This window comes from Pseudomonas sp. NPDC012596, from assembly GCF_042902325.1.
GTDB lineage: Bacteria > Pseudomonadota > Gammaproteobacteria > Pseudomonadales > Pseudomonadaceae > Aquipseudomonas.
In genome coordinates, this window is sequence record NZ_JBIBEB010000028.1 from 1 (window position 1) to 56647 (window position 56647).

Consider the following 56647-nt stretch of genomic DNA (forward strand, 5'->3'; position numbering starts at 1 on the left):
CTGGAACGGCGCGTTGCAACAAATGTGGGAGCGGGCTTGCCCCGCGAAGCGCCGCGCGGGCGGCGCTCGATCTCAAGGGCGCTAAAGATCCCAAGACGAGCACTCCGCGAGAGCAGCACTTACCCCCATAAAACCCCCAAGCCAGCCCCCAACCCGCCCCCATATAACAGATTGATCTAAAACTCTCATAAATCGCTCAGGTCAGTTCCTTACAGGTGCCCTAATCCGGGGCACTGATTCCCCAACGGAAAAACCGGTAAGGACCTATGTGCGGATTAGCTGGAGAGTTGCGTTTCACCCCCATCGACCAAGCCCCTCGCCCGGCGGACCTCGCCGCGGTAGAGCGCATGACCCATCACCTGGCGCCCCGCGGCCCCGACGCCTGGGGCTTCCATAGCCTGGGCCCGATCGCCCTCGGCCACCGCCGGCTGAAAATCATGGACCTGTCCGACGGTTCGGCACAGCCCATGGTCGATAACACCCTGGGCCTGTCGCTGGCCTTCAACGGTGCCATCTACAACTTCCCCGAACTGCGCCAAGAGCTGCAGGACCTGGGTTACACCTTCTGGTCCGACGGCGACACCGAGGTGTTGCTCAAGGGCTACCACGCCTGGGGCGCAGCCTTGCTGCCCAAGCTCAACGGCATGTTCGCCCTGGCCATCTGGGAGCGCGACAACCAGCGCCTGTTCCTGGCCCGCGACCGCCTCGGCGTCAAGCCGCTGTACCTGTCGCGCAACGGCGAGCGCCTGCGCTTTGCTTCGACGCTGCCAGCGCTGCTCAAAGGCGGCGACATCGACCCGATGATCGACCCGGTTGCGCTCAACCATTACCTCAACTTCCACGCCGTGGTGCCCGCGCCACGCACTTTGCTGGCCAACGTGCAGAAGCTCGAGCCGGGCACCTGGATGCGGGTAGACCGCCACGGTGAAGTGGAGCGCCAGACCTGGTGGCAGCTGCATTACGGCCCTAACCCGGACGAGCGCGAACTCGACCTGGAAGGCTGGACCACCCGTGTGCTCGACGCCACCCGCGATGCGGTGGCCATCCGCCAACGGGCTGCCGTCGATGTTGGCGTGCTGCTGTCGGGCGGTGTCGACTCCAGCCTGTTGGTCGGCCTGTTGCGCGACGTGGGCGTGGACGACCTGTCGACCTTCTCCATCGGCTTCGAGGATGCCGGTGGCGAACGTGGCGACGAATTCCAGTATTCCGACCTGATCGCCAAGCATTACGGCACCCGCCACCACCAGTTGCGCATCGACGAACGTGAAATCATCGAGCAGCTGCCGGCCGCCTTCCGCGCCATGAGCGAACCGATGGTCAGCCACGACTGCATTGCCTTCTACCTGCTGTCGCGAGAGGTGGCCAAGCATTGCAAGGGTGTGCAGAGCGGCCAGGGCGCCGACGAGCTGTTTGCCGGCTACCACTGGTACCCGCAGGTGGACGGCGCCGAGGATGCCTTCGGCGCCTACCGCGATGCCTTCTTCGACCGCAGCCATGCCGAGTACCGCGATACCGTGCAGGCGCCGTGGCTGCTGGAGACCGACGCAGCCGGCGATTTCGTGCGCGAACACTTCGCCCGCCCCGGTGCCGCCGATGCGGTGGACAAGGCGCTGCGCCTGGACAGCACGGTGATGCTGGTGGACGACCCGGTCAAACGCGTCGACAACATGACCATGGCCTGGGGCCTGGAGGCGCGTACGCCGTTCCTCGATTACCGCCTGGTGGAACTGTCGGCGCGTATTCCGGCGCGTTTCAAGTTGCCGGACGGCGGCAAGCAGGTGCTCAAGCAGGCCGCGCGCCGCGTGATCCCCCACGAAGTGATCGACCGCAAAAAAGGTTACTTCCCGGTGCCCGGCCTCAAACACCTGCAAGGCGCCACCCTGGACTGGGTACGCGAGTTGCTGACCGACCCCAGCCAGGACCGCGGCCTGTTCAACCCTGCCATGGTCGACCGCCTGCTGAGCAACCCGCATGGCCAGCTGACCCCGCTGCGCGGCTCCAAGCTGTGGCAGCTGGCCGCGCTGAACCTGTGGCTCAGCGAACAAGGAATCTGACCCATGAAGCCCCATGAAACCGCTTACGGCCAGCGCCTGCTGCGCGGCCAGGCGCCGTCCTACGAGCGCCTGCAGGCGCGCCTGGCCGGCGATGGCAGCGAGCCCCACGACCAGCCGCGCGCCCTGCACTGCGGCTGGGGCCGGCTGTTGATCGGCCACACCTATCCGGACCCCGCAACCCTAGCCGAGGCGCTGCAGGAAGAGCGCCCCGGTGAGCGCGACATCGCCCTGTATGTGGCGGCGCCGCAACAGCTGCTGGCGCAGGCACCGCAGCAGTTGTTCCTCGACCCCTCCGACACCTTGCGCCTGTGGTTCTCCGACTACCGCCAGGCGCAGCGGGTGTTCCGCGGCTTTCGCATCCGCCGGGCGCAGAGCGACGCCGACTGGCAGGCGATCAACAGCCTTTACCAGGCGCGCGGCATGCTACCGGTGCAACCCGAACTGCTGACCCCACGCCACCTGGGCGGGCCGGTGTACTGGCTGGCCGAGGACGAAGACACCCATGCGGTGATCGGCAGTGTCATGGGCCTGAACCACAGCAAGGCCTTTGACGACCCCGAACACGGCAGCAGCCTGTGGTGCCTGGCCGTCGACCCGCACTGCACCCGCCCCGGCGTGGGCGAGGTGCTGGTGCGCCACCTGATCGAGCACTTCATGAGCCGCGGGCTTGCCTACCTGGACCTGTCGGTGCTGCATGACAACCGCCAGGCCAAGCGGCTTTATGAAAAGCTGGGTTTCCGCAACCTGCCGACCTTCGCGGTCAAGCGCAAGAACGGCATCAACCAGCAACTGTTCCTCGGCCCCGGCCCTGAAGCCGGGCTCAACCCGTATGCGCGGATCATCGTCGATGAGGCGTACCGGCGTGGCATCGAAGTGCAGGTGGACGATGCCACCGCCGGGCTGTTCACCCTCAGCCTTGGCGGGCGTCGGGTACGCTGCCGCGAATCACTCAGCGACCTGACCAGTGCGGTCAGCATGACCCTCTGCCAGGACAAGCGCCTTACCCAGCAGGCCCTGCACAACGCCGGCCTGCAGGTACCGATGCAGCAACTGGCCGGCAACGCTGACGACAACCTGGCGTTTCTCGACGAGCACGGCGCCGTGGTGGTCAAGCCGGTGGATGGCGAGCAAGGCCAAGGGGTGGCGGTCAACCTGACCACTTACGATGAAGTCAGCCAGGCCATCGAACACGCCCGGCGTTTCGACAGCCGCGTGCTGCTGGAAAGCTTCCACCCCGGGCAAGACCTGCGCATCCTGGTAATCGGCCATGAAGTGGTGGCCGCGGCCATCCGCCACCCGGCGCAGGTGATCGGTGACGGCAAGCACAGCGTCAAGGCGCTGATCGAAGCCCAGAGCCGTCGTCGTCAGGCCGCGACCGGTGGCGAAAGCCGCATTCCGATGGATGACGAGACCGAACGCACCCTGCGTGATGCCGGCCTCGACTACACCAGCGTGCTGCCCGCCGGCCAGCGCCTGGCCGTGCGCCGGACTGCCAACCTGCACACCGGTGGCACGCTGGAAGACGTGACCGAGCGCCTGCACCCGGTGCTGGCCGATGCGGCGGTGCGCGCTGCGCGCGCGCTGGACATTCCGGTAGTGGGCCTGGACCTGATGGTGCGCGACGCCGAGCACCCCGATTACGTGATCATCGAGGCCAACGAGCGGGCTGGGTTGGCCAACCATGAACCGCAGCCAACGGCGGAGCGCTTTGTCGACCTGCTGTTCCCGCATAGCCGGGCGTTGGCGTGAATCAATGAAGGCCTCTTCGCGGGGCAAGCCCGCTCCCACAGGTTCACTGTTGCCCTTTAGCCCAGCGGCAAACTGTGGGAGCGGGCTTGCCCCGCGAAGAGGCCGGCAAAGGAGTACACATGTCTGAACGACACCCCGAACCCGATCTCGACTACCTCAAACGCGTGCTCCTGGAGATGCTCGCCATCCCCAGCCCCACCGGCTTTACCGACACCATCGTGCGCTACGTCGCCGAGCGCCTGGATGAACTGGGCATCCCCTTCGAGCTGACCCGCCGCGGCACCATCCGCGCCACCCTCAAGGGCCGGCAAAGCTCCCCCGACCGCGCCGTCTCGGCCCACCTCGACACCATCGGTGCCAGCGTGCGCCAGCTGCAGGACAATGGCCGCCTGGCGTTGGCGCCGGTGGGCTGCTGGTCAAGCCGCTTCGCCGAGGGCAGCCGGGTCAGCGTGTTCACCGACACCGGCGTGTTTCGCGGCAGCGTGCTGCCGCTGATGGCCAGCGGGCATGCCTTCAACACCGCCATTGACCAGATGCCGGTCAGTTGGGAGCACGTGGAGGTTCGCCTGGACGCCTACTGCGCCACGCGCGCCGACTGCGAAGCGCTGGGGCTGTCGATCGGCGACTTCGTCGCCTTCGACCCGTTGCCGGAGTTCACCGAAAGCGGCCACATCAGTGCCCGCCACCTGGATGACAAAGCCGGCGTCGCGGCGCTGCTGGCTGCGCTCAAGGCGGTGGTGGAGAGCGGCCGCCAGCCACTGATCGACTGCCATCCGCTGTTCACCATCACCGAAGAGACCGGCTCCGGCGCCGCCGCTGCCCTGCCCTGGGACGTCAGCGAGTTCGTCGGCATCGACATCGCCCCGGTCGCGCCTGGCCAGGCGTCCAGCGAACATGCCGTCAGCGTGGCCATGCAGGACTCCTCGGGGCCCTACGACTACCACCTGTCGCGCCACCTGCTGAAACTGGCCGGCGACCAGGACCTGCCGGTACGCCGCGATGTATTCCGCTACTACTTCAGCGATGCCCACTCGGCGGTGACCGCAGGGCACGACATCCGCACCGCGCTGATCGCGTTCGGCTGTGATGCGACCCATGGCTACGAGCGCACCCATATCGACAGCCTCGCCGCGCTCAGCCGCCTGCTGTCGGGCTACCTGCTGAGCCCGCCGGTGTTCGCCAGCGATTCCAACCCGGCCAATGCCTCGCTCGAGCGCTTCAGCCATCAGCTGGAGCACGACGCGCAGATGGAGAGTGACACGCGGGTGCCGGCCGTCGACAGCCTGGTGGGCAACAAGGGGTGAGCCACAGCCAACGGGTTTCGCGTAGCATGGGCGTATTGTTCAATGAAGCCGAATACCGCCCATGCTGATCCCCTACGAGCAACTGCAAGCCGAAACCCTGACCCGTTTGATCGAGGATTTCGTCACCCGTGACGGTACCGACAACGGCGACGACACGCCGCTGGAAACCCGCGTGCTGCGGGTGCGCCAGGCGTTGGCCAAGGGCCAGGCGTTCATCCTGTTCGACCTTGAGAGCCAGCAATGCCAGTTGCTGGCCAAACATGATGTGCCGCGCGAGCTGCTCGACTGACAATACTGGCCTCATCGCGGGGCAGCCCACGATGAGGCCGGCACACTCGGCTCAAGCCGAATCGCCCTTGCGCACCTCGCCCGCCTTGATCCGCTTGTACACCTCGGCCCGGTGCACCGGCACCTCGCGCGGCGCACTGACGCCAAAACGCACCATGCCATCGCGGGTTTCCACCACTTTGATCTGAATATCGTCACCGATGGTGATGACTTCGCCGACTTCGCGTCCAATGACCAACATGCTGCGGTCCTCCGGCAACAGGGAAAGCCGTAGACTGCATGGGGTTATTCGGCTATTCAACGCCCTCGCAACAATTCAGAACATGCCTACTCAGGCAGGTAACTTCCCCTACAGACGCACCCTACGATCAGCGTATTTGAGCCTTGCCACGCATCTTCACCGCCATCTGCGCCATCTCGTCGTACAGCCGCTCCGGCGACTGCCGCTTGAGCGCCCACGCCTGGCGCCCAGCCTCATGGGGCAGAATCAGGAATTCGCCGGCTGCGACCTGTTGATGGATATGCTCGGCGATGTCTGCTGCGCTGATCGGCGAGCCTTCCAGCAGCTTGCCGACCTGGGCTTTCATTGCCGGGTTGGGGCCGCGGAAAGAGTCCAGCAAGTTGGTCTGGAAGAACGACGGGCACACCACGTGCACGGCCACCTCCAACTGCCGCAGCTCCACCAGCAAGCTCTCCGACAGTGCCAGCACACCGGCCTTGGCAACGTTGTAGTTGCTCATGCCCGGGCCCTGCATCAACGCCGCCATCGAAGCCACGTTGATGATCCGCCCCTTGCTGCGCTCGAGCAGCGGCAAGAAGGCCTTGCAGCCCTTGACCACCCCCATCAGGTTGACCGCGATCTGCCAGTCCCAGTCCTCCAGCGACAGCTCGGCGAAGAACCCGCCCGAGGCCACGCCCGCATTGTTGACGATCACGTCGATACCACCAAACCTCTCGTCGCAGGCCTGGGCCAGGGCGGTCAGCTGGCTGTAGTCGCGCACGTCACAACGCTGGGTGAAGCCCGTGCCACCTGCGCTACTCACAAGCTCCAGGGTTTCGCGCAGGCCGGGCTCGTTGACATCGGCCAGCGCCAAACGCCAGCCCTCGCGCGCCCAGCGCAGGGCGATCTCGCGGCCGAGGCCGGACCCGGCGCCCGTGATCATGATGCGGTTTTGCATGGTGGCAGGCCTTGTGCTTATGGGTTGTCAGGCCAGTCTAATCAAGGCTTTGCCGGGTGGGAGGGTCCATCAGGGTAGTGAATGGGCGGGCATGACCAAGCGGTCAGTGCCGAGCAAATGGAATCTTTCGCAAGCGGCACCGGTCCGAATTAACAAGAGGCCAGCAATCCGAGGCTCTTGACCCCTAACCACGCAAGGACTCCGTCATGACCACGATCCTCATCATCATCCTGATCCTGCTGTTGATTGGTGGCTTACCGGTCTTCCCACACTCACGCAGCTGGGGCTATGGCCCGTCCGGCATCATCGGCGTGGTGCTGGTGATACTGCTGGTGCTGTTGTTACTTGGCATGATCTAGATCTAGCGTCCGGAATGAAAAAACCGCGCTACGGGCAACAGCCGTAGCGCGGTTTTTCATTGCCGGTGGGTCAGTGCTGAACGGCGCACGCACCCGGCTGCCATCCTATAGGTTGGCATCGAATACAATTGTCACGACCGCCTGATACTCGATGCCAGGCAACATGTCCTGTTGCCTGGTGGGGCCGCGGGGGTTCACATGGAAGTGCAGCTGCCCTTGGCTGCCAGTCACTCCCTCCTGGGGAACTTCGAGGGTGATGGCGTCCGCAACCCCGCCAAAGGTCAGTGCCTGCCGATGGAGCGAACGGCCCTGGTATGAAGCACCTGGCAAGGTCATCGCCAGAAACAGCGGTATGCCGTGGCCCTTGGCCGACCGTAGGCTGCACGTGCTACCCAGCCCGGTGCTGCACAGTGCCCAGACTTTGAAGGGCCCACTGGCAGTCAGGCTGAAGGCAACGTCCTTTTCCAGTTTTTCTGCCAGGCTGCGTCCATGCCCCTTCGGTGGCACCAGTGCCACCTGTTCGGCGCCCGGTTCAAAGCGCACTTGAAGGTCATGCACCACCTCCAGCTCGATGTTGATTGCCACTGAGTCAGCAGTGAGCCCGGAGACCGTTCGGCTCGCCCCCAGGCCTATATCCCTGTCCGGGCCAATCGAATAGGCCACGCGCCCTCGATAGACACCCGACTTCAAGCTCGCCGGCAATGGCGTCTTCAGTGCGTAACCCAGCGTCAGATGACTGACATGGTAAGTGCTCGCATCAGCCGTGTTGAGGTTGGCCCAACACCCGCTGCTGGCCAGCGACCACAGAAACAAGCGGTGCGCAGCGCTGGCCAAGGCAACCTGACAACCACTCGAGTCAAGGCCCGTGCGCGCCGTAGGCGCAGGCAACCCATCGTCCGAGGTTACTGCGCCGCCCAGGTGGGTGATGGCAAAGTCCATGCTGACCTGCTCACCGGATTGATCACGGACCATTACTAGCGCAGTCGGCTGAACAGGGGCTGATAGGTAGAAGCCGTCAGCACCCTCGCCATCCACTGTTTTCGAGTACTCGACGTTCACATCCAGCAGATTCGCCAGCGGCTGGCTACACAGCTGCGGCAGCTGAGTGCAGACAGGCGACGACCTGGGTGTCAGGTTTTCAAATTGCCGGGTCTCGCCGCGGTAACGCAGCTTCAGCGTAACGTCGGCCGCCTGCGCCCAGGACCCGCCGAACACGCCACAAGCCAGCGCTAGCATTGCACACTTACGAAACATCGCCCGCCCTCTCACCCTGCCTTGAAGTTCATGGCTTTGCGCGCATCGCCTTCCACCAGTTCGAAGCGATACTCGACACCCGGTTTTTCGACGAAATCACGTGTGCGCCCAGGGCGAAGATGCTGCTTGGCCGGAGGATCACACTGGTCATCGAGCAGTACACAGGCCTGGACGTTGTCGAGCAGTACCGTGGCATTGCCCTCGTTGCGCACGGTCCATTTTCCGCCGGCTTGCTCGATCGAGGTCTGGTACTGCGTGGCAGCAGGTTGGGTAATCAAAATGGTGCCGAAACCTGCCAGAAACTGCACACCGGCACTGAGTTCCTCGCGGTAAGCCTCAAGCTCCGTTTCATCCAGCGCGAAGCTGTCATCCTGTTGTGGTACCACCGGGATGAAGCGCAGCCGGTAATAACGCTCCCGGTCCCGCTCACCGCGATACAGCAACCGTACGGCCTGCATGCCGCGTGCCGGGATGATCATCCGTGCGGGGCTGGCGACAACGCTGCGCTGATCGAAGGGCAACTGATCGATTTCCACTTCACGGGGCTCGGCTTGCCCGTCGTAGACCAGTTCCAGCACGCTGACCTTGACGAAGGCGGTACTGTCCCCTCTGTTGTAGATGCGTTTGGCGGAGGTGCCCTTGCCCGGTTCGAGGTAATCGTACAGAGCCCCGACATCCAGCTGTGGCCCGGCCTGAGCAAACCACGGCAGCATCAACGCTACGAACAACATGGGGGATAACTGAAATGTGAATCTGTGCATCTTCAACCTCTGCTTGCTCAACATTCATCCATCGGCCCCGGAATCGGGCCCGCTACAGCGTCATGCTGAAAACCGGTTCAGCCCATACTCGGCACACAGCGCTGATCACCCACAATCAGTAAGTCATCCTCGCGCTCGAAGTCGGCCGGGGTTAACGCCAGAAGACAATTACCTGCCCCGCCATGGCGAATTTCCAAGGTGGGCCGTGACTCACTCATTTCAACGCTGAAGTAGCCATCCACCTCGACCACCGTGCGCCCGGCGTCATTGACCACGTGCGCGCCCTGCAGTGGCTGGCCTTGCCCATCGAGCAGCCGGCCAAATACGGTGACCGTTCGCATCACCTTCAATGTGTGGTACCCCACCCCACCGCGGTTGAGGTGGTAGTCGATAGCGAGGGGTTGGATCTGTGCGGGCGGCACGTCCTTGGCGTCGAAGTCGAAGCGCACATGGCCCGATTTGAACGCCGTCACCGGCACGATATTGCGCCCCGGGCGCAGCACTGCACTCAAGCCCTGGCCATCGTTGGCCCGCAGCTTCATACCTGGCAGGTCGCTTTCGACATCGATGATCAAGCCGGCTTCGAACGGTAGGTTATGGCCACCGATGGCCAGCTTCCCGTCGCCCAGCGCAAGGGTGCTGTCCAGGTTGAGGCCAGCACTGAGGTTATTGTTGAAAGAAGAACTCTGGGCATAAGCATCGCCCTGCAGCGCCTGGCTGTGAAACCGCCCGTTGGCGGCCAGGCTGGTGCCATAACTGTCGAGCGTCGCGCTGCCCCCCAGGCTGTGCACCGGGCCAAGGTCGACGTTGCGCCGATACCACAGTGAAGCGTAAGGGTCATTGCCCCCCTCACGCGAGGCGCGGCTACCGACATCGACCCCAAGTTGCCTGCCCTCGCGTTCAAGGTTCATGCTCATAGCAAGGTTAACGCCGCGGCTTCGGGCACCGGCGCTGCTGCGTGTTCCAGGCCTGTCGAAAAGAGACAGGCGAACACTGCTTCGATGCCCCCGCAGTGTTCCGTTGAACGCCCAGCTCAGGTCGGCGCCCAGGCCACTTGCCGAGCCTGCGCTGTGTTCCAGGCGCAGCGTCGCTGAGCTTCGCGAGGTTACCCGGTGGTTTAGCGAAAAGGCGGTGCGACTGCGCACCTGCCGCAGTGACGTAGCGTCGCGGTCGTTTTCGCGGGGCTCGAGCCAGCTTTGGCTGTGGGTCAGCAACAACGAGCCCGCAGGGAAGGTATGAGTCAACTGCAGATCGCTGCTGTTGCCCATGCCCCGGGTCTGATTAAGGCCGGCGTAGAGCTTGAACCGCTCATGCACATCCCAGTCCAGCGAGGTACCTAACTGCAGGTCGGCATCGACCTGTTGCACCGACAGCCCCAGTATCGCGGCAGGATGCACAAGGTAGTTGGAGAGGGCACCGAACGCCGGGCTCGGTTCACGCGGGTCATTCCAGTTACTCAGTAGCTCGACCTGCTGGCCCAGGTAGAGGTTGTAGCGCCAGCGGTTGTCCATGTTCTGCCATCGGCTCGGCTTGTAGATGGACACTTCACTGCGCGAAGTCTCCAGGCCGTCCTCAAGCAAGCGCAGCTCCACGTCGTAGATGCCGCCGGGCAACACCCGCGTATCGAGCGCCTGCAAACCAGGCTGTACCGGCTGGCTGTTGATCAGTGAGCCATTGCGGTAGATCTCCACGATGCCGGGGCGGTTTGGGGTGACATAAACCGGCACAGCGCTGGCCTGGCCACTGTCGACCAGCAGGCTGTCACTGCTGCCTAGCATCAAGGCAAGCGTGCTATCGGGACGACGCCCCAGTAGCGTGGGCTGGCGCACCAGGCCTTGCGCGCCAATGGAGATGTACCCCAGCCGAAAGAAATGCTCGTCGTGCATGCTCTCAGCGTAAAGCTGGTGCATGCGATAGCGCACATCGCCTTGCTCAGTTGCGCTGCGATCGACGCGTGCATCGGCAAGCGTCGTCCAGTTATGCAGGTTGCCCTGGCCGAGCAGGCCGAGCCTGCCGGTGGTCTGGTTGCCATCATTGACCAGGTTCAGCTGGTTACGCAGGAGCAGCCCGGCGCTGCTCTGCTCCGGGAGGCGGTGGTAGAGCGCGTCCTGTTCCAGCTTTTCGGCATTGGATGTCAGCAGCGACAACTGGGAATTGGCCAGGCTGTAATGAATAGCCTGCAACCCGTCCGGGCAGTTTTGCAGGCAGTCGCCCAGCACCCGCCCGTCCGCCAGCCGCTGCTGCCATAACTGCCTGAGTGTGGACGGCTCTTTACTTTGTTCAGTGTCGGTAAACGCCAGCAACTGCACGCGGTTATCACGGCTCAGCACCACCATGGCATCACCGAGGTAGCGCTGGTCCAGTTCTACGCGCACGGCAAGCGGTACATCGAAAAAGTGTGCCTCGAAGTCTTCTGGTAAACGCCCGAATATGTTCAGGCCGACGGCACTGGGCGCGCGCTCGGCCGACACTTGGAGGGGTAAGAGGCAGGCAGCACCCAGCAGCCAGGCAGCAAGTACGCGGCCGGGTGCAGCAAACTGGAACATGATTCAATCCACATCAATACCTGCCTCACCGCTCGCAAACTTCTGGCTAGGGTAAGACAGGCGGCACCGCATCATCAAAGGCTGGAGGAGGAAGTTTCAAACAGTACGCTCACTACCCCTTCATACTCCCCTTTTTTATAACCATTGCCGGGTTTTATAGCGGCAAAAGTAATCGGAAGATCAGCACCAGCATTAGCGTCTTCTGCGCTCATGACGTCTACGGGAGATAACGTCAATAACTCAGTTCCTACCGTGATGGCAAGCTGAATGACCTCGTCAGTTTTTTGTGTGTTTCGCAACTCTGCTGCCGCCTCCAGTTTGGCCTGGATGGCGCCAAGATCGCTCTGAGCCTCGAAATAATGAGTTACCGGATTGAAATTATCGTTTTGCACCTGATACTCAAGCTCCACGGGCTGGTTCATCCAATCCAATTTAGGCTCGACTGAAAAGTTGTTCCCGGGAATAGTCGCCGTCACCGAAATATTCTGGGTTATAGGCGGAGGGGGGGACGCGACAGCGGCACCAGCAAACAGTGCAATGAACGGGACAGCCAATGCATAGGGTTTCACAATAATTTTCCTTTTTGGGATTAAAATAATCAGATAACAGGCGCAGAGGGAACAACCCCATAAAAACGCTAATCAGGGGCGCCCGTTTCAAGCGTTAGGGTGACTTGCGTACTGTACTTGCCGGGCAGTTTAGCCCCTATCCCTGAATGCCCCCAGAACCTGAATGGAATGGTTTTTCCTTGGGCGGCATCAGCAGCGCTCACTATTAAAGTCGGCTTCGGCTGCATCAACTCGCGATTCAACTGGATCTGGTAGTTACGATTATCTTGCGCACCGTGTTCGCGTTTAAAATTATATTGTTTTTTGTCTGTGCTCGCGTAAATCGGCCCGTAGGTACTCTTTACAGTAATATTTCTTGTGACGTCCTTGAAGGTGGGTCCACTCGGATCATATTCCAGCTCAAGATCTTGGCCCCACCAATTGCCTTCAGCTGTCACCTGAAACTCCGGGGTCGACACGACAGCCTGGACACTAATGTCCTGCGGTATTTCCTTCGCCCCTACAGTGCCCGCCACGCCAACGAGTACAAGGGGGATTAAACAGCGTAATTTCATTGAGCAGCTCCCAAAAGTGCCGGCATCTATCAAGCACTTGCGACATCAGGAACTGTACGATCAGGACATCACTAGGTATGTAGGAAACTTCTGACGAACTGCATGCAATAAAAAACGCCCCGACAGGCGGGGCGTTTTTCATTGCATCGCATTAGCGTTAGTGTGAAACCGCCCCGCTGGCCCCCAGGCCAGTCTGCGAACGGACGAACTGCGGGTAGAACAACGCACGTTCGTCGTCAGCCGCCTTGGACTTGTCGGTGACCGAGAAGAACCAGATACCGACGAAGGCAATCAGCATCGAGAACAGTGCCGGGTACTCGTACGGGTAAATGGCTTTCTCGTGGCCGAGGATCTGCACCCAGATGGTCGGGCCAAGGATCATCAGGCCAACCGCACTGACCAGGCCCAGCCAGCCGCCAATCATGGCGCCGCGGGTGGTCAGTTTCTTCCAGTACATCGAGAGCAGCAGCACCGGGAAGTTGCAGCTGGCGGCGATGGAGAAGGCCAGGCCAACCATGAACGCGATGTTCTGCTTCTCGAACAGAATGCCCAGGCCGATCGCCAGCACCCCCAGTGCAATGGTGGTGATCTTCGACACGCGGATCTCGTCCTTGTCGTTGGCCTTGCCCTTGCGCCAGACGCTGGCGTACAGGTCGTGGGACACCGCCGAAGCACCGGCCAGGGTCAGGCCGGCAACCACGGCCAGGATGGTGGCGAACGCCACCGCCGAGATGAAGCCGAGGAAGATGCTACCACCCACGGCATCGGCCAGGTGCACCGCCGCCATGTTGTTGCCACCCAGCAGGGCGCCGGCGGCGTCCTTGAAGTCTGGGTTGGTGCTGACCAGCAGAATCGCGCCAAAACCGATGATGAAGGTCAGGATGTAGAAGTAGCCAATGAACCCTGTGGCGTAGAGCACGCTCTTGCGGGCTTCCTTGGCATCGCTGACGGTGAAGAAGCGCATCAGGATGTGCGGCAGGCCGGCGGTACCGAACATCAGCGCCAGGCCCAGCGAGAAGGCCGAGATCGGGTCTTTGACCAGGCCACCCGGGCTCATGATCGCTTCACCCTTGCTGTGCACCTTGATCGCTTCGGAGAACAGCGTGTTGAAGTCGAAGCCCACGTGTTTCATGACCATCAGCGCCATGAAGCTGGCACCGGACAGCAGCAGCACAGCCTTGATGATCTGCACCCAGGTGGTGGCCAGCATGCCGCCGAACAGCACGTACAGGCACATCAGGATGCCCACCAGGATCACCGCGACGTGGTAGTCCAGGCCGAACAGCAGCTCGATCAGCTTGCCGGCGCCGACCATCTGCGCGATCAGGTAGAACGCCACCACCACCAGCGACCCGGAGGCCGACAGGGTGCGGATTTCCTTCTGCCCGAGGCGGTACGAGGCCACGTCGGCGAAGGTGTACTTGCCCAGGTTGCGCAGGCGTTCGGCGATCAGGAAGAGGATGATCGGCCAACCGACCAGGAAACCGATCGAGTAGATCAGGCCGTCGTAGCCGGAGGTGAACACCAGGGCGGAAATACCCAGGAAGGAGGCTGCCGACATGTAGTCGCCGGCAATCGCCAGGCCGTTCTGGAAGCCTGTGATCTTGCCACCGGCCGCGTAGTAGTCGGCCGCCGACTTGTTGCGTTTGGAGGCCCAGTAGGTAATGCCGAGGGTGAAGGCGACGAAGGCCACGAACATGGCGATCGCGGAAACGTTCAGCGGCTGTTTCTGCACCTCGCCGGTCAGGGCATCAGCGGCCCACACGGCGGGTGCAAAAGCGCCGCAGGCCAGTACGGCCAGGGCTTTGGCGTGGCGAATCATTGTTGCGCCTCCTTCAGGATGGCCTTGTTCAGCTCATCGAATTCGCCGTTGGCGCGGCGTACGTAGATGGCGGTCAGGACGAATGCCGAAACGATCAGGCCGACGCCCAGGGGAATGCCCCAGGTAATCGACGACTCAGGGCTGAGCTTGGCACCCAGCAGATGAGGACCGTAGGCGATCAGGAGGATGAAGGCGCAGTACAGGCCGAGCATGATCGCCGAGAGAATCCAGGCGAACCGTTCGCGCTTTGTGACCAGCTCCTTGAAGCGGGGGCTGTTTTGTATCGAGAGGTAAATGCTGTCGTTCATTGTTTTTGTCCTAGCAGCACAGATAGGGGATGGAACCCACACCGTCACTTTATGCTGCCGTTGGACGCCAACCAGACGACCTTAGTCTTAGATGCAACACTGTCTTGCAGAATCGGTAACAACCAGAAGGCCAGTATGCCCCAATCGCCGGCAAGCCGACTCCCACACAGTCACAACATGGCCCGATGCCTGTGATGGCCCTGTGGGAGCCGGCTTGCCGGCGATTGGGGGCACACTGGCCCTGAAATCAATTACTTGCCCGTCCACTCCTTGACCCGATCCGGGTGCTTGGCCACCCAATCCTTCGCCGCCGCTTCAGGCTTGGCACCTTCCTGGATCGCCAGCATCACCTCGCCGATCTCGTCCTTGGACTGCCAGCTGAACTTCTTGAGGAACTCAGCCACCTCCGGCGCCTTGGTTGCCAGCGCTTTGCTGCCGATGCTGTTGACCGTCTCGGCAGCACCATAAACGCCTTTCGGGTCTTCGAGGAACTTCAGCTTCCACTTGGCGAACATCCAATGCGGCACCCAGCCGGTTACCGCAATCGACTGTTGCTTGGCATAGGCACGGCCCAGTTCGGCAGTCATTGCCGCGCCGGAGCTTGCCTGCAGTTTGTAACCTGTCAGGTCGTAATCCTTGATGGCCTGGTCGGTCTTGAGCATCACCCCGGAACCTGCGTCGATGCCGACGATTTTCTGCTTGAAGGTGGCGTCGGTCTTGAGGTCGGTGATGCTGTTGGCCTTGACGTATTCGGGGACGATCAGGCCGATCTTGGCGTCCTTGAAGTTGGCGCCGTAGTCGACCACGTTGTCTTTGTTCTTGGTCCAGTACTCACCGTGCGTGACCGGCAGCCAGGCCGAGAGCATGGCGTCGAGTTTGCCGGTGGCCACGCCTTGCCACATGATGCCGGTGGCCACGGCCTGCAGCTTCACGTCGTAGCCGAGTTTCTGCTTGATCACTTCAGCGGCCACGTTGGTGGTCGCCACACTGTCGGCCCAACCGTCCACGTAACCAATGCTTACTTCTTTGGCCATTGCCTGTGCAGCGCTCATGGCCAATACCAGGGCGGTGCCCACCCCCAGAAAACGTCGCACTGTCTTCAAAGTCGCCATCAAAGCATCCCCTCGTCAGGTCTCGGAGATTGCATCATGGTCCTGCAACAACGCGCGACCTGCTCCAGCTGCGACCTGTACCGACTGCTTTGCGACAGCACTGTGCCATTAGCGTCATCGGCCTACGCGGTTCTGCGCGATCCTTGCATGCCAAATGATTGGCGCCGGGCTACTATCTAACGCTTTGCGCTGACGATGGACCGCCTGATGCCCACCCCTCCCCGTTTGCTGATGCCGTTTTACCTGCTCGCCTGCCTGCTTGCCCTGCTCGGCCTCGGCGCGCTCTGGTACGGGCTTGGCAAGCCGATTCAGCTGCCCGACGCGGCCAGCCCGACGCACAAACTGCAGTGCGCCTCGTACACCCCGTTCGACAAAGACCAGTCGCCGTTCGACCAGCCGTTCCGCCTGCGCCCGGCGCGCATGGACGCCGACCTGGCGCTGCTGGCCGAGCGATTCCAGTGCATCCGTACCTATTCCATGACCGGCCTGGAGGCAATCCCGGCGCTGGCGCGCAAGCATGGGCTGAAAGTGATGCTCGGGGCCTGGGTCAATGCCAACTCGGTCGACACCGACAAGGAAGTGGACTTGCTGATCGCTGCCGCCAATGCCAACCCGGACGTGGTCAGCGCTGTGATCGTCGGCAACGAGGCGCTGCTGCGCAAGGAAGTCACCGGCGAGCGCCTGGCCGGGTTGATCAACAAGGTGAAAAGCCAGGTGAAGGTGCCGGTCACCTATGCCGACGTGTGGGAGTTCTGGCTGCAGCACCCGCAGGTAGCGCCCGCGGTGGACTTCCTGACCATCCACCTGCTGCCCTATTGGGAGGATGACCCACGCGGCATCGACGATGCCCTGGCGCATGTCGCCGATGTGCGCCGGGTGTTCGGCACGCGCTTTGCGCCCAAGGATATCCTCATCGGCGAGACCGGCTGGCCCAGCGAAGGCCGCCAGCGCGAGACCGCCGTGCCCAGCCGAGCCAACGAGGCGCGCTTCATCCGCGGCTTTGTAGCTATGGCCGAGGCCAATGGTTGGCACTACAACCTGATCGAGGCCTTCGACCAGCCATGGAAGCGTGCCAGCGAGGGCGCCGTGGGTGGTTACTGGGGGCTGTACGATGCAGACAGGCAGGACAAAGGCGTACTCGAAGGGCCGGTGAGCAACCTGCACCACTGGCCACAGTGGTGGCTGGCCAGCGCGGTGCTGATGGCCGTCATGCTGCTGTTGGCCGGGCGCCCTGCCAGCGCGCGGGCCGCCTTGCTGTTGCCGCTGCTGGCGGCATTGGGCGCGGGCTGCCTGGGGTTGTGGGGCGAGCTGATGCGGACCCACGCGCGATTTGCCGGGGAATGGCTCTGGGCCGCCGTGCTGGCAGGACTGAACCTGCTGGTGCTGGCCCATGCCGTGCTGGCGCTGGCGCGCCGGGCAGGTTGGCGTGAAAGGTTGTTTGCCTGGTTCGAGGCGCGTGCGGGGTGGCTGTTGCTGGCTGCCGGCTTTGCGGCGGCGGTGAGCATGCTGGCGATGGTCTTCGACCCGCGTTATCGCAGCTTTCCCACGCCGGCACTGGTGTTGCCGGCGGTGGTTTACCTGCTGCGGCCGGTGGCGGCAGCGCGGGCTGAGGTGGCGTTGCTGGCCTTTATCGTTGGCGCGGGGGTGATGCCACAGCTGTATCGGGAAGGGCTGGACAGTCAGCAGGCCTGGAGTTGGGCGGTGGTCAGTGTGCTGATGACGGCGGCGTTGTGGCGCAGCTTGCGGGTGCGCAAGGCTTGAAACACAAGTGCGGCCATCGCCGGCAAGCCGGCTCCCACACGGCCGGCGGCGCGTTTCAAAGAACCGCTATGCCTATGGGAGCCGGCTTGCCGGCGAATGGGCTGCACAGCAGCCCCTGTCAGCTGCGACGCGCTTGCCGCACCAGGCGCAACCCCGCCAGCACCAGCGCAAATACGGCCATGCTGGCGGTATACAGCACCAGCGCCGGCACCCCGAACACCAGGGCGAGCACCGCCAGCCACCAACCACCCCGGCCAGGCACCAGCTGCGCCAGCAACGCCAGCCCCAGCCCGGCCCAGCCCATCACCTGAAAGTGAATGCCCAGGCCCAGCAGCGAGCGCGCCTGGCATTGCCAGTACTCGCCCGGCGCCGTGCACAGGCCAACCCACTGCGCATCCTCCATCAACCCGTAACGCACGCCATAACTGGCAAGCAGCCACAAGGCGAGGAACAGCAGCAGCAAAACGGCTGGCAACGAACGAGACATCCAGTTCTCCAATAGCGGTAATCGAAAGCGTCCATGATCGCCCAAGGCCCGTTGTAAGGCAAAATCCCCACCCTGCAGCTATGTTGCAGATAACAAGCACACCAAAGGCCACTGCACTTGGCAACTTTGCCGAGGCACTTGTGGTCCTAGGCTGCATAACGCAATACCTTGCTCGCGTTCTTTCTGGGGGATTACATGCTTCGATCTTGGCGCCTAGCCGCCCTACTTGGCGGCCTGCTCATGGCTGCGGCCGCTTCGGCGCGGGACATCGACGCCGCGACCTACGGCTTCCCCTTGACCAACCCGTTCGAGGCGACCATCGCCACCACGCCGCCCGACCAGCGCCCGACTCTGCCCAGCGATGACGAGATCGACCAGAGCGATTACAGCCTGAACCTGCGCCCGGAACGTGAGTTCACCCTGCCCGACAACTTCTGGGCGGTTAAAAAGCTCAAGTACCGCCTGGCCCGCCAGGACCACGAGGCGCCGCTGATCTTCATCATCGCCGGCACCGGTGCGCCGTACTCGAGCACCATCAACGAATACCTCAAGAAGCTGTTCTACCAGGCCGGCTTCCACGTAGTTCAACTGTCGTCGCCAACCAGCTACGACTTCATGAGCGCCGCCTCGCGCTTCGCCACCCCGGGCATCAGCACGGAAGATGCCGAAGACATGTACCGGGTGATGCAAGGGGTACGCGCCCAGCACCCGCGCCTGCCGATCAGCGAGTTCTACCTCACCGGCTACAGCCTGGGCGCGCTGGACGCAGCGTTTGTCAGCCATCTGGACGAAACTCGCCGCAGCTTCAACTTCAAGCGCGTGCTGCTGCTCAACCCGCCGGTCAACCTGTACACCTCGATCAACAACCTGGACAAGCTGGTGCAGACCCAGGTCAAGGGCATCGACCGCAGCACCACGTTTTATGAGCTGATGCTGGAAAAACTCACCCGTTACTTCCAGGACAAGGGCTACATCGACCTCAACGACGCCCTGCTGTACGACTTCCAGCAGTCGCGCCAGCACCTGTCCAACGAACAGATGGCCATGCTCATCGGTACCTCGTTCCGCTTCTCGGCGGCCGACATCGCCTTCACCTCCGACCTGATCAACCGCCGTGGCCTGATCATTCCGCCGAAATTCCCGATCACCGAAGGCAGCAGCCTCACGCCGTTCTTCAAGCGTGCCCTGCAGTGCGACTTCGACTGCTACCTGACCGAGCAGGTGATCCCGATGTGGCGTGCCCGCACCGACGGCAACAGCATCCTGCAACTGGTCAACCAGGTCAGCCTGTACGCACTGGAGGATTACCTGCGCGACAGCCCGAAAATCCACGTCATGCACAACGCCGACGACGTCATCCTCGGCCCGGGCGATATCGGCTTCCTGCGCAAGGTGTTCGGTGACCGGCTGACCCTTTACCCCCATGGCGGCCATTGCGGCAACCTCAATTACCGCGTCAACAGCGACGCCATGCTGGAGTTCTTCCGTGGCTAACAAATTCCTCCTCGCCACCGCGCTGCTCGTCGCCGCCGGCAATGCCCTGGCCGCGGAAACCGCGCCACGCACCAGTGTGATCGAGGCCGACCCGCAGGTCACCGCCCAGCCGCTGACCCCCGAAGCCGACGGCTTCATCGACCCGCTGCGCGAACTGAAATTCAACCCTGGCCTGGACCAGCGCGAGTTCGAGCGCTCCACCCTGGGCGCGCTGAATATCTACGACCCGCTGGAGTCGCTGAACCGGCGTATCTACCACTTCAACTACCGGCTGGACCAATGGGTGCTGCTGCCGCTGGTCGATGGCTACCAGTACGTCACGCCCAGGTTCCTGCGCACCGGGGTGAGCAATTTCTTCAACAACCTGGGCGATGTGCCGAACCTGTTCAACAGCGTGCTGCAGCTCAAGGCCAAACGCTCGGCGGAGATCACCGCGCGGCTGATGTTCAACACCATCATCGGCGTGGGTGGGCTGTGGGACCCGGCGACCAGCATGGGCCTGCCGCGCCAGAGCGAGGACTTTGGCCAGACGCTGGGCTTCTATGGCGTACCTGAGGGGCCGTACATCATGCTGCCGGTGCTGGGGCCATCGAACCTGCGCGACACCACCGGGGTGGTGGTGGATTACGCCGGCGAACAGGCGGTCAACTTCCTCAACGTGGCGCAGGCCAGCACCGATCATCCCGAGATCTTCCTGCTGCGCGCGGTGGACAAGCGCTACACCACCAAATTCCGCTACGGCCAACTCAACTCGCCGTTCGAGTACGAGAAGGTGCGCTATGTGTACACCCAGGCGCGCAAGTTGCAGATAGCCGAATAACGCGCCGCCTATGCAGGAGCGCCCTTTCCGGGGCGCTCCTACAGCCCCAGAAACCGCTCCAGCTCCGGCCGCTTGGCCAACGCATCGCGCCGCCCCAGCTCAATCAGCTCACTGCAATAGCTGGCCTCGAACAGCAAATAGCTCAACACCCCTGCCCCGCTGGTCCGGGTCGCCCCCGGCCCGCGCAGGAACAGCCGCAGCGCCGCCGGCAGCTCACGCCGATGCCGCGCGGCAATCTCGTCCAGCGGCTGGCTGGGCGCCACCACCAGTACATCGATCGGCGCCAGGCCCAGGCGGTGTGCATCCAGGTGGGCCGGCAGCAGGTGGCTCAAGTGGTTAAGGCGCTGCAACAGCTCGATATCGTCCTCCAGGCTGTCGATGAAGGTGCTATTGAGCATGTGCCCACCAATCTGCGCCAGGCTCGGCTGCTGGCCACTGAACACTCGCTGGGTGGGCAACGGTGGCGCTGGCCGCTGCGGGTTGCCACTGACCCCCACCACCAGCACACGGCTGGCCCCCAGGTGCAAGGCCGGGCTGATAGGCGCCGACTGGCGTACCGCGCCGTCGCCGTAGTACTCGTCACCGAGCCGGACCGGGGCGAACAACAACGGGATCGCTGCACTGGCCAGCAGGTGATCGACGGTCAAGGGCGTGGGCACGCCGATGCGCCGGTGCCGCAGCCAGGCGTCGATGGTGCCGCGGCCTTGGTAGAAGGTCACGGCCTGGCCGGACTCGTAACCGAACGCGGTTACCGCCACCGCACGCAGGTGCTCGGCGGCCAGCGCATGATGGATGCCGTTCAGGTCGAGGTGGGATTCCAGTAACCGGCGCAACGGGCTGCTGTCGAGCAAGGCGACCGGTGCATGGCTGCCCAGGCCCAACAGGCTGTGGCCGACAAAACGGCTGGCCTGGCGGACGACCCCGGGCCAGTCGCTGCGGATCACCAGGTGGCTGCGAAAGTTTTGCCAGAACCGGGTGAGCGCCTGCACGGCTTCATTGAAGTGGGTGGCGCCGCTGGCCAGGGCCACGGCGTTGATGGCCCCGGCCGAGGTGCCGACGATCACCGGGAAGGGATTGGGCGCGGCGGGCGGCAGCAGTTCGGCGATGCCGGCCAGCACGCCGACCTGATAGGCGGCGCGGGCGCCGCCGCCAGAGAGAATCAGGCCGGTGGTTGGTGGTGGGGCCATGGAGTGCTCCCAGGGTTATCGGCTGTCAGGGCCGGCCTCGCTAGCACACATTTCAGCGCTTTTTCTTGTCGTACAGCCGCGGCGCACCCTCGGGCCGCGACTTGAAGCGCCGGTGCGCCCACAGGTATTGCTCGGGGCACTCGCGCAACACGCTTTCGATCCATTGGTTGATGCGCAGGCAATCGGCCTCTTCACTTTCACCGGGGAAGTTCTCCAGCGGCGGATGGATCACCAGACGATAGCCGCTGCCATCCTCAAGGCGCTTCTGCGTGAACGGAATGACCTGCGCCTTGCCCAGGCGGGCAAACTTGGTGGTGGCGGTGACCGTCGCCGCCGGGATGCCGAACAACAGCACGAACAGGCTCTGCTTGGCGCCGTAATCCTGGTCTGGTGCATACCAGATCGCCCGGCCCGAGCGCAGCAGCTTGAGCATGCCCCGCACATCTTCACGCTCCACCGCCAGCGAATCGAGGTTGTGCCGCTCGCGGCCGCTACGCTGGATGAAGTCGAACAGCGGGTTGCCGTGCTCGCGGTACATGCCGTCGATGGTGTGTTCCTGGCCGAGCAGCGCCGCGCCGATCTCCAGGGTGGTGAAGTGCACGGCCATCAGGATCGCGCCCTGCCCCGCCTGCTGGGCGGCTTGCAGGTGCTCGAGACCTTCGATGTGCGCCAGGCGCGCCAGCCTGGCCTTGGGCCACCACCAGCTCATGGCCATTTCGAAGAAGGCGATGCCGGTGGAGGCGAAGTTCGCCTTCAACAACCGGCGCCGTTCGTCGACGGACAGTTCCGGGAAGCACAGCTCCAGGTTGCGTGCGGCAATGCGTCGGCGTTCACCCGCCAGCCGGTACATCAGCGCGCCCAGGGCGCCACCGAGCTTCAGCAGGGCACGGTACGGCAGCTGCACCACCAGCCACAGCAGGCCCAGGCCAAGCCACAAGCCCCAGAACCTGGGGTGGAGGAAATAGGGACGAAAACGCGGGCGTTCCATTGAAGCTTCCGGTAAGTCAAAGGCCGAGCATTCTACATCGGATCGGCGCCGGTTGCGGCCAACCGGTCTTATCGTTATAAGTCAGGGCACTTTTTTCGCAACAAGCCGTCTATGCAGACCATGAGCCCAAACCACACACCCGACACCGCCTCCGTGTTCCAGCTCAAGGGCAGCATGCTCGCCATCACTGTGCTGGAGCTGGAGCGCAACGACCTTGAAGCCCTCGACCGCCAGTTGGCGGCGAAAGTGGCCCAAGCCCCCAATTTCTTCAGCAACACGCCGTTGGTGCTGGCGCTGGACAAGCTGCCGGCCGGCGAAGGGGCGATCGACCTGCCCGGGCTGATGCGCATCTGCCGCCACCATGGCCTGCGGACGCTGGCCATCCGCGCCAACCGCATCGAGGACATCGCTGCGGCGATCGCCATCGACCTGCCGGTATTACCGCCATCCGGCGCCCGCGAGCGGCCACTGGAACCCGAGCCCGAAGTGAAGAAACCCGAGCCGGCCCCGGAGCCTGCCCTTGTTCAAGAGCAGCGCCCGACCCGCATCATCACCTCGCCCGTGCGTGGCGGCCAGCAGGTCTACGCCCAGGGTGGCGATCTGGTGGTCACCGCGGCGGTCAGCCCGGGTGCGGAACTTCTTGCCGATGGCAACATCCATGTGTACGGCCCCATGCGCGGCCGTGCCCTGGCCGGTATCAAAGGCAATACCAAGGCCCGTATCTTCTGCCAGCAGATGACCGCCGAAATGGTCTCCATCGCTGGGCAGTACAAGGTCTGCGAAGACCTGCGCCGCGACCCGCTGTGGGGTGCCGGCGTGCAAGTCAGCCTGTCCGGTGATGTGTTGAACATCACCCGTCTTTAACGGATACTTGCCGTCATTTTTAGAGCAACTTTTTTACCTGTTGCCGTTTTTGCATTTTGCTGGGACACGTGTCCCGACTTATTTAGGGGTGAAACACCTTGGCCAAGATTCTCGTCGTTACTTCCGGCAAGGGGGGTGTGGGCAAGACCACCACCAGCGCCGCCATCGGCACCGGCCTCGCGCTGCGTGGCCACAAGACGGTCATCGTCGACTTCGACGTGGGCCTGCGTAACCTCGACCTGATCATGGGCTGCGAACGCCGCGTGGTGTACGACTTCGTCAACGTGGTCAACGGCGAAGCCAACCTGCAACAGGCCCTGATCAAGGACAAGCGCCTCGAAAACCTGTACGTGCTGGCCGCCAGCCAGACCCGCGACAAGGACGCGCTGACCAAGGAAGGCGTCGAGAAGGTACTGATGGAGCTCAAGGAGCAGTTCGAGTTCGTCGTCTGCGACTCGCCTGCCGGTATCGAAAAAGGTGCGCACCTGGCGATGTACTTCGCTGACGAGGCCATCGTCGTGACCAACCCGGAAGTCTCCTCGGTACGTGACTCCGACCGCATGATCGGCCTGCTGTCGAGCAAGTCGCGCCGTGCAGAGCAAGGCGATGATCCGATCAAGGAACACCTGCTGATCACCCGCTACCACCCGGAGCGCGTCGAGAAAGGCGAAATGCTCGGCGTCGAAGACGTCAAGGAAATCCTCTCGGTCGAACTGCTGGGCGTCATCCCGGAGTCTCAAGCGGTACTGAAGGCATCCAACCAGGGCATCCCGGTTATCCTCGACGACCAGAGCGATGCAGGCCAGGCCTACAGCGACACCGTCGACCGCCTGCTGGGCAAGCCAAAACCACTGCGGTTCATCGAAGTGCCGAAGCAAGGGTTCTTCGCGCGCCTGTTTGGAGGCAAATAAACCATGAACCTTTTTGACTTCTTTCGTGGCAGACAGAAACAGAGCAGCGCGTCGGTAGCGAAAGAGCGTCTACAGATCATCGTGGCGCACGAGCGCGGCCAGCGCAGCGAACCGGACTACCTGCCGGCGCTGCAGAAAGAGCTGCTCGAAGTGATCCGCAAGTATGTGAACATCGGCAGCGATGATGTACATATCGAGCTGGAAAACCAGGGCAGTTGCTCGATTCTTGAGCTGAACATCACCTTGCCTGATCGCTGATTCAGCGACCTAGGTTGATTATTGGGGCTGCTTTGCAGCCCATCGCCGGCAAGCCAGCTCCTACAGGGTCCGCGCTGTACCTGTAGGAGCTGGCTTGCCGGCGATGGGCCGCAAAGCGGCCCCAATGGTTAATTTGACCGAGAACCTGCAATGCCGCTGTCGAACGTCCAGATCCTCCATGAAGATGCCGCCATCCTAGTGGTCAACAAGCCGACCCTGCTGCTGTCGGTACCCGGCCGTGCCGACGACAACAAGGACTGCCTGATCACCCGCCTGCAGGAAAACGGCTACCCCGATGCGTTGATCGTCCACCGTTTGGACTGGGAAACCTCAGGCATCATCCTGCTGGCCCGCGACGCCGACAGCCACCGCGAGCTGTCACGCCAGTTTCATGACCGCGAGACCGAAAAGGCCTACACCGCACTGTGCTGGGGCCAACCGGCGCTGGACAGCGGCAGCATCGACCTGCCGCTGCGCTACGACCCGCCGACCAAGCCGCGGCATGTGGTGGACCATGAGCAAGGCAAACATGCCCTGACCTTCTGGCGCATCATCGAACGTTGCGGCGACTACTGCCGGGTCGAGCTGACCCCGATCACCGGGCGTTCGCACCAGCTGCGCGTGCACATGCTGTCGATCGGCCACCCGCTGCTGGGCGACCGGTTGTACGCCAACCCTGAAGCCTTGGCGGCGCATGAACGGCTGTGCCTGCATGCGGCAATGCTTGGTTTCACCCACCCGGTGAGCGGCGAAAGGTTGAAGTTCGAGTGCCCGGCGCCCTTCTGAAGGGCCCGACACAATTTGTGATCTATCTGCGCTAAACTCGCGCCACTGCTGTCTGGAGTGAGTTATGCGCGAAGCACTGAATACCGGCCTGATCGATTTCCTCAAGGCCTCCCCCACGCCCTTCCACGCCACCGCCAGCCTGGCCCAGCGCCTCGAGGCTGCCGGTTACCAGCGCCTGGACGAGCGTGACAGCTGGGCCACGGTGCCCGGCGGCCGCTACTACGTCACCCGCAACGATTCGTCCATCATCGCCATCAAGCTGGGCAAGCAGGCACCGCTGCTGAGCGGCATTCGCATGGTCGGCGCGCACACCGACAGCCCGTGCCTGCGGGTCAAGCCGCAGCCCGAGCTGCAGCGCCAGGGCTTCCTGCAACTGGGCGTTGAGGTGTACGGCGGTGCCCTGCTGGCGCCGTGGTTCGACCGCGATCTGTCGCTGGCCGGGCGGGTCACCTTCCGCCGTGATGGCAAGGTCGAAAGCCAGCTGATCGACTTCAAGCTGCCGATCGCGATCATCCCCAACCTGGCCATCCACCTCAACCGCACCGCCAACGAAGGCTGGATGATCAACCCGCAGACCGAACTGCCGCCGATCCTGGCCCAGGTCGCGGGCGACGAGCGCATCGACTTCCGCGCCCTGCTCACCGAACAGCTGGCCCGCGAACACCAGCTGAACGCCGACGTGGTGCTGGATTACGAACTGAGCTTCTACGACACCCAGGACGCCGCCCAGGTCGGCCTGCACGGCGACTTCATCGCCGGTGCCCGGCTGGACAACCTGCTGTCGTGCTACGCCGGCCTGCAAGCGCTGCTGGCCGCCGACAGTGACGAAACCTGCGTGCTGGTGTGCAACGACCACGAAGAAGTCGGCAGTTGCTCGGCTTGCGGCGCCGACGGCCCGATGCTGGAACAGACGCTGCAGCGGCTGCTGCCGGACGGTGACGCCTTTGTGCGCACCATCCAGCGCTCGCTGATGGTGTCGGCTGACAACGCCCACGGCGTGCACCCGAACTACGCCGACAAGCACGACGGCAACCACGGGCCCAAGCTCAACGCCGGCCCGGTGATCAAGGTCAACAACAACCAGCGCTACGCCACCAACAGCGAGACCGCCGGGTTCTTCCGCCACCTGTGCATGGCCGAAGAAGTGCCGGTACAAAGCTTCGTGGTGCGCAGTGACATGGGCTGCGGCTCGACCATCGGCCCGATCACCGCCAGCAACCTGGGCGTGCGCACGGTCGACATCGGCCTGCCGACCTTTGCCATGCACTCGATCCGTGAGCTGTGCGGTAGCCATGACCTGGCGCATCTGGTGAAGGTGCTCACCGCGTTCTATCGTTGCCGCGAATTGCCTTGAGCCTGCAGTTGTAAGCACTGGCCTCTTCGCGGGACGAGCCCGCTCCCACATGCAGCGGTGAGCCTGTGGGAGCGGGCTTGCCCCGCGAAGAGGCCGGCACAGGCACTGCAACTGCCCAGGATCAATCCCGCTTCGCTTGCCACGCGCTATGCTTGGTACATGGCCCCAACGCAAAAGGATTGCAGTCCATGTCCCCCTTCCTGTCCCTGTTCGTGCCGGTGTTCCTGTTCCTGATGCTGCTGACCATCGGCTTCAGCCTGCGCGAGCGCAACATCGGCGTGCTGATGATGTGGATCGGCACCCTGGGTATCTTCGGCCTCACTTGCTGGAAGATCCTGGAGAAACTGCCCACATAAACCTCTACACTCGGGCAATCGTTTGACCTGAGGTAGATTTCCCGGTGCCAACCCTTCTGCGTTGCCTTGCCCTGCTGTTGTTTCTGTTCATCGCCCCGGCCCAGGCGGCGGGCCTGCCGAGCCTGCTGGGCTCCAGTGCGCCCGCTCAGCCCGAGGCCACCGAGCCGCTGGGCAAGTCGCTGGACGAGGTGATCAAGAACCTGGAAAACGACCAGCAACGGGCCAAGCTGCTGGCTGACCTGAAGAAACTTCGCGACGCCACCAAGCAATCGCAACCGACCGTCGAACAGGGCGTGCTGGGGCTGATCGGCGGCGCGCTGCATGACTTCGAGAAACAATTCAGCGGCGACGCCAGCCCGTTCAACCGCTGGGCGCTGGAGTTCGAGCAGGCCCAGGCCGAATTGGTGGAGCTGGTGGTCCCGGTGCACCAATGGCCGGCGATCCTGTTCGGCTTTGCCGCGATCATCGCCGTGTGGAGCCTGCTGGCCTATGCCTTCAATTGGATCGGCCACCGCGTTCGGGTGCGCTTCGGCCTGACCGAGGAGCTGCCCCAGCACCCGCGCACCTGGGACCTGGTGCGCTTCGCCCTGCGCAAGCTCGGGCCGTGGCTGGTGGCGCTGGTGTTCACGGTATACCTGAGCTTTGCCCTGCCCTCTTCGCTGGGCAAGTCGATGGCCATGGTGCTGGCCTACGCGCTGGTGGTGGGCACCTGCTTCTCGGCCATCTGCGTGATCGCCTTCTCGCTGCTCGACGGCCCGCACCGCCACCGTGCCCTGCACATCCTGCGCCACCAGGCTTTTCGGCCGCTGTGGCTGATCGGCAGCTTCGCCGCGTTTGGCGAGGCGATGAGTGACCCGCGCATGACCGTCGCCCTCGGTACGCACCTGGCACACGCGCTGGCCACCCTGGCCAACGTCATCGCCGCCCTGTGTACCGGGTTGTTCGTACTGCGCTTTCGCCGCCCGATCGCCCACCTTATCCGCAACCAGCCGCTGTCCCGGCGCCTGACCCGGCGCACGCTCAGCGACACCATCGAGATTCTCGGCAGCTTCTGGTTCGTCCCGGCGATGATCCTGGTGGCAATCTCGCTGTTCGCCACCTTCGTCTCGGCCGGCGACACCAGCACCGCCCTGCGCCAGTCGCTGATGTGCACGGTGCTGGTGGTGGTGTGCATGGTGCTCAACGGCCTGGTGCGCCGCCACGCCGCCAACCCCAAGCGCGCCAACAAGCGCCAGGCGGTGTACACCGAACGCCTGCGCAACTTCGGTTATGTGCTGGTGCACCTGTTCATCTGGCTGGTGTTCATCGAGCTGGGCTTGCGCGTGTGGGGCCAGTCGATGATCAGCTTCGCCGAGGGTGATGGCCATGAAGTCAGCCTGCGCCTGCTGGGCCTGGCTGGCACGCTGATTGTCGCCTGGCTGGTATGGATTCTCGCCGACACCGCCGTGCACCACGCGCTGGTGCGTTCGCGCCGGGGCCTGGCCAACGCCCGTGCGCAAACCATGATGCCGTTGATCCGCAACGTGATGTTCGTGGTGATTTTCATCATCGCGGTGATCGTCGCCCTGGCCAACATGGGCATGAACGTGACGCCGCTGCTGGCCGGTGCCGGTGTGATCGGCCTGGCGATCGGTTTTGGCGCGCAGTCGCTGGTAGCCGACCTGATCACCGGCCTGTTCATCATCATCGAGGACTCGCTGGCCATCGACGACTACGTCGACGTCGGCGGCCACCTGGGCACGGTCGAGGGCCTGACCATCCGTACCGTGCGCCTGCGCGACATCGACGGCATCGTGCACACCATCCCGTTCAGCGAAATCAAGAGCATCAAGAACTACTCGCGCGAGTTCGGCTACGCGATCTTCCGCGTGGCCATCCCGCATAGCATGAATATCGACCAGGCCATCACGCTGATCCGGGAAGTGGGGCAGAAGCTGCGCAACGACCCGCTGATGCGCCGCAACATCTGGTCGCCGCTGGAACTGCAGGGGGTCGAGAGTTTCGAGTCGGGCTCGGCGATATTGCGGGCACGCTTCAAGACCGCGCCGATCAAGCAGTGGGAAGTATCGCGGGCGTTCAACCTGGCACTGAAGCGGCAGTTGGATGAAGCGGGGCTGGACCTGGCGACGCCGCGGTTGTCGGTGCAGGTGGTGACTGCGGGCGGTGGCAGCATGGCAGAGGCTGGATCCTCCAGTTAAGGCCTCATCGCCGGCAAGCCGGCTCCCACAAGCACCCCACTGCTCTCAAAGGCAGCGCTGTACGGAGCCGGCTTGCCGGCGATTGGGCTGCAACCCAGCCCTACCCGGCATGGGCGCGGATGCGGATCGCATCATGCCGCCAATACTCCAGGTCACAGTCGATCAGATGCCCATGCTGGTCACTGTTGACCCGGGTGATGTGCAGCCCTGGGCTGCCCGTAGTCACCCTCAGTGCCGCCGCCGCGTCCACCGGTAACGCCGTGGGCAAGATCTCGAAGCACACCTGCCCATAGCGAATGCCATACACCCGTGCATAAATCTCGGTCAGCGACTGCGCCAGGTCCTGTTCGAGAATCGCCGGAAAATGCTGCGGGTTGAGGTAATGCTCGGCATACAGCACCGCCCGCCCATCGATGCGCCGCAACCTGCAAATCTGCACCACGCTGGACAGCGCCGGCAGGCGCAAACGCGCGCAAATTGCCGCCGGCGCCGGCTGCAGGCGCGCCGAGAGCAACTCGGTGGCTGCTACCCGCCCCTGGTCCCGCACCATCGCGTGAAAGTGGCTCCGCTCGATCAGGTCGTAGGTCAGCCGTTGCGGCGCGACGAACCACCCGCGCCGCTCCTCACGGTAGATCAGCCCCTGGGCTTCCAGCTGCGCCAGCGCCTCACGCAGGGTGATGCGCGTGGTGTCGAACACGTCGCTGAGCTTGCGTTCGGCCGGCAGCTTGCCGCCCGGCGCCAACAGGCCGTGCTCGATCTGCTCCTGCAACGCATGGCAGATGGCTGTTACCGCACGCGGTGGCGTCGACTGCATCAAGGGTTACCTATCTGGACTAGTCCAGCCCCAGAACAGGGCACTTGGAGAATAGTGCAAGCCTAGGCAGGGCTGATGAACATCCTGTGACAAAAGCGCTGAGCGGCCTCCCCAGGATGACTGCCAGATTCGCGCCAACCCTGAAGAATCGGGCCTTGCGATCTGAGCTACGCTGTATTTCCAGGAACCTCCAGCAGCCGGTTCAGGCCCTCTCCTACATCAAACTGTCATGCAACCGGCCTACCTTGGCGCAAGGTTTGCTGACCTAGACCAAAGGTTCCCAAGCAAAGGCTTCACTCATAACAACGATCGCGTAAGGCACCCACCCAAGGAGCTTCGGATGAAAAAGTTGTTCATGGCGTCACTGCTCGGCTCGGCCATCACCCTGTGTACTTCGGCCATGGCTGCCGGCACCGACCTCAAAGCCCTGGAAGACGCCGCCCGCAAGGAAGGCACCGTCAACAGCGTGGGCATGCCCGATGCCTGGGCCAACTGGAAAGGCACCTGGGATGACCTGGCCAGCAAGTACGGCCTCAAGCACAGCGACACCGACATGAGCTCGGCCCAGGAAATCGCAAAGTTCGAGGCCGAGAAGGACAACGCCAGCGCCGATATCGGTGACGTGGGTGCAGCCTTCGGCCCGATAGCCGTGACCAAGGGTGTCAGCCAGCCGTACAAGCCGAGCACCTGGGACCAGGTACCGGAATGGGCCAAGGACAAGGACGGGCACTGGGCGCTGGCCTATACCGGCACCATCGCCTTCATCATCAACAAGGACCTGGTGAAGGAAGAGGAACGCCCTAAAACCTGGCACGACCTGGAAAAAGGCAAGTACAAGGTCGCCATCGGTGACGTCGGCACCGCCGCCCAGGCTGCCAACGGCGTACTGGCCGCGGCCATCGCCTACAAAGGTGACGAGAGCAACGTCGCGCCGGGCCTGCAGCTGTTCACCAAGCTGGCCCAGCAAAAACGCCTGTCGCTGGCCAACCCGACCATCCAGACCCTGGAAAAAGGCGAAGTGGAAGTCGGCGTGGTGTGGGACTTCAATGGCCTGAGCTACCGTGATCAGATCGACCCCAAGCGCTTCGAAGTGCTGATCCCGTCGGACGGGTCGATCACCTCGGGCTACACCACCATCATCAACAAGTACGCCAAGCACCCGAACGCGGCCAAGCTGGCACGTGAATACATCTTCAGCGACGCCGGGCAGATCAACCTGGCCAAGGGGCATGCCCGGCCGATCCGCGCCGAGCACCTGAAACTGCCAGCCGACGTGCAGGCCAAGCTGCTGCCCAACGAGCAGTACGGTGCTGCGCAGCCGATCAAGAATGCCGAGGTGTGGGAAGCGACCTCGAAGAAGCTGCCGCAAATGTGGCAGGAGCAAGTGATCATCGAGATGGAGTAAGGGGCTAGTTTTCTAGCGTCTGAACCGGCCTCTTCGCCGGCAAGCCGGCTCCCACAAGGCAGCACAGTTTTCAGCCTTGTGGTGTACCTGTGGGAGCCGGCTTGCCGGCGATGAAGGCAACGCGGTTATTGACTGGAGCCACCATGCAACACAACGTCATCCTGGTCCTGCTCGACGGCCTCAACCACCAGGTCGCCCACCACGCCATGGGCCACCTGCACGCCTATGTCGAAGCCGACCGCGCCGCGCTGTACCGCGTGGAATGCGAGCTGCCGTCGCTGTCGCGGCCGCTGTACGAGTGCATCCTCACCGGCGTGCCACCGATCGACAGCGGCATCGTGCACAACAACGTCAACCGCCTGTCCAACCAGCGCAGCGTGTTCCACTACGCCCGCGAGGCCAACCTGGGCACCGCCGCCGCGGCCTATCACTGGATGAGCGAACTGTACAACCGCTCGCCCTTCGACCCACAACGCGACCGCCATACCCACGCCCCCAAGCTGCCGATCCAGCACGGCCTGTTCTATTGGGACGACCGTTACCCCGACTCACACCTGCTGGCCGACGCCGAGTACCTGCGCCGCCGCCATGCACCGAATTTCCTGCTGGTGCACCCGATGAGCATCGATGACACCGGCCACCGCCACGGCCTGGACAGCAGCCAGTATCGCAACGCTGCGCGCAGCGCCGACATCCTGCTGGCCGACTACCTGCCGCGCTGGCTCGAAGAGGGTTACCAGATACTGGTCACCGCCGACCACGGCATGAACAATGACCGCTCGCACAATGGCCTGCTGGCCGAGGAGCGCGAGGTGCCGCTGTTCGTGTTCGGCGATGCCTTCAGCCTGGACCCTGCTGCCAAGCCGCTGCAGACCGAACTGTGCGGTACCATCTGCGAATTGCTCGGCGTGCCCCACGACAAGACCGTCTGCCGGGAGCTGCTCAAGTGACCACCACCCACAGCCGCAGCGCCCGTGGCCGCTACCTGGCCCTGCTCTGCCTGCTGCCGTTCGCCGTGTTCTTCGTCATCTTCCAGATCGCACCGCTGGCCTGGGTGGCGATCAACAGCGTGCAATCGGAAGCCGGCTGGAGCATCGAAAACTTCAGCAAGGTGTTTGCCTCGAAGTTCTACCTGCAAGCGCTGCAGCGCAGCCTGGAGATCAGTTTCTGGTCGAGCCTGTTCGGCATCGTCATCGCCACCCTCGGCGCCTACTCGCTGCGCCAGGTGGATTCGCGCCTGCGCGACTTCGTCAGCGCCTTTGCCAACATGACCAGCAACTTCGCCGGCGTACCGCTGGCCTTTGCCTTCATCATTCTGCTGGGTTTCAACGGCGCACTGACCCTGCTGCTCAAGCAGGTCGGCCTGCTGGAGGACTTCAGCATCTACTCCAAAAGCGGCTTGATCCTGGTATACACCTACTTCCAGATCCCACTCGGCGTGCTGCTGCTCTACCCGGCCTTCGACGCCCTGCGCGAGGACTGGCGTGAGTCGGCCGCGCTGCTCGGCGCCAACCACTGGCAGTTCTGGCGGCACATCGGCCTGCCGGTGCTGGCCCCGGCGTTGCTCGGCACGTTCGTCATTCTGCTGGCCAATGCCCTGGGCGCCTATGCCACGGTGTATGCACTGACCACCGGCAACTTCAACGTGCTGCCGATCCGCATCGCCGGGCTGGTGGCCGGCGACATCAGCCTTGACCCCAACCTGGCCAGCGCCCTGGCCATGGTGCTGGTGGGCCTGATGACCGTGGTCACGGTGGTGCATCAATGGCTGCTCAAGAGGAGCTACCATGCGCACTGATTCCAACGCTGCCAGCCTATACCACCGCGCCGTGGTGTACCTGCTGTTCCTGATCCTGCTGCTGCCGCTGGCTGGCACCTTGCTCTATTCGCTGGCCACCAGCTGGTCGGCCAGCCTTCTGCCCAGCGGCCTGACACTGAAGTGGTACCTGGCACTGTGGAGCGAACCGCGCTTTCTGGCCGCCTTCGGCCAGTCGCTGCTGGTGTGCATGGGCGCCCTGCTGCTGTCGGTGGTGCTGATCCTGCCGCTGCTGTTCGTGGTGCACTACCACTTCCCCAAACTCGACGCGCTGATGAACATCCTCATCCTGCTGCCGTTCGCGGTACCCCCGGTGGTGTCGTCGGTGGGCCTGCTGCAGCTGTACGGCAGCGGGCCGATGGCCATGGTCGGCACGCCGTGGATCCTGATCGGCTGCTACTTCACCATCGCCCTGCCGTTCATGTACCGGGCGATCACCAACAACCTGCAGGCGATCAACCTGCGCGACCTGATGGACGCCGCCCAGCTGCTCGGCGCCAGCACCTGGCAGGCAGCGTTCCTGGTGGTGCTGCCGAACTTGCGCAAGGGCTTGATGGTGGCGCTGCTGCTGTCGTTCTCGTTCCTGTTCGGCGAGTTCGTGTTCGCCAACCTGCTGGTCGGTACCCGCTACGAAACCCTGCAGGTGTACCTGAACAACATGCGTAACAGCAGCGGCCACTTCAACAGCGCACTGGTGATTTCGTACTTCGCCTTCGTGCTGGTGTTGACCTGGGTCGCCAACCGCTTGAACAAGGACAAGACCTGACATGAGCTTCGTCAGCGTACAGAAACTGCATAAGAGCTATGCCGGCACCCAGGTGTTCGAGAACATCGACTGCCAGATCGAACGCGGCGAGTTCGTCACGCTGCTCGGCCCGTCCGGCTGCGGCAAGTCCACGCTGCTGCGCTGCATCGCCGGGCTTACCCCGGTGGACAGCGGGCAGATTCTGCTCGATGGCCAGGACATCGTGCCACTCAGCCCGCAAAAACGCGGGATCGGCATGGTGTTCCAGAGCTACGCGCTGTTCCCCAACATGACCGTGGAGCAGAACGTCGCGTTCGGCTTGCGCATGCAGAAAGTGAAAGCCGACGAGCGCCAGGCGCGAGTGCGCGAGGCCCTGGAGCTGGTAGAGCTGGGCAGCTTTGCGGGGCGCTACCCGCACCAGCTGTCCGGCGGCCAGTGCCAGCGCGTGGCCCTGGCCCGCTCGCTGGTCACACGCCCCCGCTTGTTGCTGCTGGACGAGCCACTGTCGGCACTGGATGCGCGCATCCGCAAGCACCTGCGCGAGCAGATTCGCGGCATCCAGCGGGAATTGGGGCTGACCACCATCTTCGTCACCCATGACCAGGAAGAAGCGCTGACCCTGTCGGACCGCATCTTCCTGATGAACCAGGGGCGCATCGTCCAGAGCGGCGATGCCGAAACCCTCTACACCGCGCCGGTGGACCTGTTTGCCGCCGGCTTCATTGGCAACTACAACCTGCTCGACCCCGACAGCGCCAGCCGCCTGTTGCAGCGCCCGGTAGCCAGCCGCCTGGCAATCCGCCCGGAATCGATCACCCTGGGCCGCCAAGGCGAACTGGACGGCGAGGTGCGCAGCCACAGCCTGCTGGGCAACGTGATCCGCTACCGGGTGCGGGTGCGCGACGTCGAACTGGTGGTCGATGTGCTCAACCGCTCATCCGCCGACCTGCACGCGGACGGGCAACGGGTATCCTTGTCGATCGACCCCACGGCGCTACGGGAAGTGGCCTAAGGAGATTCAACACATGGCACTGGCAATTTTCGACCTCGACGAAACCCTCATCCACGGGGACTGCGCGTCACTGTGGAGCGAGCAGATGGCGCGGCTGGGCTGGGTCGACGGCAAGACCTTCCTGCGCCGCGATCATGAGCTGATGGAGGCCTACGGCAAGGGCCACCTGGCGATGGAGGACTACATGGCCTTCAGCCTCGAGCCGATTGCCGGGCGCACGCTGGAAGAAGTCGAGCACCTGGTCGAGCCGTGGGTCGAGGAGGTGATCGAGCCGATCATATTTGGCGATGCCTGCCGCTGCATTGCCGAGCACCGCAAGCGTGGCGACCGCATCCTGATCATCTCGGCGAGCGGCACTCACCTGGTGGGGCCGATTGCGGCGCGGCTAGGCGTGGATGAATACCTGGCGATCGAGCTGGAGGCGGTGAACGGGGTGTATACCGGCAAGACCCATGGGGTGCTGACCTACCGTGAGGGCAAGATCACCCGTTTGCTGGAATGGCTGGATCAGGAGCAGGAGAATCTGGAGGGGGCGAGTTTCTATTCCGATTCGCGTAACGACTTGCCGCTGCTGCTGAAGGTGGACCACCCGCATGTGGTCAACCCGGATGCGGTGTTGCGTGAGCACGCCGAGAAGAATGGGTGGCCGATACTGAGCTGGGCCTGAAAAACTTCAGCGGCTGGTCCGGCCTCATCGCCGGCAAGCCGGCTCCCACAGGTTCACCACCGCTTCGAATAGTGTGGGGTTCCTGTGGCAGCCGGCTTGCCGGCGATGAGGCCTTCAAGCGCTAAACCAAGCTCGGGTCGATGACCATCACCAGCTTGCCCGACACCTGGTTGCTCTCAAGTGCGGCATACGCCGCCTGGGCGAACGCCACCGGGTAGGTATCCACCAGTTGCGGCGACAAGCGCCCTTCGGCGAACAGCGGCCACACCTGCTGCAGCAACTCACGCAACAACTCGGCCTTGAACCCGTCGTCACGGTTGCGCAGCGTGGAACCGGTGATCTCCAGGCGTTTGCCCAGCACCTGCGCCAGGTCCAGCTCGAACTTGCGCCCGCCCATCAGGCCAATGATCACCCAACGCCCGTCACGCGCCAGCAGCTTGAGGTTGAGTTCCCCGTAACTGGCACCGACCGGGTCGAGGATCACGTCGAACGGCCCGAAACCTTCAAGCGCTTCGAGGTTCTCGTTACGCACCACGCCACCGGCAGCCCCCAAAGCCTCGCAATACGCCAGGCGGTCCTGCGAACCAACACTCACATACACGGGGTTGCCAAACGCCTTGCACAGCTGAATGGCCGCCGAGCCGACGCCACTGGCGCCTGCGTGCACCAGCAGCTTTTCGCCCGCTTTGAGGTTGCCCAACTGGAAGATATTCAACCACGCCGTGGCATACACCTCGGGCAGCGCCGCCGCTTCGTGCAGGCTCAGGCCCTCGGGCACCGGCAGCACATGGCGGGCATCCACCACCACTTCCTCGGCCATCGCTCCGCTGGCCAGCAACGCGCAGACCCGGTCGCCCACGCGCCAGTCGGCGCCAGGCCCCACTTCCTCGATCACCCCGGCGCACTCCAGGCCCATGTAGGGGCTGGCGCCTGGCGGTGGCGGGTACAGCCCCTTCATTTGCAACAGGTCGGCGCGGTTCAGCCCCGCAGCGGCCACTCGAATGCGTACCTGGCCGGCGTCAAGGGCCGGGCGCACCGCCTCAACCCACTCCACATGTCCGTCTTCGCCTTGCAATGCCTTCACAGTGCCTCCATAGTTGAATCATGACTGAGCCTGGGGAACCCTCGCCCCGGGCTTTTTGCAGTATTTGTCCGGCTCCATGGAACCGGCAACGGAAAAGACGGCCTACTATGCGTGATCAATTGCCTCCACGTCGAATCAGCATGAAGCATTTCCTACCTAGCACCGCCCTGGCCCTCATTATCGGCCTCGGCAGCCTCACGCTCGGCGGCAATGCGGCGGCCGCCAACAAGTGGGACAGCCTACAGCCGGACCGTGACGAAATCGTCGCCAGCCTGAATGTGGTGGAGCTGCTCAAGCGCCACCACTACAGCAAGCCGCCACTGGATGACGCCCGCTCGGTGATCATCTATGACAGCTACATCAAGCTGCTCGACCCTGCGCGCAGCTATTTCACTGCGGCCGACGTCGCCGAGTTCGACAAGTGGAAGACGCAGTTCGACGACTTCCTCAAAAGCGGCAACCTCGAGCCCGGCTTTACCATCTACAAACGCTACCTTGATCGCGTCAAACAGCGCCTGGACTTTGCCCTGGCCGAGCTGAACAAGGGCGTCGACAAGATCGACTTCACCACCAAGGAAACCTTGCTGATCGACCGCAAGGATGCCCCGTGGATGAAGAACCAGGCCGAGCTCGACGACCTGTGGCGCAAACGCGTCAAGGACGAAGTGCTGCGCCAGAAGATCGCTGGCAAAGAGCCCAAGCAGATCCAGGAAACCCTGACCAAGCGCTACAAGAACCAGCTGGCGCGCCTGGACCAGACCCGTGCCGAAGATATCTTCCAGGCCTACATCAACACCTTTGCCCAGTCCTACGACCCGCACACCAATTACCTGTCGCCGGACAATGCCGAAAACTTCGACATCAACATGAGCCTGTCGCTCGAAGGCATCGGCGCGGTGCTGCAGAGCGACAACGACCAGGTCAAGATCGTCCGCCTGGTGCCGGCAGGCCCTGCCGCCAAGACCAAGCAAGTGGCCCCGGCCGACAAGATCATTGGCGTCGCCCAAGGCAACAAGGAAATGGTCGACGTGGTCGGCTGGCGCCTGGACGAAGTGGTCAAGCTGATCCGTGGCCCGAAAGGCTCGGTGGTGCGCCTGGAAGTCATTCCGGCCAGCAATGCCCCTAGCGACCAGACCAGCAAGATCGTTTCGATCACCCGTGAAGCGGTCAAACTTGAAGAGCAGGCGGCGAAGAAGTCGGTGCTCAAGCTCAAGCAGGACGGCCGTGACTACAAGCTGGGCATCATCGAGATCCCGGCCTTCTACCTGGACTTCAAGGCATACCGTGCCGGCGATCCGGAGTACAAGAGCACCACGCGTGATGTGAAAAAACTGCTGACCGAACTGCAGAAGGAAAAGGTCGACGGCGTGGTCATCGACCTGCGCAACAACGGCGGCGGTTCTTTGCAGGAAGCCACCGAGCTGACCAGCCTGTTCATCGAGAAAGGCCCGACCGTGCTGGTACGCAACAGCGACGGCCGTGTCGACGTGCTCGAGGACGAAAACCCCGGCGCCTTCTACAAAGGCCCGCTGGCGCTGCTGGTCAACCGTCTCTCGGCTTCGGCCTCGGAGATCTTCGCAGGCGCCATGCAGGACTACCACCGCGCCCTGATCATCGGCGGCCAGACCTTCGGCAAAGGTACCGTGCAGACTATCCAGCCGCTCAACCATGGCGAGCTGAAGCTGACCCTGGCCAAGTTCTACCGGGTTTCCGGGCAAAGCACCCAGCACCAGGGTGTGCTGCCGGACATCGACTACCCGTCGATCATCGACACCAAGGAAATCGGTGAAAGCGCCCTGCCCGAGGCCATGCCGTGGGACACCATCCGCCCGGTGGTCAAGCCGGCGGCAGACCCGTTCAAGCCGTTCCTGACGCAGCTCAAGGCCCAGCATGAAGCGCGCAGCGACAAGGATGCGGAATTCACCTACATCCGCGACCGCCTGGCGCTGACCAAGAAGCTGATGGACGAGAAGACCGTCAGCCTCAACGAGCAGGACCGCCGCGCTCGCCACGACGAGGTCGAAGCCAAGCAGCTGGCCCTGGAAAACACCCGCCGCAAGGCCAAGGGTGAAGAGCCGCTGAAAGAGCTGAAGAAAGAGGACGAGGATGCGCTGCCGGTGGAGGATGAGAACACCAAGCCGGAGGATGATGCTTACCTGTCCGAAACTGGGCGCATCTTGATTGACTACCTCAGTGCCAGCACCAAGGTGGCCAAGCAGTAATCAGATGAACGTTGGGTGAAACATGGAAGGGCCGGGCATGTGGAATGCTCGGCCCTTTTTGTTTGTGGGGCGGCGGAGTGGTTGGCTTGATGTTTGGGGCGCGGCGCTTCGCGGGGCAAGCCCGCTCCCACATTTGTTGCAACGTGCCATTCCAGTCAGGCCATGGTTGTCCGCCTTGGCGCATGACTGAAGACAGGTGAGGCGGCAGCAGTGCCAGCCGAAAAAACTCGTCGAGCCACCAAGGCTAACAACTATGGCCTATCAGGCCATGGCACGTTGCAACAAATGTGGGAGCGGGCTTGCCCCGCGAAGCGCCGCGCGGGCGGCGCTCGATCTCATAAACGCTGAAAAACCACCGACATGCGCTCGGCTGGCGAAACCTGAATCACGGCAACCGCTCAGGCAATCTCAGGATAAGGGTACTCAAACACCCGCACCACTTCCGACGCATGCCACGAAGCCGCCTCCATGCCATCCACCGGCCCGGAGAAGCGCCCCAGGCGCTCCACGCACTCGAAGAAGCCGGTACGCGGCAAGCGGCTGGCGCCCTGGCTGATGACCAGCGAGCTGCGTAGCGGCTGTTCGGCGCGTGCGTCCAGCACGGCTAGGTACTCCAGCGCGGCCGTCAGCGTCTGCATGGCCGGCGTGGGCAATTGAAGGCGCTCGATCAGCGCACGATAAGTCAGCAAGTGGCGTTGACGGCGGGCCAGGTCAAGCTCATCCAGCAGGCTCTGCCAATGCTGTCGGCTGATCCTGACCTGGCTCATGACGGCTCGCTCCAGCCTGCCACGCCCAGGTGCCAGGCAAGGGCACGGCGGATGACGTCCCCTGGCTCGCGTTCGCCCGATTCGATCATGGCCAAGTACGCAGGGCTGACACCCACATTGCGCGCCAGTGCTTCAGGCGCGATGCCCTTGGCCTGGCGCAACTGCGCCACCTCACTGAAAGCGGGCAGATCAACGCGTGTCGCGCGCTGTTCATCGACTTCGGCAACTGCTTGTGCTGGCACCTGCCCGGCCGCCTTGAGCAACGCCTGATACTGCTCCCAGGGAACAACGGCGTACTCGGGCTGACCGTCCCGGCTAATGACCTGAATACCCATAACAACCCCCTAACGTAGGATTACGGCATGTAATCCGTAGGCATAATCCTTATGCCAATTATATTACCAAGCGCGGGAGTCTGTGGGGATCTGCTCGCTTTCAGTGCGATTTGCGCTCCAGGCGCAGTGCTTCAGGGGTGTCGGGCAGCCGCTCGACCACGCGCAGGCGCTCTGGCGCCTGGCTGTCACGCCAGGCCTTGAAGCGCGCAAGTTCATCGGCCACGGTCTTCAGCACCCAGCCAAGCACGGCAATGTCATCCAGGAAGCCCACCCCCAGCAGCCAGTCCGGAATGGCATCGATTGGGCTGACGAAGTACAACAGGCCGGCGACGATGGTCACCAGGGCCTTGGGGCTGATTGCACGGTACTCGCCGCGCCACCAGGCCAGGCACAGCGACTGCAGCAGCTTGATGTCTTCGCGCAGCTGGCCGAGGCGCGGGCCTTTGCGGGCCACGGCAAACAACAGGGCCGGCAACCGGCCGCGGCTGAGCAGGCGCTCGGCCAAGGGCAGGAAGCGGGCGAAATTCCAGGGTGCGCTCATGGAGCCTCCAACGGGGAAAGGTTATCCACATTTATTGTGGATAACCTTGTGAACAGGGCGAAGTTTCTGACGGCAGGTGCCCACAAGGCAAGGGCCCCGGTCAGATCGGGCGTTTTTTACACAGTCGTTTCAATGGCGCAAACGATTTGCGTCAGAAGCGTCCTGCTTCTCCACGCTGCATTCTCTCGGACACTTACAGGCCCGCGAGGTTCGGCCCAGTGCCGGGCGCAGAAATGACAACGCCCCGTCGAGACGGGGCGTTGTGCTGTTACCGGCCAGTATTACTTGGCAGGTGCTTCAGCTGGGGCTTCGCCTTCCGGCGCTTCACCTTGCAGCTGGGCTGGATCCTTGATGGCGATCAGCTCCAGGTCGAAGACCAGAACCGAGTTGGCCGGGATCAGCGGGCTTGGGCTCTGCGCGCCGTAAGCCAGTTCAGCCGGGATGAACAGCTTGTACTTCTCGCCAACGTGCATCAGTTGCAGGCCTTCAACCCAACCCGGGATGACGCCGCTGACCGGCAGGTCGATCGGGCTGCCACGCTCTACCGAGCTGTCGAATACCTTGCCATCGGTCAGCTTGCCTTCGTAGTGGACAGTGACCACGTCGGTAGGCTTGGGCTGAGGACCATCAGCCTTCTTGATCACTTCGTACTGCAGGCCCGAAGCGGTGGTAACGACGCCAGGCTTCTTGGCGTTCTCTTCGAGGAATTTCTTGCCGGCAGAGGCAGCTTCTTCGCTGGCCTTGGCCAGGCGCTCTTCGGCACGCTTTTGCAGGGAGGTGAAGGCCTCTACCAGCTCTTCGTCCTTGATGCGCTGTTCTTTCTTGCTCACGGCGTCTTCGATGCCGAGTGCAACGGCTTTGGAATCAAGGTCTTCCATGCCTTCCTGAGCCAGGCTCTTGCCCATGTTCAGGCCGATACCGTAGGAGGCTTTCTGTGCCGGAGTTTTCAGCTCGGGGCTGCTGGCTTGTTGATCACAGCCAGCCAGTACCAGGCCTACCAGGGCAACCGCAGCCGCCAAACGATGCTGTTTCATGCTATTTCCTTGTTCATGCGCCATGTGGGCAATCAGGGTAAAGCCGCGAGCTTATCAGGCGGCCATTACCAATGGCTACCGGCATAAGAGCGGGTTCTGGTAAGGAAGTTCAGTACTTAAAACGTTATTCATCCACGGGCTACAGCCATTGGCCAGTATTGACCCATGATTGCGCTTTTGCCCGAAAATTATGGCGATTTATGTCTGAAGGGTATGGAGCTGCGCCATCAAGGGTATGAGCCTTCCCTGAACTGCCCTGCCACCTCCCGCAGCACCTCGCACACCCATTGCCCCGGCAGGCTCTGCGGCGCTGCGGCATTACGGCAAATACCCACCGAGCCACCCGGCTCGCTCACCCCGAGGTCCAGTTCTGCCAGCTCGCCGCGGCGCAGGTCGAGCAGCACTGCGTCGCGCGGCGCTACCCACAATGCATCGCTGCCCAGCAGGTAACGGCGGCTCAAGGCCAGCGAAAGGGTTTCCAGGCGTTGTGCGGGAAGCTGGATGCCGCACTGCACGAACAGGCTGTCGGCGTGCTGGCGAATGGTGGTGCCGGGCGGCGGCAACACTAGGGGATAACGCCCCACGCGTGCGCGCTCTACCGGTGTGCTGGCCAGCAACGGGTGCCCGGGGCGTACCACCAGGGCCATCGATTCGCTGTACAGGTGCTCGAACGACAAGCCCTGAATCTGAGGGCTGTCGGTCATGCGCCCGACTACCAGTTCCAACTCGCCCAAACGCAACTGCCCCAGCAGTTGTGCACTGACCCCGGTCACCACGCTGATCAGCAGCGCCTCGTGGCGTTGATGCAAGCGGCACAGCACCTCTGGCATCAACAGGCCCTCGACGGTCGACAGCACACCAATGCGCACCTGCGACGGCGCCCGCGCTTCACCGCGCAGGCTGCTTACGCCATCGCGCAAGGCCTGCACACTGGGCCCGGCATAACGCATAAAGCGCGTGCCGGCCGGGGTCAGCTCCACGCCCTGCCGGCTGCGCTCGAACAGGCGCGTCTCGAGCAGGTCTTCGAGCTCCTTGAGGGTCTTGGAAATCGCCGGCTGGCTGATCGCCAGAACGTCGGCGGCCCTGGCCAGGCTGCCCTGCCGGGCAATCTCCAGGAAACACAGCAGGTGGCGGTACTTGATACGGGTGTCGAGGTTCATGCCGGCAAGCTTAACGCATCGCCACCTGCGGCGTATCCGGGTCGCGCTGCTGGCGACGGAACTGCCCCGGCGGCAGGCCGTGAATCTGACGGAAGCGCCGCGAGAAATAGGCTTCGTCGGCGAAACCGCACAGCCGCGCCACCTCCCCCACCGGCCGGTTGCCGTTCAGCAGGTAGTTGCGCGCTGCGTGCATGCGCCGCTCCAGCACCAGCTCACTGAAGGTCTTGCCGATTTCCTTGCGCAGCCAATGGGTGAGGTAGCTGGGTGACAGGTACGTGGCTGCCGCCACCTTGTGCAGGTTGAGGTCGGGGTCGTCGATATGCCGGCGCAAGTACTCGCTCATGCGCCCGAGCGCGGCGCGGCGGCTGAGCTGCGCCGCGTTGCTATCGGCCAGCTCACGCAAGGGCTCGGCGTACAGGCCGCAGACCTGGCCGATCAGTTGCAGCAACAGGCCCTTGAGGACTTCGCGGCTGCCGAAGCGGCGGTTGGCATCGAGCTCGCGCATCTGCGCCAGGATGCGCCCAACCTCGGCAAAGTCGGCCTCAGCTAGGCAGAAGTCCAGGTGCTCCTGGAAGCGGAACGGCGACAGTTCGGGGGCTTGCAGAATCGACACTTCTTCCAGGTCCATCGGGTCGCAGGCCAGATGCGGCAGCAGGAACGTCTGGGAGAAGTTGATCACCACAAAATCGCTGTCGGCTGGGTGCGGAATCACATGCACCCGATGCGGCAGGATGAACGCCAAGGTGTTGCGCCGGAACGGCCGCTGCACGTTGCCGATGTGCTGCACCGTGTCACCGCCAAAGTTGACCTGGATCTGAAAATACTCGTGGCGGTGCGGCGCGGTCTCTGCGGGGCGGCCACGCTGGTCGCGGATGTAGAAATCCATCAGCTCGCTGCGCTGCTGCATGAGGTAGGTCGGCACCTCGCGCTTGGGGGGCATGGGCAATCTCCGGTGTACGGGCAATAAGTTGTACGACGTCGAAACACCTTAATTTAACCCCTTCTGCAAAAACCAACGCAACCGCAAATGCACGCATCCCTTGTAGAACGCGGTACTCAGCAAAAAACGCAGGCAAAACCCGGTCGCTCGATTTTTTTGGACAGCGCAGCCAGCCCACGCCCTGAGTGAAAAAAACGGTCTAAAACCACCGTTGCATTCGACTCGTTGTACGACCACCTTAGGGGCGGGACTGCAGCCCAACCTCTACCAACAACAACAAACGAGGTCGACTCATGTCGAGCACGCCTACCTCCCGCACCGCCGCGCCGTCGTTCGCGCGGGACGCGGCCGCATCACAACGCCTGCCCACCCGCCGCCGCTGGTTCATGCTCTCGCTGCTGCTGGTGGCGACCATCATCAACTACGTCGACCGGGTCAACATCTCCATCGCCGCCCCGTTCATGGCCAAGGACCTGGGCCTGGACAAGGTCGAGATGGGCCTGATCTTCTCGGCCTTCGCCTGGACCTACGCCTTGGCGCTGGTGCCCGCCGGGTTCATCGCCGACCGTTTTGGCTCGCGCCTGACCTACGGCGTGTCGCTGATCAGCTGGTCGGCGGTGACGGTGGCCCAGGGCCTGGCCACCGGCTTTGCTTCGTTGTTCGGCTTGCGCCTGGCGGTCGGCGCCATGGAGGCGCCGGCGTTCCCCGCCAACAGCCGCGCGGTCACCGTATGGTTCCCTGCCCGTGAACGCGGCGTGGCCAGCAGCATCTACGTGTGCGGCCAGTACCTGGGTACCGCACTGTTCACCGGTGCCCTGCTGTGGCTGGCCACCACCTACGACTGGCGCCATGTGTTTTACAGCACGGGCCTGGTCGGCATCCTGTTCGGCGTGGTGTGGCTGTTCCTGTACCGCGACCCGCTCAATTGCAAGAAGGTCAGCAAGGAAGAACTGGCCTACATCGAAAACGGCGGCGGGCTGGTGAAGAGCAGCCAGCAGCGCACCCGTTTCGACTGGCGGCAAGTGGCCGAGCTTTTCCGCTATCGGCAAGTGTGGGCGATCTGCCTGGGCAAGTTCGCCAGCACCTCGGCGCTGTATTTCTTCCTGACCTGGTTCCCCACCTACCTGATCGAAGAGCGCCAACTGACCTTGATCAAGGTCGGCATCTTCGCGGTGATGCCGTTCATTGGCGCCACCGTCGGCATTCTCCTGGCGGGGATCGTCTCCGACCTGCTTATTCGCCGCGGCTATTCGTTGTCGTTCGCGCGCAAGCTGCCGCTGGTGGTGGGTTCGATGCTGGGCATGTCGATCGTGCTGGTGAACTTCACCGACTCCAACGTGCTGTGCATTGCCGTGCTCACCCTGGCGTTCTTCGCCCAGGGCATCGCTTCGTCGTCGTGGGCTGCGGTGTCGGAAGTCGCGCCCAAGGAGCTGATTGGCCTGACCGGCGGCATCACCAGCCTGGCGGCCAATATCGGCGGCATTGTCACGCCGATCGTGATTGGCGCCATCGTGCACATGAGCGGCTCGTTCGCCCTGGCGTTCTGGTTTATCGGCGCGGTGGCGCTGATGGGCACCCTGTCGTACTCGCTGCTGCTCGGCAAGCTGTACCGCATCGAACTGAAGACCGCGGCATGAGCCGGGATTTGTCCAAGCCAACCCCGCTTTCGTCCAACTTTGCCCGCCTGGCACTGGCTACGCTGGCCACTCCCCAACGGAGGATCCACCCATGACCTACCTGTTCAACCCGCCCGCCGTCGTCAGCCTGCCTGTGCTCGGCAGCGCTGCGCGCTTCCCGGTCGGCCGGGTGTTCTGCCTGGGCCGCAACTACCCCTGGCCCGAGACGGCAGGCCCCGCCCCACGCGAGCCGGTGTTCTTCATGAAGCCCGCAAGCAACGTGGTCGAGGCACTGGGCGAACTGCCCTTCCCGCCACTAACCGACGAGTTCTGCCATGAAATCGAACTGGTGGTGGCCATCGACAAGGGCGGCGCCAACATCAGCCCGGAGCAAGCGCGCGAGCATGTGTTCGGCTTTGCCGCGGGCCTGGACCTGACCCTTCGCGACCGCCAACGGCAAGCCAAGCAAGAAGGCCTGCCGTGGGAAGGCGCCAAGGTGTTCGAGGCTTCCGCACCGATGACCGCGATCACCCCCGCCAGCCAGCTGCCATGGCCACTGGACGCCTCGCTGTGGCTGGGGGTCAACGGCCAAGAGCGCCAGCGCGCACACCTGAGCCAACAAACCTGGGCACTGGCCGAGGTGATCAGCCGCTTGTCCCGCCAACTGCCGCTGCGCCCCGGCGACCTGATCATGACCGGCAGCCCGCCCGGCGTGGCGCCGCTGAACCCGGGCGACCTGATCCACGCCGGCATAGATGGCATCGGTGAGCTGCATATGCGCGTCGGCCCACGGCCCACCAGCCAAACCGCAGACGCTGCCTGAAACACAGGAGACGTAGATGAGCCAAAACAAGAAAATTGCCCTGGTCACCGGGGCTGGCAGCGGCATCGGCCGCGCGGTCGCCCTCGCCCTGCTGGAAGATGGCTACAGCCTTGTGCTGGCCGGCCGCCGTGCCGAGCCGTTGCAGGCGCTGGTCGAGCAAGCGCAGGCAGCTGGCGGCGAAGCCCTGGCGGTGCCCACTGACGTGCGTGATGAACAAAGCGTCGCGCATTTGTTCGCCACCCTCGAGGAGGTGCATGGGCGTCTGGATGTGATCTTCAACAACGCCGGGGTCAACGCGCCGGCCGTGCCGGTCGATGAACTGCCCCTGGAAAACTGGCGCAACGTCATCGCCACCAATGTCGACGGCGTGTTCCTCTGCGCCCGCGCCGCGTTTGGCCTGATGCGTCGCCAGCAGCCACAGGGCGGGCGGATCATCAACAACGGCTCTATCTCGGCGCATACCCCGCGCCCGTTCACCGCGCCCTACACCGCCAGCAAGCACGCGGTGCTGGGCCTGACCAAGGCCCTGGCACTGGACGGCCGCCCCTACAACATCGTGTGCAGCCAGGTGGACATTGGCAACGCCCTGACCGAGCTGTCCGAGCGCATGACCCGCGGCGTGCGCCAGGCCAACGGCGAGATCGCCGCTGAACCGATGCTCGACGTGCGCCATGTGGCCGACGCGGTGCGCTACATCGCCGCGCTACCGCTGGAGGCCAACGTGCTGAACATGACCGTGATGGCCAGCAACATGCCCTTTGTCGGCCGTGGCTGACCCCTGCAATGAATGGAGTGACTGATGAAACCTGAAGTCCTGCAACTGAGCCCGATTCTTATCCCGGCCATCCGCGAGCGCCTGGAGCAACTGTTCACCGTGCACCGCTATTACGAGCAGGCCGACAAGGACGCTTATGTCAGCCTGCATGGCGGCAACATCCGTGGCGTGATCACCGGCGGCCACACCGGTATCAGCCAGGCGCTCATGGCGCGCCTGCCCAAGCTTGAAGTGGTGGCGGTAAACGGCGTGGGCACCGATGCGGTAGACCTGGCCTATGCCCGCGACCGAGGGATTCAGGTAACCGCCACCCTCGGCGCGCTGACCGAGGATGTCGCCGACCTGGCGATCGGCCTGCTGATCGGCGTGTGCCGCGGCATCAGCACAGGCGACCGCTTCGTGCGCGCCGGCCATTGGGCGACCAGCGCCACCCCCCTGGCGCCTTTGCCTCTGGCACGGCAGGTGTCGGGCATGCGCATCGGCATCGTCGGCATGGGCCGGGTCGGCCGCGCCGTGGCCCAGCGGGCGGCGGCGTTTGGCTGCCCGATCCGCTACACCGACTTGCAGGCGCAGGATGTGCCCTACGGGTTCGAGCAGAACCTGGCGCAACTGGCCAGCGACAGCGATGCGCTGATCCTGGCAGCGGCGGCGGACAAAGGCGAAGCCTTGGTCAACCGCGAGGTCCTGCGGGCACTAGGGCCTGAGGGCTACCTGATCAACATCGCGCGCGGCAAGCTGGTGGATGAACCTGCGTTGATCGCGGCGCTGCAGGCGGGTGAGATTGCCGGTGCGGCGCTGGATGTGTTTGCCGATGAACCACGTGTGCCCGAGGTGCTGTTCGAGCGCGAAGATGTGCTGCTGCAGCCGCATCGTGCCAGCGCCACGGTGCAGACCCGTACCCGCATGGGCGAGATGGTAGTGGCGAGCCTCGTGGATGTGTTCGCCGGGCGTACGCCGCAAGGGCTGGTTATCTAAGCGGCCCGTACAGCCCTATCGCCGGCACGCCGGCGACAGGGCTGCAGCGATGGTTCAGGCCACCGCCACTTCCACAGCCCCGCCATTCAAACGCACCGGCCACACCCGTAGCCGCTGGCCGGCATCTTCCAGGCACTCGCCGCTGTGCAGGCTGAAATGCTGCTTGTACAGCGGCGCCGCCACCACCAGCTCCCCCTGCAGGCTACCCACCAACCCACGGCCGATGATGTTGGCCCCGGAGCGTGGGTCGCGGTTGCCCACTGCGTACAGGGGTTGTTCATGACCGGGCAGGTAGAACAGTGCCACCTGTTCACCCTCGAGCCACACCACCACCCCGGAGTCGGCGACCAGGTCATCGGCCCGGCACACCGCTTGCCAGTTGCTTTGCTTTGCCACAGCAGCGTTGGACAGGTTCATCAGACAGCCTCCTCAATGGTGGGGATCAGGTGCAGCGGTGCTACCGGGCGGCGCTGGTCGCGCTCGCGAACAAAGTGCACGTCCGGGTCGGCGCGCCGGTCGTTGACGAACGTGCGGAAGCGCTTGAGCTTTTCCGGGTCGTTGAGGGCGTTGGCCCACTCGCATTCATAGTGGTCGACCACATGCTGCATCTGCGCTTCCAGCTCGGCAGCCAGGCCCAGGCTGTCGTTCAGGACCACCTGTTTGAGGTAGTCCAGGCCGCCTTCCAGGCCTTCACGCCACACCGACGTACGCTGCAGCTTGTCGGCGGTGCGGATGTAGAACATCAGCACGCGGTCGATCAGGCGCACCAGGGTTTCGTCATCCAGGTCCGTGGCGAACAGCTCGGCATGCCGTGGGCGCATGCCGCCGTTGCCGCACACGTACAGGTTCCAGCCCTTCTCGGTGGCGATCACGCCGATGTCCTTGCTCTGCGCCTCGGCGCACTCGCGGGTGCAGCCAGAGACCGCGAACTTGAGCTTATGCGGGCTACGCAGGCCCTTGTAGCGGTCCTCCAGGCGCAGCGCCATGGCCACGCTGTCCTGCACGCCGTAGCGGCACCAGGTGCTGCCCACACAGGACTTGACCGTGCGGGTCGACTTGCCGTAGGCGTGGCCGGTCTCAAAGCCAGCTTCGATCAACTCGCCCCAGATCAACGGCAGTTCGTGAAGCTGGGCGCCGAACAGGTCGATGCGCTGGCCGCCGGTGATCTTGGTGTAGAGGTCGTATTTTTTAGCCACCTGGCCGATCACGATGAGCTTGTCGGGGGTAATTTCGCCACCTGGTATGCGCGGCACGACCGAGTAGGTGCCGTTTTTCTGCATGTTGGCCATGAAGGTGTCGTTGGTGTCCTGCAGCGGCACCAGCGCCGGGTCCATGATCGGCTGGTTCCAGCACGAAGCGAGAATGTTGCCCACCGCCGGCTTGCAGATGTCGCAACCAACGTGGCCTTTGCCATGGCGTGCGAGCAGGTCACTGAAGGTGCGGATGCCGCCCACGCGCACCAGCCCGTAGAGCTCCTGGCGGGTGTAGGCGAAGTGCTCGCACAGGCTTTTGTCCACGGTCACACCACGGGCAGTCAGTTCATGCTCGAAGACCTGCTTGAGCAACGCCGCGCAGCCGCCGCAGCCAGTGGCCGCCTTGGTGCAGCCCTTGACTGCCGCAAGGTCGCCGCAACCGCTGTCGATTGCCGCGCATACCGCGCCCTTGCTGACGTTGTGGCACGAGCAGATGGTCGCGCTGTCGGGCAGCGCATCGGCGCCCAAGGCTGGCGCACCGCCGCTTTGCGGCAAAATCAGTGCCGCAGGGTCCGCCGGCAGGGCTATGCCGTTCTGGGCGTATTGCAGCAGGGTGTCGTAGTAACTGTTGTCGCCCACCAGCACTGCGCCGAGCACGTGCTTGCCGCTGGCATCCACCACCAGGCGGCGATAGGACGCGTTGGCCTCATCGATGAAGCGGTAGCTGCGTGCGCCCGGTGTGGTGCCGTGGGCATCGCCGATGGAGCCTACATCGACGCCCAGCAGCTTGAGCTTGGTCGACATGTCGGCGCCGGTGAATTCGCCAGCCGCCTCGCCCAGCAGCAGCGCTGCCAGGTTGCGCGCCATGCTGTAGCCCGGCGCGACGAGGCCGAACACACTGCCGTTCCACGACGCACACTCACCGATGGCGAAGATGCGCGGGTCGCTGGTGCGGCAGTGGTTGTCGATCACCACACCCCCGCGCGCGGCAATTTCCAGCCCGCTGGCACGGCCGAGGGCATCCTGTGGGCGGATGCCGGCGGAGAATACGATCAGGTCGGTTTCCAGGTGCTCGCCGCCATCGAAGTTCATGCGATAGCGGTAGGCCTCGCCGACGCTGATCGACTGGGTGGCACGCGACAGGTGCACGCCGACGCCCAGGGCTTCGATCTGGGCCTTGAGCGCTGCGCCACCCTCGCCGTCCAGCTGCACCGGCATCAGCCGCGGGGCGAACTCCACCACATGCGCTTCGAGGCCCAGGGACTTGAGCGCGTTGGCAGCTTCGAGGCCCAGCAGGCCGCCGCCGACCACTACACCCCGGGTCGCATCGGCGGCAGCGCTGCGGATTGCATCGAGATCGTCGAGGGTGCGGTAGACCAGCCGGGCATTGCCGCTGGAGCCTTCGATGGGCGGCACGAAGGGATACGAACCGGTGGCCAGGACCAGCTGGTCGTAGCCGTAGCGGCCCTCTACGGTGACCACTTCGCGGCGCTCGCGGTCAATCTCCAGCACGGCTTCACCCAGGTGCAGATGCACGCCGTTATCGCCATAGAAACCTTGCCCACACAGGGCCAGGGTTTCGGCACAGCTGCCGCCGAAGTACTCCGACAGGTGCACGCGGTCGTAGGCACGTTGGCGCTCCTCGCCGAACACATGCAGCTCGAAGCGCGCCAGCGCGCCGCGTTCTACCAATTGCTCGACGCAATGGTGGCCGACCATGCCGTTGCCGACGATGACCAGTCGCTCCCGTTGCCCGCTGCTCGCTGTTGCCTTCATAAGCCGATCCTCGATCAAAAAAAAAGCGCCTGGAGCCGAAGCTCCAGGCGCCTTTGCCTGTATTCATCACGGAGTGCCCTGGGTTGATCGCCGTTGATCAGTAGGGCTTGTTGTGCTGGAGACAAAGCAGGGAATGTGCCAGTTGTGTCGGCTGGGCTGGCCTGTCGCGGGCAAGCCCGCCCCTGCACGGGTGGAGCGAGCCTGTGGGCGACAGGGCCAACCCAGTCAATGCACACTCACGGTGCAACGCTCCCCATCCTGGAGCACTCAGTACACATCTCGGCGGTACCGCCTGGCCTTGCTCAAGCTGTCCATATAGGCATCCGCATCCACCCGGCCATGCTCGGCAATGATTTCACGCAGCGCCGCATCCACATCCCTGGCCATGCGCTGGGCATCACCGCAGACGTAGAAGTACGCCCCCGCCTCCAGCCACTGCCACACCTGCGCGCCCTGCTCGCGCAGGCGTTGCTGCACGTAGATTTTCTCGGCCTGGTCTCGGGAAAACGCCGTGTCCAGGCGCAGGTGGCCGCTTGCCTGCCAGGCCTGCAATTGCTCCTGGTAATAGAAGTCGGTAGCGGCGTACTGCTCGCCAAAGAACAACCAGTTGGCGCCTTTGGCAGCGCGCGCTTCGCGCTCTTCGAGGAAGGCGCGAAACGGCGCTACCCCAGTGCCGGGGCCGACCATGATCACCGGCACGGTGTCGTCCTCGGGTAGTCGAAAGTGCTTCGACACCTGCGGGAAAATCGCCACTTTGACCGCCTGCCCGCGGTCGGCGAGAAAACTTGAGCAAACCCCTTTGCGCCCGCCATAGCGCACGGTCGAAACGGTCAGGTGCACTTGATCAGGGTGCGCCAACGGGCTGGAACTGATCGAATAGAGCCGCGGCTGCAACGGCTTGAGCAGCTCGAGCCAGGTGGCCAGCGGCAGCACCTGGGGGAATGCATGCAGTACATCCACCAGTTGCCGGCCCCAGAGCCAGTCTTGCAATTGGCTTTTGCACGCCGGCTGCAACAGGCGCTGCAGGTCCGCCGCCTGCTGGCTGAAGCACTGCAGTTGCTGCGGGGTGACCTTGGCGATTTCCAGGTGCGATTCCATCGCTTCGGCCAAGGGCATGACCGGCTGGCCTTTGAGCTGCACCTGGGCCTGACCATCGAGCTGCATCACGGCCAGCAGTTCCTCGACCAGCGCCGGGCAGTTGCGTGGCCACACACCCAGCGCATCGCCGACGGCATAGGTGAAACCGCTGCCGGCAAGGTCGAACACCAGCTGGCGGGTTTCCTTGCTGGCGCCCGGGCCATTGAGCAGGCGGTTCTCCAGCAAGGTGGCGGACCACGGTTGCTGCTTGCTGTAGCTTGCAACGGCTTCGCTCACCGGCAACGGCGCAGCGGCACTGCCCAGCGCTGGCAACAGCGCGTCGAGCCAGGTGGCGAAGGCCTCATCCAAGTCGGGCTCGCAGTCGACCCGCGGCAGCAAGCGCCGCGCCCCCAGCTCGGCCAGGCGCTGGTCGAGCTGGCGGCCAAACCCGCAGAATTGACCGTAGCTGGAGTCGCCCAGGGCCAGCACGGTATAGGGCACTTCGGCGCAATGAGCGCCCTCTTCGCCTTGCAGCGCCTGCCAGAACGCCATGGCGCTGTCAGGTGCATCGCCATCGCCGAAGGTGCTGGCGATCAGCACCACACTGGCGGCGCCGCGCAACTGCCGCGGGCTCACCGCCTCCATGCAACTGAGCTGTACCTCCAGGCCGGCATTGCGCAAATGCGCAGCGCAGCGTTCGGCCAGTGCCTCGCTGTTACCGGTCTGCGAGGCCCACAGCACCTGGTGACGCGGTACCTCGGCGGGCGCTGCCGGCAACCCTGCCGGTTGCGCGAACAGCCCGGCCAGCAGCCCGTCGACAAACAAGCGCCGCGACGCCGCCAGCGGTGCACTGGCCGGCAAGCTGGGCACGCCCTCAGCACGGGCCTGGTCGAGGCCGAGCAGAAAACCCTGCAGGTAATGACGCTCCTCTTCGGCCAGCACGGGGGCTGGCAGGGTATCCAGGCCGAGAAGGCGAGAAAGGGTCGCGGTGGGCATGCGGGCAGGCTCCGGTATTGGCGTGGCGCCAGTCAGGTCGAGGGCTTCGATGCGTTCGCCAGCAACCCGCTCCAGGGCTACGGCGCAGTGCTTGAACGCGGGTTGCAGCGACAGCGGGTCCACCGCATCACAGGTGACGGCGTTGATCGCCAGCTGCTCGCCGACCACATCGTTCCAGTGGAACGGCGCAAAACAATTGCCGGGCATGACCCGGTCGCAGACCCGCGCTGGCAGCACGGCCTGGCCACGGCGGGAACGGATGGCCACCTGGTCCTTGTCGTGGATACCCAGCCGGGCGGCATCCTCGGGGTGGATTTCGACAAAGGGGCCGGGCTCCAGCTTGTTCAGCGCCGGCACTTTGCCGGTCTTGGTCAGGGTGTGCCATTGGTGCTGTACGCGGCCGGTGTTGAGCACCAGCGGGTAGTCGCCGTCTGGCAGCTCTGGCGCGGGTAGCCAGGGCCGGGCGAAGAAACGCGCCTTGCCGCTGGCGGTTGGAAACACCACGCTGGCGGGGTCGCCGTTTTCGACGTAACGCAGTGGGCTGCGGTCATCCACCCAGCCGGGGGCGCAGGGCCATTGGCGCGGCTTGTCGCGCAGGGCCTGATAGCTGATACCGCGCAGGTCGTAGCCGGTGGCCGGGTTGTAGAAGCGGCGGATTTCGTTGTACACCGCTTCGGCGTCGGGGTAATCGAACGCCTCGGCATAGCCCATGGCACAGGCGACCCTGGCGATGATCTGCCAGTCCGGCAGGCTCTCACCCGGCGCTTGCACCGCACGGGGCATCAAGGTGAGGTTGCGCTCGCTGTTGATCATCACGCCCTCGCCTTCGGCCCACAGCGCAGCGGGCAGCAGGATGTCGGCGTAGCGGTTGGTTTCGGTATCGAGGAAGGCGTCCTGGGTAATCACCAGCTCGGCTTGGCGCAGGCCGTCGATCACCTGCTGGCGATTGGCGACGCTGGCCACCGGGTTGCTGCAGATGATCCAGCAGGCTTTCACTTCCCCCGCCTTCATCTGCTCGAACAGCGCCACTGTGCCTTCGCCGCCTTCTGCGCGCAGGCTACCGGGGGCCATGCCCCACTGCGCCTCGACGAAGCTGCGGTCGCCTGCGACCAACGCCGAGCGCTGGCCGGGCAGGCCCGGCCCCATGTAGCCCATTTCGCGCCCGCCCATGGCATTGGGCTGGCCAGTGAGCGAGAACGGCCCGCTGCCGGGCCGGCAGATGGCGCCAGTGGCCAGGTGCAGGTTGCAGAGCGCGTTGCTGTGCCAGGTGCCGTGCACGCTCTGGTTCAGGCCCATGGTCCAGCAGCTCATCCACTGCCCGGCAGTGCCGATCAGCTCGGCAGCTTGGCGGATGTCGGCCTCCGAGAGCCCGGTGATGGCGGCCACGCGGTCCGGCGGGTAGTCGTCGAGGAACGCAGGCAGGTCATCCCAGCCCTCGGTGTGGCGGGCGATGAATTCGGGGTTGGTCTGGCCGTTGCGGTGCAGCAGGTGCAGCAGGCCGTTGAGCAGGGCCAGGTCGCTGCCGGGGCGCACCTGCAGGAACAGGTCGGCCTTGTCGGCGGTGGCGGTGAGGCGCGGGTCGACGACAATCAACTTTGCCCCGGCTTTGACCCGGTCCAGCAGGCGCAGGAAGAGGATCGGGTGGCAGTCGGCCATGTTCGCACCGATCACCAGGAATACATCCGCGCGCTCGAAGTCCTGGTAGCTGCCAGGCGGGCCGTCGGCGCCGAGGGAGAGTTTGTAGCCACTGCCAGCACTGGCCATGCACAGGCGCGAGTTGGATTCGATATGGCGGGTACGAATAAAGCCTTTGGCCAGCTTGTTGGAAAGGTATTGGGCTTCCAGCGACATCTGCCCCGAGACGTACAGTGCAACGGCATCCGGCCCATGCTGGTCGATGATGCCGCGCAGCCGCTCGGCGGCTTGGGTGATGGCCTGGTCCAGGCTGCTGCGTGCCGGTTCGTGGTCGCGTTGCTGGCGGACAAATGCACTTTCCATACGCCCGGCGGCGGTCAGCGGAATGTGTGCAGTAAGGCCCTTGGTGCACAGCCGGCCGAAGTTGCTCGGGTGCTGCTTGTCGCCGCTGACCTTGCTGACCTTGCCGTCGGCCACGCTCATGACGATGCCACAGCCGACGCCGCAATAGGGGCAGACGCTGCGGACTTCGGTACTGGTCATGGGCGGGTCTCCTGGAGCAAACGCAAAAGGCGCCGGCTGCCCCGGCTTGCTTGGCAAGTGGGGGCAACACGGCGCCTTTGTCGTGAAGGGTTGAAGGCGGTCGACGTTGACGGCCTTGGGTAGAGGTGTGTGAGCAATTGTTGGGCCAGCTGCCAGTCTGAGCGGCGCAAGGCTGCTCCTACAGGGGCTCTGTGGTTGCTGCAGGGCCGAGTTGTGTCGGGAGCAGGCCGCGCAGCAGCCCCAAAACGGTGACCAACGCACCATCAGGTGGCAGCCATGACGCTCATGGCGCTATGCTGAAAGCTTTCCGCCGCAGAGTTACTTCGCCCCCACTATGTCCCAGGTGATCCTCAAGACCCCCGCTCAACTCGATTTGATGCGCAACGCCGGCCGTTTACTGGCCCAGGTGTTCGCCGACCTCGACAGGTTCATCCGCCCCGGCGTGACCACGATGCAGATCAACGACCGCGCCGAGGCCTTCATCGTCAGCACCCTCAAGGCACGCCCGGCGAGCAAGGGCCAGTACGGCTTCCCCTACGCGCTCAATACCTCGGTGGACCACGTGGTCTGCCATGGCATGCCCAAGGCGGATGAAGTGCTAAAGGAAGGCTCGATCATCAACGTCGACATCACCTTGGAACAAGGCGGCTACATCGCCGACTCGTCGAAGATGTACAGCGTCGGTGAGGTCAGCGACGATGCCCGCAGGTTGGTCGAGACTACCTACGATGCGCTGTGGAAAGGCATCGAACAGGTGCGCCCTGGGGCAACGCTTGGCGACATCGGCCATGCCATCCAGGTACACGCTGAGGCGGCCGGCTACAGCGTGGTGCGCGAGTACTGTGGGCATGGTATCGGCCAGCAGATGCATGAAGGGCCCGAGGTGCTGCATTTCGGCCAACGCGGCATGGGCATGAAACTCAAGCCCGGGATGGTGTTTACCATCGAGCCGATGATCAACCAAGGTGGGCGAGGCACGCGGACGCTGAAGGACGGCTGGACAGTGATTACCCGCGACCATACGTTGTCGGCGCAGTGGGAGCATACCGTGGCAGTGACAGAAGATGGGGTTGAGGTGCTGACATTGCGGCAGGAAGAGCGCAATCGCTGATGCGGGCGTAGAAACAAGAAAAGCGACCCTAAGGTCGCTTTTTTTGTAACTTCCGGGTGTTCAGTGGGCCCTGGAAGTTGAATATGGCGCAGCGGACGGGACTCGAACCCGCGACCCCCGGCGTGACAGGCCGGTATTCTAACCGACTGAACTACCGCTGCGCTATTTCATCGAGTGGTGGGTGATGACGGGATCGAACCGCCGACCCTCTGCTTGTAAGGCAGATGCTCTCCCGGCTGAGCTAATCACCCTTCGTCTCGGTG

General features: G+C 63.7%; 51 protein-coding genes and 2 tRNA genes. 27 read left to right on the forward strand and 26 right to left on the reverse strand.

Annotated elements, in window-relative coordinates:
• Positions 1-266 precede the first annotated feature (266 nt).
• The 4 genes from ACFY68_RS24955 to ACFY68_RS24970 all read left to right on the forward strand — a co-directional run bounded on the left by ACFY68_RS24955 (position 267) and on the right by ACFY68_RS24970 (position 5396).
• A complete protein-coding gene (locus ACFY68_RS24955; RefSeq protein ID WP_387533007.1) occupies positions 267-2054 on the forward strand; it encodes an N-acetylglutaminylglutamine amidotransferase in 1788 nt (595 codons plus the stop codon).
• 3 nt (positions 2055-2057) lie between these two features.
• Entirely contained in the window at positions 2058-3803 is a 1746-nt protein-coding gene (gene ngg / locus ACFY68_RS24960) for an N-acetylglutaminylglutamine synthetase (RefSeq protein WP_387533010.1), read from the forward strand.
• 119 nt (positions 3804-3922) lie between these two features.
• Positions 3923-5107, forward strand: a complete 1185-nt coding sequence (locus ACFY68_RS24965; RefSeq protein WP_387533013.1) for an osmoprotectant NAGGN system M42 family peptidase — start codon at positions 3923-3925, stop codon at positions 5105-5107.
• Positions 5108-5168: 61 nt separating this feature from the next.
• Complete coding sequence (locus ACFY68_RS24970; RefSeq protein ID WP_054900489.1) at positions 5169-5396, forward strand: YheU family protein; 228 nt, start codon at positions 5169-5171, stop codon at positions 5394-5396.
• A gap of 51 nt (positions 5397-5447) precedes the next feature.
• Here ACFY68_RS24970 and csrA read toward each other — a convergent pair whose 3' ends face one another.
• Together csrA and ACFY68_RS24980 are read right to left on the reverse strand one after the other, a co-directional pair.
• On the reverse strand, positions 5448-5636 hold the full coding sequence (csrA, locus tag ACFY68_RS24975; RefSeq protein ID WP_387533016.1) for a carbon storage regulator CsrA: 189 nt from the start codon (positions 5634-5636) through the stop codon (positions 5448-5450).
• A 127-nt stretch (positions 5637-5763) separates the two neighbouring features.
• Entirely contained in the window at positions 5764-6573 is an 810-nt protein-coding gene (locus tag ACFY68_RS24980) for an SDR family oxidoreductase (protein ID WP_387533019.1), read from the reverse strand.
• Positions 6574-6779: 206 nt separating this feature from the next.
• On the opposite strand from ACFY68_RS24980, the gene ACFY68_RS24985 reads away from it, so the two are divergent.
• A complete protein-coding gene (locus ACFY68_RS24985) occupies positions 6780-6932 on the forward strand; it encodes a DUF3309 family protein (RefSeq protein WP_003252624.1) in 153 nt (50 codons plus the stop codon).
• Positions 6933-7037: 105 nt separating this feature from the next.
• Here the strand turns inward: ACFY68_RS24985 and ACFY68_RS24990 are convergent, their stop codons facing one another.
• The 8 genes from ACFY68_RS24990 to ACFY68_RS25025 form a co-directional block, all read right to left on the reverse strand.
• Positions 7038-8168, reverse strand: coding sequence for a hypothetical protein (locus tag ACFY68_RS24990; protein WP_387533024.1), 1131 nt, complete (start codon positions 8166-8168; stop codon positions 7038-7040).
• 29 nt (positions 8169-8197) lie between these two features.
• Positions 8198-8971: a molecular chaperone gene (locus ACFY68_RS24995; RefSeq protein WP_387533027.1), complete on the reverse strand. Its 774-nt coding sequence runs from the start codon at positions 8969-8971 to the stop codon at positions 8198-8200.
• Between the two features lie 53 nt (positions 8972-9024).
• Entirely contained in the window at positions 9025-11493 is a 2469-nt protein-coding gene (locus tag ACFY68_RS25000) for a CS1-pili formation C-terminal domain-containing protein (RefSeq protein WP_387533030.1), read from the reverse strand.
• Positions 11494-11567: 74 nt separating this feature from the next.
• On the reverse strand, positions 11568-12062 hold the full coding sequence (locus ACFY68_RS25005; RefSeq protein WP_387533033.1) for a CS1 type fimbrial major subunit: 495 nt from the start codon (positions 12060-12062) through the stop codon (positions 11568-11570).
• Between the two features lie 68 nt (positions 12063-12130).
• Positions 12131-12616, reverse strand: a complete 486-nt coding sequence (locus ACFY68_RS25010; RefSeq protein WP_387533036.1) for a hypothetical protein — start codon at positions 12614-12616, stop codon at positions 12131-12133.
• Positions 12617-12773: 157 nt separating this feature from the next.
• Positions 12774-14438, reverse strand: coding sequence for a cation acetate symporter (locus ACFY68_RS25015; protein WP_387533039.1), 1665 nt, complete (start codon positions 14436-14438; stop codon positions 12774-12776).
• Positions 14435-14746, reverse strand: coding sequence for a DUF485 domain-containing protein (locus ACFY68_RS25020; RefSeq protein WP_016501040.1), 312 nt, complete (start codon positions 14744-14746; stop codon positions 14435-14437). Before ACFY68_RS25020 ends, ACFY68_RS25015 begins: the two co-directional genes overlap by 4 nt.
• Positions 14747-14997: 251 nt before the next feature.
• Positions 14998-15858: a glycine betaine ABC transporter substrate-binding protein gene (locus tag ACFY68_RS25025; RefSeq protein WP_387533042.1), complete on the reverse strand. Its 861-nt coding sequence runs from the start codon at positions 15856-15858 to the stop codon at positions 14998-15000.
• A 195-nt stretch (positions 15859-16053) separates the two neighbouring features.
• On the opposite strand from ACFY68_RS25025, the gene ACFY68_RS25030 reads away from it, so the two are divergent.
• Positions 16054-17619: a beta (1-6) glucans synthase gene (locus ACFY68_RS25030; protein ID WP_387533045.1), complete on the forward strand. Its 1566-nt coding sequence runs from the start codon at positions 16054-16056 to the stop codon at positions 17617-17619.
• Positions 17620-17737: 118 nt separating this feature from the next.
• Here ACFY68_RS25030 and ACFY68_RS25035 read toward each other — a convergent pair whose 3' ends face one another.
• Positions 17738-18106: a hypothetical protein gene (locus tag ACFY68_RS25035; protein WP_387533048.1), complete on the reverse strand. Its 369-nt coding sequence runs from the start codon at positions 18104-18106 to the stop codon at positions 17738-17740.
• A 195-nt stretch (positions 18107-18301) separates the two neighbouring features.
• On the opposite strand from ACFY68_RS25035, the gene ACFY68_RS25040 reads away from it, so the two are divergent.
• Both ACFY68_RS25040 and ACFY68_RS25045 read left to right on the forward strand, forming a co-directional pair.
• Entirely contained in the window at positions 18302-19600 is a 1299-nt protein-coding gene (locus ACFY68_RS25040) for a serine/threonine protein kinase (protein ID WP_387533051.1), read from the forward strand.
• Positions 19593-20420: a VacJ family lipoprotein gene (locus ACFY68_RS25045; protein WP_387533054.1), complete on the forward strand. Its 828-nt coding sequence runs from the start codon at positions 19593-19595 to the stop codon at positions 20418-20420. The genes ACFY68_RS25040 and ACFY68_RS25045 overlap by 8 nt, the downstream gene beginning before the upstream one ends.
• Positions 20421-20458: 38 nt before the next feature.
• Here ACFY68_RS25045 and ACFY68_RS25050 read toward each other — a convergent pair whose 3' ends face one another.
• Positions 20459-21607, reverse strand: coding sequence for a patatin-like phospholipase family protein (locus ACFY68_RS25050; RefSeq protein WP_387533057.1), 1149 nt, complete (start codon positions 21605-21607; stop codon positions 20459-20461).
• Positions 21608-21659: 52 nt separating this feature from the next.
• A complete protein-coding gene (locus ACFY68_RS25055) occupies positions 21660-22595 on the reverse strand; it encodes a lipid A biosynthesis lauroyl acyltransferase (protein ID WP_387533060.1) in 936 nt (311 codons plus the stop codon).
• A 111-nt stretch (positions 22596-22706) separates the two neighbouring features.
• Here ACFY68_RS25055 and minC point away from each other — a divergent pair, with 111 nt between their 5' ends.
• The 7 genes from minC to ACFY68_RS25090 all read left to right on the forward strand — a co-directional run bounded on the left by minC (position 22707) and on the right by ACFY68_RS25090 (position 29322).
• The gene (gene minC / locus ACFY68_RS25060; RefSeq protein WP_387533062.1) at positions 22707-23459 is read left to right on the forward strand and encodes a septum site-determining protein MinC; all 753 of its coding nucleotides are present in this window, start codon (positions 22707-22709) and stop codon (positions 23457-23459) included.
• 98 nt (positions 23460-23557) lie between these two features.
• Positions 23558-24370 (forward strand): septum site-determining protein MinD, encoded by an 813-nt coding sequence (gene minD, locus ACFY68_RS25065; RefSeq protein WP_110996258.1) that lies wholly within the window; start codon positions 23558-23560, stop codon positions 24368-24370.
• Between the two features lie 3 nt (positions 24371-24373).
• The gene (minE, locus tag ACFY68_RS25070; RefSeq protein ID WP_043206650.1) at positions 24374-24628 is read left to right on the forward strand and encodes a cell division topological specificity factor MinE; all 255 of its coding nucleotides are present in this window, start codon (positions 24374-24376) and stop codon (positions 24626-24628) included.
• Positions 24629-24778: 150 nt separating this feature from the next.
• Positions 24779-25414, forward strand: coding sequence for an RluA family pseudouridine synthase (locus ACFY68_RS25075; RefSeq protein ID WP_346615651.1), 636 nt, complete (start codon positions 24779-24781; stop codon positions 25412-25414).
• Positions 25415-25478: 64 nt separating this feature from the next.
• Positions 25479-26768 (forward strand): M18 family aminopeptidase, encoded by a 1290-nt coding sequence (locus tag ACFY68_RS25080; RefSeq protein ID WP_387533067.1) that lies wholly within the window; start codon positions 25479-25481, stop codon positions 26766-26768.
• A 188-nt stretch (positions 26769-26956) separates the two neighbouring features.
• Complete coding sequence (locus ACFY68_RS25085; RefSeq protein ID WP_011532728.1) at positions 26957-27124, forward strand: hypothetical protein; 168 nt, start codon at positions 26957-26959, stop codon at positions 27122-27124.
• Positions 27125-27168: 44 nt separating this feature from the next.
• The gene (locus tag ACFY68_RS25090) at positions 27169-29322 is read left to right on the forward strand and encodes a mechanosensitive ion channel family protein (RefSeq protein WP_387533071.1); all 2154 of its coding nucleotides are present in this window, start codon (positions 27169-27171) and stop codon (positions 29320-29322) included.
• A gap of 100 nt (positions 29323-29422) precedes the next feature.
• On the opposite strand, the gene ACFY68_RS25095 is transcribed toward ACFY68_RS25090, so the two are convergent.
• Positions 29423-30136, reverse strand: coding sequence for a UTRA domain-containing protein (locus ACFY68_RS25095; RefSeq protein ID WP_387533074.1), 714 nt, complete (start codon positions 30134-30136; stop codon positions 29423-29425).
• 340 nt (positions 30137-30476) lie between these two features.
• Here ACFY68_RS25095 and ACFY68_RS25100 point away from each other — a divergent pair, with 340 nt between their 5' ends.
• The 6 genes from ACFY68_RS25100 (at position 30477) to ACFY68_RS25125 (ending at position 35781) form a co-directional block, all read left to right on the forward strand.
• On the forward strand, positions 30477-31541 hold the full coding sequence (locus ACFY68_RS25100) for an ABC transporter substrate-binding protein (RefSeq protein ID WP_387533077.1): 1065 nt from the start codon (positions 30477-30479) through the stop codon (positions 31539-31541).
• Between the two features lie 143 nt (positions 31542-31684).
• Positions 31685-32491 (forward strand): alkaline phosphatase family protein, encoded by an 807-nt coding sequence (locus ACFY68_RS25105; protein ID WP_346615646.1) that lies wholly within the window; start codon positions 31685-31687, stop codon positions 32489-32491.
• Positions 32488-33339 carry an ABC transporter permease gene (locus tag ACFY68_RS25110; RefSeq protein WP_387533080.1) on the forward strand — a complete coding sequence of 284 codons (852 nt, stop codon included), beginning with the start codon at positions 32488-32490 and terminating at the stop codon, positions 33337-33339. The genes ACFY68_RS25105 and ACFY68_RS25110 overlap by 4 nt, the downstream gene beginning before the upstream one ends.
• Positions 33329-34123 carry an ABC transporter permease gene (locus tag ACFY68_RS25115; protein WP_387533083.1) on the forward strand — a complete coding sequence of 265 codons (795 nt, stop codon included), beginning with the start codon at positions 33329-33331 and terminating at the stop codon, positions 34121-34123. Before ACFY68_RS25110 ends, ACFY68_RS25115 begins: the two co-directional genes overlap by 11 nt.
• 1 nt (position 34124) lies before the next feature.
• Complete coding sequence (locus ACFY68_RS25120) at positions 34125-35114, forward strand: ABC transporter ATP-binding protein (RefSeq protein ID WP_346615643.1); 990 nt, start codon at positions 34125-34127, stop codon at positions 35112-35114.
• Positions 35115-35127: 13 nt separating this feature from the next.
• On the forward strand, positions 35128-35781 hold the full coding sequence (locus ACFY68_RS25125; protein WP_387533086.1) for an HAD family hydrolase: 654 nt from the start codon (positions 35128-35130) through the stop codon (positions 35779-35781).
• A gap of 121 nt (positions 35782-35902) precedes the next feature.
• Here ACFY68_RS25125 and ACFY68_RS25130 read toward each other — a convergent pair whose 3' ends face one another.
• Entirely contained in the window at positions 35903-36865 is a 963-nt protein-coding gene (locus ACFY68_RS25130; RefSeq protein ID WP_387533089.1) for an NAD(P)H-quinone oxidoreductase, read from the reverse strand.
• 140 nt (positions 36866-37005) lie between these two features.
• Between ACFY68_RS25130 and ACFY68_RS25135 the strand changes: the two genes are divergently transcribed.
• A complete protein-coding gene (locus ACFY68_RS25135) occupies positions 37006-39087 on the forward strand; it encodes a carboxy terminal-processing peptidase (protein ID WP_387533092.1) in 2082 nt (693 codons plus the stop codon).
• Positions 39088-39485: 398 nt separating this feature from the next.
• Here ACFY68_RS25135 and ACFY68_RS25140 read toward each other — a convergent pair whose 3' ends face one another.
• From ACFY68_RS25140 to ACFY68_RS25165, 6 genes are all read right to left on the reverse strand, one after another.
• Positions 39486-39854 carry a hypothetical protein gene (locus ACFY68_RS25140; protein ID WP_346615731.1) on the reverse strand — a complete coding sequence of 123 codons (369 nt, stop codon included), beginning with the start codon at positions 39852-39854 and terminating at the stop codon, positions 39486-39488.
• Complete coding sequence (locus tag ACFY68_RS25145; RefSeq protein ID WP_346615732.1) at positions 39851-40189, reverse strand: helix-turn-helix transcriptional regulator; 339 nt, start codon at positions 40187-40189, stop codon at positions 39851-39853. The genes ACFY68_RS25140 and ACFY68_RS25145 overlap by 4 nt, the downstream gene beginning before the upstream one ends.
• 100 nt (positions 40190-40289) lie before the next feature.
• Entirely contained in the window at positions 40290-40730 is a 441-nt protein-coding gene (locus tag ACFY68_RS25150; RefSeq protein WP_387533096.1) for a YkvA family protein, read from the reverse strand.
• A gap of 281 nt (positions 40731-41011) precedes the next feature.
• Entirely contained in the window at positions 41012-41764 is a 753-nt protein-coding gene (locus ACFY68_RS25155) for an FKBP-type peptidyl-prolyl cis-trans isomerase (RefSeq protein WP_346615734.1), read from the reverse strand.
• A 227-nt stretch (positions 41765-41991) separates the two neighbouring features.
• The gene (gene pcaQ / locus ACFY68_RS25160; protein WP_387533100.1) at positions 41992-42924 is read right to left on the reverse strand and encodes a pca operon transcription factor PcaQ; all 933 of its coding nucleotides are present in this window, start codon (positions 42922-42924) and stop codon (positions 41992-41994) included.
• Between the two features lie 10 nt (positions 42925-42934).
• Positions 42935-43864, reverse strand: coding sequence for a helix-turn-helix transcriptional regulator (locus tag ACFY68_RS25165; protein WP_346615736.1), 930 nt, complete (start codon positions 43862-43864; stop codon positions 42935-42937).
• Positions 43865-44157: 293 nt separating this feature from the next.
• Here ACFY68_RS25165 and ACFY68_RS25170 point away from each other — a divergent pair, with 293 nt between their 5' ends.
• The 4 genes from ACFY68_RS25170 (at position 44158) to ACFY68_RS25185 (ending at position 48053) form a co-directional block, all read left to right on the forward strand.
• Complete coding sequence (locus ACFY68_RS25170; protein WP_346615737.1) at positions 44158-45501, forward strand: MFS transporter; 1344 nt, start codon at positions 44158-44160, stop codon at positions 45499-45501.
• A gap of 91 nt (positions 45502-45592) precedes the next feature.
• Positions 45593-46303: a fumarylacetoacetate hydrolase family protein gene (locus ACFY68_RS25175; protein WP_387533105.1), complete on the forward strand. Its 711-nt coding sequence runs from the start codon at positions 45593-45595 to the stop codon at positions 46301-46303.
• A gap of 16 nt (positions 46304-46319) precedes the next feature.
• On the forward strand, positions 46320-47078 hold the full coding sequence (locus tag ACFY68_RS25180; RefSeq protein WP_387533108.1) for an SDR family oxidoreductase: 759 nt from the start codon (positions 46320-46322) through the stop codon (positions 47076-47078).
• A gap of 24 nt (positions 47079-47102) precedes the next feature.
• Positions 47103-48053: a 2-hydroxyacid dehydrogenase gene (locus ACFY68_RS25185; protein WP_387533111.1), complete on the forward strand. Its 951-nt coding sequence runs from the start codon at positions 47103-47105 to the stop codon at positions 48051-48053.
• 54 nt (positions 48054-48107) lie between these two features.
• Here the strand turns inward: ACFY68_RS25185 and nirD are convergent, their stop codons facing one another.
• From nirD to ACFY68_RS25200, 3 genes are all read right to left on the reverse strand, one after another.
• Positions 48108-48470, reverse strand: coding sequence for a nitrite reductase small subunit NirD (gene nirD / locus ACFY68_RS25190; RefSeq protein WP_387533114.1), 363 nt, complete (start codon positions 48468-48470; stop codon positions 48108-48110).
• Positions 48470-51022, reverse strand: coding sequence for a nitrite reductase large subunit NirB (gene nirB / locus ACFY68_RS25195; RefSeq protein WP_387533117.1), 2553 nt, complete (start codon positions 51020-51022; stop codon positions 48470-48472). The genes nirD and nirB overlap by 1 nt, the downstream gene beginning before the upstream one ends.
• A 267-nt stretch (positions 51023-51289) precedes the next feature.
• Positions 51290-55273, reverse strand: a complete 3984-nt coding sequence (locus ACFY68_RS25200; protein WP_387533119.1) for a molybdopterin-dependent oxidoreductase — start codon at positions 55271-55273, stop codon at positions 51290-51292.
• A gap of 334 nt (positions 55274-55607) precedes the next feature.
• Between ACFY68_RS25200 and map the strand changes: the two genes are divergently transcribed.
• On the forward strand, positions 55608-56384 hold the full coding sequence (map, locus tag ACFY68_RS25205; protein ID WP_387533122.1) for a type I methionyl aminopeptidase: 777 nt from the start codon (positions 55608-55610) through the stop codon (positions 56382-56384).
• An 84-nt stretch (positions 56385-56468) separates the two neighbouring features.
• Here map and ACFY68_RS25210 read toward each other — a convergent pair.
• Together ACFY68_RS25210 and ACFY68_RS25215 are read right to left on the reverse strand one after the other, a co-directional pair.
• Positions 56469-56545 (reverse strand) — tRNA-Asp (locus ACFY68_RS25210).
• Positions 56546-56559: 14 nt separating this feature from the next.
• Positions 56560-56635, reverse strand: a tRNA-Val gene (locus tag ACFY68_RS25215).
• Positions 56636-56647: the final 12 nt, after the last annotated feature.

Bases quoted from the DNA above. Each gene is read 5' to 3' on its own strand.
- ACFY68_RS25140 (WP_346615731.1), bottom strand. From the start codon at position 39,854: ATGAGCCAGGTCAGGATCAGCCGACAGCATTGGCAGAGCCTGCTGGAT.
- minE (WP_043206650.1), top strand. From the start codon at position 24,374: ATGAACCTTTTTGACTTCTTTCGTGGCAGACAGAAACAGAGCAGCGCG.
- ACFY68_RS25040 (WP_387533051.1), top strand. From the start codon at position 18,302: ATGCTTCGATCTTGGCGCCTAGCCGCCCTACTTGGCGGCCTGCTCATG.
- ngg (WP_387533010.1), top strand. From the start codon at position 2,058: ATGAAGCCCCATGAAACCGCTTACGGCCAGCGCCTGCTGCGCGGCCAG.
- ACFY68_RS25085 (WP_011532728.1), top strand. From the start codon at position 26,957: ATGTCCCCCTTCCTGTCCCTGTTCGTGCCGGTGTTCCTGTTCCTGATG.
- ACFY68_RS24995 (WP_387533027.1), bottom strand. From the start codon at position 8,971: ATGTTGAGCAAGCAGAGGTTGAAGATGCACAGATTCACATTTCAGTTA.
- ACFY68_RS25075 (WP_346615651.1), top strand. From the start codon at position 24,779: ATGCCGCTGTCGAACGTCCAGATCCTCCATGAAGATGCCGCCATCCTA.
- ACFY68_RS24955 (WP_387533007.1), top strand. From the start codon at position 267: ATGTGCGGATTAGCTGGAGAGTTGCGTTTCACCCCCATCGACCAAGCC.
- ACFY68_RS25145 (WP_346615732.1), bottom strand. From the start codon at position 40,189: ATGGGTATTCAGGTCATTAGCCGGGACGGTCAGCCCGAGTACGCCGTT.
- ACFY68_RS25000 (WP_387533030.1), bottom strand. From the start codon at position 11,493: ATGTTCCAGTTTGCTGCACCCGGCCGCGTACTTGCTGCCTGGCTGCTG.
- ACFY68_RS25050 (WP_387533057.1), bottom strand. From the start codon at position 21,607: ATGGCCCCACCACCAACCACCGGCCTGATTCTCTCTGGCGGCGGCGCC.
- ACFY68_RS24990 (WP_387533024.1), bottom strand. From the start codon at position 8,168: ATGCTAGCGCTGGCTTGTGGCGTGTTCGGCGGGTCCTGGGCGCAGGCG.
- ACFY68_RS25175 (WP_387533105.1), top strand. From the start codon at position 45,593: ATGACCTACCTGTTCAACCCGCCCGCCGTCGTCAGCCTGCCTGTGCTC.
- ACFY68_RS25155 (WP_346615734.1), bottom strand. From the start codon at position 41,764: ATGAAACAGCATCGTTTGGCGGCTGCGGTTGCCCTGGTAGGCCTGGTA.
- ACFY68_RS25025 (WP_387533042.1), bottom strand. From the start codon at position 15,858: ATGGCGACTTTGAAGACAGTGCGACGTTTTCTGGGGGTGGGCACCGCC.
- ACFY68_RS25105 (WP_346615646.1), top strand. From the start codon at position 31,685: ATGCAACACAACGTCATCCTGGTCCTGCTCGACGGCCTCAACCACCAG.
- ACFY68_RS25010 (WP_387533036.1), bottom strand. From the start codon at position 12,616: ATGAAATTACGCTGTTTAATCCCCCTTGTACTCGTTGGCGTGGCGGGC.
- ACFY68_RS25125 (WP_387533086.1), top strand. From the start codon at position 35,128: ATGGCACTGGCAATTTTCGACCTCGACGAAACCCTCATCCACGGGGAC.
- ACFY68_RS25020 (WP_016501040.1), bottom strand. From the start codon at position 14,746: ATGAACGACAGCATTTACCTCTCGATACAAAACAGCCCCCGCTTCAAG.
- ACFY68_RS24985 (WP_003252624.1), top strand. From the start codon at position 6,780: ATGACCACGATCCTCATCATCATCCTGATCCTGCTGTTGATTGGTGGC.
- ACFY68_RS25080 (WP_387533067.1), top strand. From the start codon at position 25,479: ATGCGCGAAGCACTGAATACCGGCCTGATCGATTTCCTCAAGGCCTCC.
- ACFY68_RS25170 (WP_346615737.1), top strand. From the start codon at position 44,158: ATGTCGAGCACGCCTACCTCCCGCACCGCCGCGCCGTCGTTCGCGCGG.
- ACFY68_RS24980 (WP_387533019.1), bottom strand. From the start codon at position 6,573: ATGCAAAACCGCATCATGATCACGGGCGCCGGGTCCGGCCTCGGCCGC.
- csrA (WP_387533016.1), bottom strand. From the start codon at position 5,636: ATGTTGGTCATTGGACGCGAAGTCGGCGAAGTCATCACCATCGGTGAC.
- ACFY68_RS25120 (WP_346615643.1), top strand. From the start codon at position 34,125: ATGAGCTTCGTCAGCGTACAGAAACTGCATAAGAGCTATGCCGGCACC.
- ACFY68_RS25115 (WP_387533083.1), top strand. From the start codon at position 33,329: ATGCGCACTGATTCCAACGCTGCCAGCCTATACCACCGCGCCGTGGTG.
- ACFY68_RS25030 (WP_387533045.1), top strand. From the start codon at position 16,054: ATGGACCGCCTGATGCCCACCCCTCCCCGTTTGCTGATGCCGTTTTAC.
- ACFY68_RS25135 (WP_387533092.1), top strand. From the start codon at position 37,006: ATGAAGCATTTCCTACCTAGCACCGCCCTGGCCCTCATTATCGGCCTC.
- ACFY68_RS25180 (WP_387533108.1), top strand. From the start codon at position 46,320: ATGAGCCAAAACAAGAAAATTGCCCTGGTCACCGGGGCTGGCAGCGGC.
- pcaQ (WP_387533100.1), bottom strand. From the start codon at position 42,924: ATGAACCTCGACACCCGTATCAAGTACCGCCACCTGCTGTGTTTCCTG.
- ACFY68_RS25100 (WP_387533077.1), top strand. From the start codon at position 30,477: ATGAAAAAGTTGTTCATGGCGTCACTGCTCGGCTCGGCCATCACCCTG.
- ACFY68_RS25095 (WP_387533074.1), bottom strand. From the start codon at position 30,136: ATGCAGTCGACGCCACCGCGTGCGGTAACAGCCATCTGCCATGCGTTG.
- ACFY68_RS25185 (WP_387533111.1), top strand. From the start codon at position 47,103: ATGAAACCTGAAGTCCTGCAACTGAGCCCGATTCTTATCCCGGCCATC.
- ACFY68_RS25150 (WP_387533096.1), bottom strand. From the start codon at position 40,730: ATGAGCGCACCCTGGAATTTCGCCCGCTTCCTGCCCTTGGCCGAGCGC.
- ACFY68_RS24965 (WP_387533013.1), top strand. From the start codon at position 3,923: ATGTCTGAACGACACCCCGAACCCGATCTCGACTACCTCAAACGCGTG.
- ACFY68_RS25165 (WP_346615736.1), bottom strand. From the start codon at position 43,864: ATGCCCCCCAAGCGCGAGGTGCCGACCTACCTCATGCAGCAGCGCAGC.
- ACFY68_RS24970 (WP_054900489.1), top strand. From the start codon at position 5,169: ATGCTGATCCCCTACGAGCAACTGCAAGCCGAAACCCTGACCCGTTTG.
- ACFY68_RS25035 (WP_387533048.1), bottom strand. From the start codon at position 18,106: ATGTCTCGTTCGTTGCCAGCCGTTTTGCTGCTGCTGTTCCTCGCCTTG.
- ACFY68_RS25055 (WP_387533060.1), bottom strand. From the start codon at position 22,595: ATGGAACGCCCGCGTTTTCGTCCCTATTTCCTCCACCCCAGGTTCTGG.
- minC (WP_387533062.1), top strand. From the start codon at position 22,707: ATGCAGACCATGAGCCCAAACCACACACCCGACACCGCCTCCGTGTTC.
- map (WP_387533122.1), top strand. From the start codon at position 55,608: ATGTCCCAGGTGATCCTCAAGACCCCCGCTCAACTCGATTTGATGCGC.
- nirB (WP_387533117.1), bottom strand. From the start codon at position 51,022: ATGAAGGCAACAGCGAGCAGCGGGCAACGGGAGCGACTGGTCATCGTC.
- nirD (WP_387533114.1), bottom strand. From the start codon at position 48,470: ATGAACCTGTCCAACGCTGCTGTGGCAAAGCAAAGCAACTGGCAAGCG.
- ACFY68_RS25015 (WP_387533039.1), bottom strand. From the start codon at position 14,438: ATGATTCGCCACGCCAAAGCCCTGGCCGTACTGGCCTGCGGCGCTTTT.
- ACFY68_RS25200 (WP_387533119.1), bottom strand. From the start codon at position 55,273: ATGACCAGTACCGAAGTCCGCAGCGTCTGCCCCTATTGCGGCGTCGGC.